Genomic DNA, 43,926 nt, shown 5'->3' on the forward strand with positions numbered 1-43,926 from the left:
TGGTAAAATGGTTTGCACGGGAGCAAAATCGGAAAAGGAATCCCGCAGAGCTGTTATGACAGTTGTTAAAGAACTGAAAAAGAGCGGAATAATCATCATCAGCAAGCCGGAGTTGAAGGTTGTGAACATCGTTGCTTCTGCAGGGTTAGGCGGAAAGATAGATTTGGAGAAGACAGTTTCCACGCTTGGAAAAACGATGTATGAGCCGGAGCAGTTTCCAGGACTGATCTACAGGATGGACGAGCCTAGGGTGGTAATTCTTCTGTTCGCAAGCGGGAACCTTGTCTGCACAGGAGCGAAGAAAGAACAGGACGTTTATGATGCAGTGCATAAGCTTCACGCAAGCTTAGAGGAACAAAACCTCATATTCTACGAATAATAACTTCATACGTTATTCGCCTATCGCCTTCGTTTGCATATTCCTCATTGTATACGGATACCAAGCATAAACACAGCAGTAGTTGTTTGGATAGAATTTCCATCCGACACAAAACAGGCTTTATCTATTCGGGCTTAGTGGTATTGTCTGGACAGTTCAATGACCAGAAACGCTTATCGCGAGATCATTCAACGCCTCATGCGGATTCCTAAACCTACAGTCAAAGACGTAAACATGGTTAAGATGCAAGCTGCCCAAACCTATAACCTCCAGACTCTTCCACCCAACTCAATTCTGATAAGCAACCTAAAGCCCAAAGAAAAACGTCTTGTCTCCGTTCTGCGCAGAAAACAGATTCGCACCATCTCAGGCGTAACCATCGTAGCCGTCATGACCAAGCCTTACCCGTGCCCTAAAACCACACCTTGCGCCTACTGCCCTGGCGGGCCTTCTGTTGGCTCACCTCAGAGCTACACTGGTTTTGAACCAGCTGCTATGCGTGGCATACAAAACCGCTACAACCCTTACAGGCAGGTGCGCAGCCGCATTAATCAACTAGAATCAATCGGACACACAGTAGACAAAGTTGAGCTCGTAATCATGGGTGGAACCTTCCCAGCTACACCTAAGCAGTATCAGTCACGTTTTGTTCAACGCTGCCTAGACGCCATAACACAACAAAAATCCAAGTCACTAACAGAAGCAGAAAAACAAGCAGAAACCAGCCGAACCCGCAACGTTGGCATTACAGTTGAAACACGCCCTGACTGGTCAAAGCAACAGCAAGTAGACCACATGCTAGCTATGGGTGTGACCCGAGTTGAACTGGGAGTCCAAAACATCCACGACGACATATACCAGCTAGTCAATCGAGAACACACAGTCAAAGACGTAGTAGAAGCCACACGCACACTCAAAGACTCGGGTTTGAAAGTAGCTTACCACATGATGCCCGGCTTACCCGGCTCAAACCCCAAACGAGACCTAAACGCCTTCAAAACCATCTTCACCAACCCAGACTACAAACCTGACATGATCAAGATCTATCCCTGCTTAGTCTTGAAAGGCACCAAAACACACGAATGGTGGAAAAAAGGCACATACCAACCCTACACAACCGAACAAGCAGCCGAACTCATCGCGGAAATCAAGAAAACTATTCCACCATGGGTTCGCATCATGCGCGTTCAAAGAGACATACCAGCCCAATTAATTGAAGCAGGCGTCAAACACAGCAACCTCCGCCAACTCGCCCAACAAAAACTCCAAGAACAAAACATGCGCTGCAAGTGCATACGATGCCGAGAAGTAGGACACAGATGGCTCAAAGACCACGTCAAACCAAACCTCAACAACATCCACATCCAAACCACAAAGTATGAGGCTTCCGAAGGCGAAGAAATCTTCATCTCAGCCGAAGACACAGCCAACGACGTCTTAATCGGCTACCTACGCCTCCGCATCCCATCAGCCGAAGCCCACAGACCAGAAATCACAGCCGAACCGTGCAGCATAGTACGCGAACTACACGTTTACGGTCCAGTTGTGCCAGTTGGAAAACACCAAACCAAAGCATGGCAACACAAAGGCATCGGACAACAACTCCTCACAAAAGCCGAACACATCACACAGGAAGAATACAACCGCAGAAAGATTGTTATTATAAGCGCATTAGGAACAAAACAATACTACAAACGCTTCGGCTACCACCACGACGGACCATACATGTCCAAAACGCTGAAGTGAAAATCGATGAAACTATCCTTCCGCGACTACGCCCAAGGCGACGAAGAAACATACGTCAACATCCACAACGAAAGATACAAGACGTGTACATGGTTCAGCAAGCATGGCCCAATAACAGTCAGCAACGCTAAACAGGAAATCGAAGAAAAAAAGAAGAATCCTACATACAGGCTCATTTTCGCCCTAACCCAAGACCAGCCAATCGGGTTCATAGAAGCAAGCATGGAAGACGCAAACACCGGTCAAATCCACCATTACTCACCCTGCATCTTGCCAACCTCTCCACAACTGGAAGTAAGCTCCGCCCTAGTTGAAGCCGCAATCAAGCATCTTGAGGAACAGGGCGCTCAGAAACTCAAATACTCAATAATGGGAAGACCCAGCGACACTACACCATACATCGAACTTTATCAAGCCCTCGACTTCAAGATTGTACGCAAAGCACTAATCATGTGGAAGAAACTTGACACTCCACCAGAATACACAACACCTCTTCTCATCAAACTCGCAACCCTAAATCAAGTCAACGCAGACTGCTTCGTCGACCTATTCATGAAATGCTTTCAAGACTCAAAAGACCGAGACGCAGCTCAAATTGCATCCAACATCGAACAGACCAAGAAGTTCATACAGCAGCTACGCGAACGAGAAGGCTCCAACCATGACCCAGATGGTTGGATCGCAGCCTCACTCAACGGCGAATATGTGGGCTTCACAATCGCGGTTCAACAAGGCACCGACGGACTAATCGCTGAGGTAGGAGTTGCGCCACAATTCCGCAGATCAGGCATCGGAACCTATCTCACACTGAAAGGGTTAGAGAGACTGAAAGAACGAGGATTTAAACAGGCGTCGCTGGGCGTTGATGTCGAAAACACAGCCGCCATAGCACTCTACGATAAACTCGGCTTCGAAAAGCTACCATTCGAAGTCTACGAACTAGAAAAGGCAATAACTCCCTGAACTACTTCCGTTTAGCTTTAGGACTTTTCGAAACAACCTTCACAGGAAGCGAAAACTTCGAAGTGTCGATAGGAGCTGGACCAAGCACCTCCACTCCAACAATCTCCTTCTTACGGTCCAGATCAAGAATCACGCAATCTGAGATGGGCTCGCTTTCGACAATCTTCCCTCTTCTAAGTCGAATGTAGAGCGCGTTGGAACTTGGGTCATATTCTAGCAAAGCCAATGCGCTGGAGCCTCCTTTCGTCTACCCATAACACTGTAATTACCTCTATTTTTCCGTTTTTCTTTTCATAAATGACGACAAGCTCTCTCCCACGGATTTTCCCATGAGCTGCCAACCTACCATAACGAACCAAGATAACCTCTGCTGGATTTTCTAAAATCTTGTAAACCTGCGCTTCTCTGATGCCTCGATCCAGCATTCTCATTTCAGCATGAGGCTTTATGATCACAATCATCCCAAACAGCCCACAAGCCTCAATGTGTCTTCCCTTCTTGCTTTTAAAGCTAATAAATAGAGGGGCAAGCACTGAATAAGAACTGCTTACGAAGTGTAGCTGGAGAAAACGAATTTAGACGAAACGCTTCGGCTACCACCATGACGGACCATACATGTCAAAAACCTTGCGTGCCCCATACTCATGACGCACCAAAGTCCAAGCATTTCATGGAATCTTCACACAACGATACGCCCTACCCGCGATTACTTCCTTGTTGGGTCTCTGGCAAATAGGTAGAAGACTGTAGCAGCGACGATGCCGAATAATCCAAGTGCTGTTCCCAAACCCTCATAATCAAACCAGATAAGCGCCAGTCCGCCAACAGCCGCACCCAAAGCATAACCTAGATTCACAAAAGCGGAGTCCACCGACATCATAGTACCCCGATGTCCCGGAACCTGCTCAAGAGTCAAACTTATAGCCGCTGCAGTAACCATACCAAAAAGCAAAGCAGCCGTTAAGTTCAACAGCAAAGAAACCCAGAAATAAGGCACAAAAACGAAAGACACCGTGAACACACCAGCCAGCAAAGCAGTCACCGCTGTTGAGGGCTTACGCCCAATCCTATCCACAAATCGACCACTGACCAAACTACCAACAGTGTAGCAGGAAGCTGCCACCAGAATTATGAGGGCTGCAACATCAGTGGACGCTTCGAACCGCTGCATAAAAAACGCCACGCCATAATACAAAACCGCTGCAAAAGAAGCAGCCCGAAAGGCGTCACCCGCCAAACAAGCCAAAGCAGACCTATTCGACAGAACTTCCTTGAAACCCGAAAGAAAACCACTCCGACTCATTGCTGTCCCATGACTGTGAGAATCAGATGGAATGCCAAAGAACGCTAGTAAAAGACCAACAAACAAGAGAGGAGTAACAAAGCCCAAAAGCGAAAACCGCCAGCCTCCAAAGTCTGCAAGCAAATTCAAGACCAAAGGACCAACGACATAAGACATCGCACCCGCCCCAACAGTCCATGCAACGACTCTAGCCCTTTTCTCCAATGGAAAATGCTCTCCGACCAGCGCGTTAACCATCGGGTTAACCATCGCCAGCCCCAAACCACTTATAGAGTAAGCCAAGAGCATCCCAACGAAACCTGCCGCTAAGAAACACCCAACGGACGATACGGCAAAGAAAAGCAAACCCGTCATCAACAACGACTTGTGTCTAAAACGAACACACAGAAAACCCATAACCAACGCAAAAACAACCGCAGCCACAGAAGAAAAAGTGTTAACCTGACCCATAATGCCAACTTCCACCCCGAACTCCGTGGCAATAGGATACAGAAAGAGCCCCATCAAAACCGAAAGCGGACCAACAGAAAACGCACAGAACACCAACGTGGGAAGAAAAATCCTCTTTGAAGAAGCACTCGACTTTGAACCCACATCAGAGCCCATAATAGAAACCTGAGGTAACATCTTACCCTAATTAAACTATGGCTGCGCAGTTGCACGCGAAATGGGCTTTATTCTTCAATGCTGAAATACCCTCCTCAAGAAGACCGGCCCAACACGAAAAACAGAATAACGCAACACGATTATGTGTAGTCGTACCATCGATTAGACAACCTCGCAGCGTTGGTGAAACAGGATTTGGATGAGAAAACAATGGGCTACAAAGGAGAAGCCCTACAGCATCTCAAACAAGCCCAAGCTGAGATAGGCGACATAATCAAAATAACAAAAAACACCGAAACCTACGAAGGCATCCTGATTCCACGATCAGAATACAGCGACGACAAGCACATCGTCATCAAACTGAAAACAGGCTACAACATAGGCATCCACATAACCTCATCAACAAAAATCGAGAAGACCGGCGCAGGAGCCAAACCGGCATTCGTTGCCCCAGCTCCGCCAACACAAAAGCCCAACCTGCCCAAAGTCACAATCATCAGCACAGGCGGCACCATCGCTAGCAGAGTTGATTACCGCACAGGAGCAGTAAGGCCAGCGCTGTCAGCAAGCGACCTCTACAGCGTCGTACCAGAACTCTCAGACATAGCCACAATAGACGCAGAAATATTGTTCAGCATATTCAGCGAAGACATGACTGCGAAACACTGGTCGGAACTCGCCAAAGCAGTTGCCAAACGCATCGAGAAAGGCGAAGACGGAGTCATAGTGGCGCATGGAACAGACACCATGGGCTACACAGCCGCAGCCTTAAGCTTCGCATTGCAAGAACTACCCGTATCCGTCATACTAGTCGGCTCACAACGATCCGCAGACAGACCCAGCTCAGACGCAGCCACAAACCTAACCGGAGCCGTCACAGCCGCAGCTAAAGCACCTTTCGCCGAAGTCACATTAGCCATGCACGAAACCCCATCAGACACAGCCACAGTCCTGCACCGAGGCACAAAAGTCCGAAAATGCCACACCAGCCGCAGAGACACCTTCAAATCCATCAACACCGAACCACTCGCCAAAGTCGAAAACGGCAACGTAATCATGCTCACACAAGACTACCGCAAAAGAGACAAAAACAGAAAACTCGTCTTAAAGCCAAATTTCGAAGAAAAAGTAGCGCTACTAAAGTTTCATCCCGGCTTCAACCCTGAAATAATCGACCACCTCGTGGGTAATGGGTACAAAGGCATAGTTTTTGAAGGCACGGGACTCGGGCACATCAGCCACCAGTGCCTAAACTCAGTTCGCGCAGCAGTGGAAAAAGATGTAATCGTAGCTATGACCAGCCAATGCATTTGGGGCAGAGTAGACATGAACGTCTACGACACGGGCAGAGACTTCCTCAACGCTGGCGTCACCCCACTCGAAGACATGCTCAGCGAAACCGCACTAGTCAAACTCATGTGGACACTTGGACAAACTCGCAAGCCAGACGAAGCCAAAAAACTGCTCACAACCAACATTGCAGGCGAAATTTCGCCACGCACTCTGAGCGAAACCGACACAGGTTGACACAGCCTATGAGCATAGACTACGCTAAACTAGGCTTAAAAGTCGGCTTAGAAATCCATCAGCAACTCGACACAGCAGAAAAACTGTTCTGCAGCTGCAAACCCGAACTCTTCAAAGAAAACCCAGAAATCACGTTTCTCAGACGCCTACGCCCAACCCAGAGCGAGCTAGGGCAAATCGATCCAGCAGCCTACTTCGAGTTTCAAAAAGGCGTCAAAATCCTCTACGAAGCCACTAAGACAACATCGTGCCTAGTTGAAATGGACGAGGAACCACCGCACAACCTCAACCATGAAGCAGTTGAAATCGCCCTAACCGTGGCACTTATGGCAAACGCCAAACCAGCCGACGAAATCCACGTCATGCGCAAAACCGTCATAGACGGCTCAAACACCACAGGCTTCCAACGCACATGCGTCACAGCGCTCAACGGCGAAATCGAAGTCGAAGCCAAAAAAATCCCAATCCAACTCATCGCCTTAGAAGAAGACGCAGCCCGAAAAATGAACGAGGAAGAAAGCGGCAAAACAATACGCTACCGAATCGACCGCCTAGGCATACCACTAATCGAAGTCACAACCGCCCCCGTCTTGTACACGCCGCAGGAAACCGAGAAAACAGCATTGGCAATAGGATGCATTCTGAGAGCCACGGGCAAAGTCAAACGAGGCTTGGGCACAATACGCCAAGACCTAAACATAAGCATACCAGACGGCGCATTAATCGAAATCAAAGGCGTCCAAGAACTCGAACTCGTCTCCAAGGCAGTGGAATACGAAGTCCAGCGCCAGCTCAACCTCATCAAAATCAAAGAAGAACTCCAAAAACGAGGCACAACTAAAGACACCCTAACCGAAGAATTCACCGACGTATCAAAAGCCTTCCAAAAAACCCAAAGCAAAGTCATCAAAAAAGCCCTAAGCGAACACAAGCCGGTACTAGCTGTCAAACTTCCACGTTTCGCGAGTCTACTTGGAACCGAATTGATGCCCGGAGTACGACTAGGCACTGAAATGGCTGATCGAGCACGCTTCTGGGGCAGAGTCGGCGGCTTGTTCCACACCGACGAAATGCCAGCCTACGGAATAACCACACAAGAAGTAGAGGAACTGAGAAAACTAGCAAAGGCGGAAGAGCAAGACGCAGTAGTCTTCGTAGCCGACGCCGTGGAAAACGCCACAGACGCCCTAAAAGCCGTAATCGAAAGAGCCAAAGAAGCCCTCAAAGGCGTACCCGAAGAAACCCGCGCAGCCAACCCCGACGGCACAACAAGGTACATGCGACCCAGACCCGGCGCTGCAAGAATGTACCCAGAAACCGACGTGCCACCCATACAAATCAGGGGAGACTACCTGAAACAACTGCGAACTCGGCTCCCAGAAATGCCCGAACAAAAAATGGAACGCCTAACCAAGGCTTATGGCTTAAACCAGAAACTAGCCAAACAAGTCCTAGACTCAGAGTACGCGCCACTCTTCGAGATCATCGTCAAAGAAACCAAAGTCTCACCCACAATAGTAGCAGCAGTCCTAACTGAAACCATAAAAAGCCTCAAACGCGAAGGCATCCAAACCGAAAACGTCACAGACCAGCAACTCCGCGAACTCTTCACCCAAATAGACGCTGGACAAACCACGAAAGAAGCCGTTCCCGACATCATCACTTGGCTAGCCACACATGAAGGCGCATCAGCAAAACAAGCCGTAGACAATTTAGGCTTAGGCATGCTCTCCGAAAAAGAACTCGACCACCTCATCGACGAAGCAATTCAAGAAAACAAAAGCCTAATCGAAAAAAGCGGAGAAGCCGCATTCAGCGCCTTAATGGGCCAAATCATGAAAAAAACACGCGGCAAAGCCAACGCTGAACAAATCGCCAACACATTAAAAAAGAAACTAAAGAAAACCTAGCGCTTCGCCCCAAAATCAGCGATTACGTTGGCATACACTTTAGCCGCGTTCTTAATGTCTTTAACGTAGACGAATTCATCGTAGGTGTGGGCTAACTCGCCACAGCCCGGTCCAAACGACATAGCTGGAATGCCGAGCATCCTGCGGAAGAAGTGAGCGTCAGTGGTCGCAGGCATGTAAGTCGGAGGCGGCACATACCCAAAGACCGGCTTAGCACCTTTCTGAATAGCTTTGACTAGAGAGTCGTCGGCAGGCGTGTACGAAGGCAACGTCTTGTTGATGACCGAAACCTCAAAGTCTTCTGGAAGCAGGCTACGCACAAATTTTTCCACACCGTCAGGACTCCCCCCAGCAGGCACGCGGATGTCGACTTCAGCCCAGCATTTCTCAGGCACAACATTAGTTTTGGTTCCACCAGCTATGACACCGATATTAACCGTGTAATGCGTAAGCGTCCTCACCAGCTTACTCGGCGCGATACCATCCTTCAACGCTAACCTGCGCTGTTCCCTTTCCCCGTTCTTGACCAGAGCCTTTGCATCTTGCGGTGTCTCAACCGCTTCAGCCTCCAAAGCCTTCAACGTTGGCAAAAAACTGGTTAACATTTCAATGGCGTTTCGACCCCGCGGCGGCGTGCTACCATGCGCTGGCTTGCCGAAAGCAGTGATATTGAGCCAACAGGTTCCACGTTCCCCAGCAACTATGGAATAGTGCCCGTCCAAGTAGCCAGTTGGCTCAGTGATTAAGCAGGCGTCGCCCGTCAACTTCTTGTTCTGCACCAGCCAGATGACGCCAGCGGGTCCCTGAGCCTCCTCATCTGGAACATTAGCAACAGTGATTCTTTCTGGCAGCTCGTCTTCGAAATCTTTTGCAGCTGCCGTCGCCATAAGCTGCGCGGCTACGCCTGCCTTCTGGTCGGTTGCGCCTCGCCCGTACAGTTTGCCCTGCTTGACTTCGCCCTTGTACGGGGGCACAGTCCACTTAGTTGTGTCGCCAGCTGGAACTACGTCCATGTGTCCGCATAGAATCAGCGAAGGCTTGCCCTTTCCAACAGTGCCTATTACACTGACGTGTCCCTCTTCCGGTTCAAGCTTCTGATAACTGATGCCCTCCTGTTTCAGAAAGTCTTCACACACTTTCGCAACGTCTGAGACATCTCCGGGGGGATTCTCACTTCTCGCTTGAACCAGCTCGCTGCACAGTTTGGTTAATTCGTTCTGGCGTTTCTCAATGATGTCAGCCACTTTTTGGTTGAGTGATTTCAACTTGTCGCACCTGCGCAAAGTTCTGCTTATGATTGTAGATAGGTTTCAGCAAACGCTTAATAAATGGATACTTATCTTCTCTATGCCTAATCAAGTTTCATGGAGAGACAGCTTCAACCATGGCGAAGTTCAAGGTCATTGTCTCCGACCCGTCTGCCAAATCAAAAGTCGTCGAGCTAGAAGGCGCCCGAGCCGTGCCCCTAATCGGCAAACGCATAGGCGAAACCATAGACGGCACAGTTGTAGGCATGTCAGGCGCCAAAATGCAAATCACAGGCGGCTCAGACAAAGACGGCTTTCCCATGCGCCCCAACGTACACGGCGGCGTACGAATCAGCGTCATGCTAAGCAAAGGCATAGGATTCCACCCCACACACGAAGGCGAACGCCAACGCAAAACAGTCCGCGGAAACATCATAACCGAAGACATAGTCCAAATCAACATGAAAACGCTGGAAAAAGAGAAGAAAGCGGAGAAACCCAAGAAAACCAAGAAACCAAAAGTTGAAGCAGAAGCTGAACCCGAGTCTACTCAACCCGCACAACCCTCAACCGCCACAAGCGGAGGTGAAACCGCTGAAGAAACTGCCCAAACAACCGGAGGTTAACATAGGCACAATTGGACACGTGGATCACGGCAAAACCACACTTGTCCAGTCGTTAACCGGTGTTTGGGCATCAAGACACAGCGAAGAACTTCGCCGCGGCATCACAATCAAACTAGGCTACGCAGACACGCCTGTATACAAATGCCCCGACTGCCCGCCACCACAGTGTTATTCAACCGAACCCAAATGCAAAGGCTGCCCAAAACCAGGCGAATTCGTCAGAGCCGTCAGCTTTGTAGATGCACCCGGCCACGAAGCATTGATGGCCACGATGCTTTCAGGCGCAGCCGTGATGGACGGAGCCATGCTTGTCGTAGCCGCCGACGAAACTTGTCCTCAACCCCAAACTAGAGAGCACTTGGCTGCTATTGAAATTGTGAACGTCAAGAACCTCATCATCATACAAAACAAGATCGATTTAGTTGACGAGAAAAGAGCGCTAGAAAACTACGAGCAAATAAAGAGCTTTGTCAAAGGCAGCATAGCTGAAAACGCGCCCATCATTCCCATTTCAGCCCAGCACGGCGCGAACATTGACGTTTTGATCCAAGCCTTAGAAGAACACGTTCCCACACCCAAACGTGATTCGACAAAACCAGTAAGGATGTCTGTTCTCAGGTCTTTCGACGTGAACAAACCAGGCACAACTGTGGACGAATTGGCTGGCGGCGTTTTGGGCGGAACGATATTCCAAGGCGTACTCAAAGTTAACGACGAAGTAGAGATTCGCCCAGGAGTCAGAGTGGAAAAAGCTGGAAGAACCATTTATGAACCGTTGTACTCAGAGGTGACCACCCTTCAAGCAGGCGGCAACGCCGTTGACGAAGCTCGACCAGGAGGTCTAGTGGGCATGGGCACACTACTTGATCCGTCTCTGACCAAAGCCGATGGCTTGACAGGCAACATTGTCGGAAAGCCTGAGACGTTGCCGCCCACGCTTTCAGAGTTAACAATGGAGACCCACCTGTTTCCACGCGCACTGGGAACCAAAGAGCTAATGGAGATCGAAAACGTGCGCGTCGGCGAAGCTCTTCTACTAGATGTGGGAACCACCATAACATCTGGAGCTGTTACATCGATAAGAGGCGAAAACGCCACGCTGAAACTCAGTCGCCCGGTAAGTGCTGAAGAAGGCGCGCGAACCGCGATAAGCCGCAAAATCGCTGGAAGATGGCGACTCATAGGCTATGGTATAATCACGTAGTCATTAGGTAAGAGTGCACTTCACAGAGAGGCTTGCATATTTAGCGTCCTGATTTCTCCGTAAATCGTTAATGCAACTTCTTGTCTCTGTTGCTATGTTGCCAAATCGGCAGAGGGGGAGATGATTTATGAATGTAAAACAATTCATGATAGGAATGCTACTAGCGTTAGCCTTGTTGACTATGGCTCACGCTCCGTTGTCGGGTCAACAGGGCAACGGTCGATATGATCCGTGGCTTGATTACGACGAAAACGGAATCATAGATGCCAATGAGCTTCAGCGATTGGGAGAGGCATACGGCTCCACAGGAGATCCCACGAAAAACATTACCATAGCTGGCCATGCAACACAGTATCTTAGACCGGGTGGCGTGAACATTATGATTCCGCCATCAGGTAGTTGGCTTTCAAGCATGATCTCAATCGATGGTTACGCCAAGGTAACAGTCTTAATCTGGTTGTCAACACCTGGAAACTGTTATTTCAAAATATATGCCGGCGACGACGCTGGTTATTCATGGCTCATAGAAACAGCTACCCCAAATGGCCAGAGCTGGGTCAAAACCTATGACGCCATGAGCCAGCGAATTCAAATAGAAATCTTCAATAGCAGTCCTAGCACCGTAACGGCACAGGTAAGCGTTTACCTCGTGGCATAAAATGCCTATATGTCTCACGCCGTCCCATTGTAAACTGGAAGACGTCATCACAGAAGAACGCAGAGGAGCAGAGCCTCAGGCTTCCTTTATCTCGGGTTCTTTCACTTTACTAATTAGCAGCGCCGCGGCTGCGAGTTCAGTCGTGGCAAAGATGTAGAAGGGCACAGCTGGACCAAATGTCTGGTAAGCGAAGCCTCCTGCAAGCGCACCTAAGCCAACAGCGAGAAAGCTGCTCATATCCCACAGTGCGTTTACGCGTCCCCTGACTGGTCTTGGCGTAAGATCGGCTTGAAGAGCCTCATGCGCCGGCGCGTAATAGATTCCCGCTGCCACAAGTAAGAGAGCGGACACCACGACTTGTGTAAGTGACTGTGACATAGTGAAAATTAGAATCATAGGAATTGTGAGCAGCAACGAAAACGCCATGGCTCTTTTCTTACCGAATTTGTCGCTGAGCCAGCCGCCTGGGATTCTCACAACGCTTGCCACCAAGATCTGAAGGCTGACGACTGCGCCCCAGTCGAAGGCGGTGAGCCCAACTACGTTTGACGCGTATAAGATGTAATACTGCGAGACTGCACCGTTGGCAAACACGACCAAAGCGTAGGAAGCCATTAGAGCTTTGAGGCTTTGAGGCAACCCGAGAAAGGAGGGCTTTTCAAAGCTCAGAATGCTGTTACGCGAAGGTGAACGATCTTTCTGTGCATCCTTAGGATGCAGTGTTTCTTTTAGCATTGCGAATAAGGGAATTATCGAGATCAGCGCAAAGACTGCTCCGTATATGCAAGCCACTTTGAACCCATCTTCTAAACCATATTTCAGAATGATCCACCCTCCAATTGACGGCGAGATGATTGACGGAAGTGTTGAGACGACTTGAAGAGCAGCAATTCCAGTGGTCCGTTTCTCGGGTGGAATAGAGTCGACAACAGTGGCGCGGGTTGCTGGATTAGATATAGCTCCAATCGCGGCGAACACAGTTATTAGGCCAAAAACTCGCCAATCCTGAGCGACTGCATATAAAAAGGGAAATACAGCGCCAAGCAAGGCTGCAGTAACCATGATCTTTCGCCTGCCATGATTGTCAGCTATGAAGCCTCCAATTGGGAGAAAGACTAGTTGAACCAGCGATGCGGCAAATGTTAGCATACCTAACGTGAATGGGTCACCGCCGATTTGTACGAAGTATAGGGGGAGATAAACGCCTATGAACCCGCCCATCGCCCTTATGGCGCTGCTTAAAGCCAATGCGGAGATATTTCGACTGAACAAAGAGCTGTTTTGCTGCCGTTCCTGCTCGGTTGCAACTGTCACTTGCGACAATTTACTAGTCCTTTGCCAGCTTGTAGTTTCTTGTTATGTTTTCTATGGCGCCGTTTTCGAAGGCGTATATTTCTATTAGGTTCTTTTTCCAGTCTCTTTCATACATATAGGGGTCGTCTACTCGTTTTTCGGAAGGATCAATGTGAATCCATCTTTTCTGCTGCTCATCCCACACCTCGGTCCACACGTGATCCGATATGTCAAGTATCAATCTCGCTCGATACCAGTGCGCTAGGCACAAGCTGGTGAAGAGAATGCTGAATTCACCGCATCTACCACGGCCATAAGCTAGAATTTCCCCTGGATCGTTGTGGCGTTTTATGTCTCCTTTGTCGAACTTCAACCGTTCATGCATCCAATCGAGTAACTCGCTTATCGTGTATCTTCTTTCAAACAACGCCATCAATCTGACAAGCAAGGAAGGCTCAGCTAGGTTTTCGCTTATTTCACGATACTTATCAATGGAATTCTGATGCGCGGACACCATGCTGTTAATCCTCGCTTCGTAGTTCTCTTTGGCTGCTGATCAAATGAAGAAGAAGGTTGCCGAATAGTTAGTAGTTGTGCAGCAAGAATCAATATTCACAATATCGCGCTTGACGGGGCACGTGTCAATGATATTTCCAAACTTATATCTGTAAAGAGCAGTGATTGGTAGAACCATGGCTCAAAAAGTAATCATGGACTCCAACTTCTTCTTCATTCCCTCACAGTTTAGGATCGACATTTTCGAGGCAATGATGAACTTGCTTAACCAGAAATACGAGCCGATCCTGCTCTCGACAACGCTTCAGGAGCTGCAGAAAATGGCGGAGAAGGGAGCGCCTGCACTTCGCAAACAGGCGCGAATCGCCTTGAAACTTGCGGAAAGATGCCAATTGGTCAATGTTGAAAGAAATAAAAGAGAGAGTGGTGACGACGTGATTGCCCGAGTTGCTGCAGAGTGGAAATGCGCAGTAGCTACAAACGACTCGGCGCTGAGGCGAAGATTAAGGGATATAAGCATCCCTGTAATCTATTTGAGGCAAAAATCCCGTTTGGAATTGGAGGGAAGCCTTTAACTAGCTAAAGGTAAACGTGGGTAGGGACAAATCATGTTCAAGCTTGTTTCTCTTGAGGATACCATCCGTATTCCGCCTGAAAAGTTCGGCGACCCAATTGAAGCTGTAGGATATGCCCAATTGAAAAGCAAGTATGAGGGCATGGTTGACGAGGAACTCGGCTACGTCATAGCTGTTACCGACATACAAATCAACCCTGTGGGCAAGATTATTCCAGGCGAGGGCGCAACCTACAACCGAGCTGTGTTCTCGCTGTTGACATTTTATCCAAAGCTTCAAGAGGTGGTGGAAGGCGAAGTTGTGGAAATCGCCGAGTTCGGCGCATTCGTACGAGTGGGGCCAATAGACACGTTGCTTCACGTTTCTCAACTCATGGACGATTTCATATCCTACGATGAAAAACAAGGCGTCTTAATGGGCAAAGAAACCAGACGCAAGCTGGCAACAGGCGACCACGTCAGAGTGCGCATCACAGCCGTCTCGTTGGGAAGGGGCGGAGGCTCAGGCAAAGTCGGTGTCACAGCGCGCCAACCCTTCTTAGGCAAGCTGGAATGGCTAAAACAGGATGTGGAAAGATTGAAGAGCGGCGCAGCAGAGAAACCCAAGAAAGCAGCGCCAACCGCTCCAGCAGCAAAACGAGCTAAGCGTTAAACCGGCGGAGGAGAAGCCTAGTCCATGGGCGGAAAAGCTTGCCGAGACTGCAACTACGTTACGACAGAAACCACCTGTCCAAACTGCAAATCCACTAGCTTCAGTGATGATTACTCTGGAATCGTCATCATTTTCGATCCGGAGACCTCAGCCATAGCCAAAGCCATGAAAGCCACGAAAAAAGGCAAATACGCCCTAAGAGTACGCTAGAAAGTTACCTTTTCTGAATAGCATCAATACGGAGAATTAAGTACATGAGCGTTAAACCAAAACACACACTCGTCCTCAAACCAGAGCTACGCCAAGAACTGAAGAATCCATTGGGATTGCTGATCAAAGGCACGCCAGAACAAACAATGAAGCAGCTGAGCCTGCTGATCCAGAGAGAAAAACCAGAATACCTAATCTCGGTTGGAGATGTCGTTTCCCAAAACATGCTGAAGACCGGCGTTCAACCGCACCTTATGATTGTTGACGGCAAAGTCATGAGAGAAAAAACTCAGACCATCAAAACACAGAAGAGCCGGAAGATAAAAGCCGAAAACCCTGCAGGAACCATAACCGCTCAATCGTGGCTAGTCGTCAAAGAGGCTTTGAGGCAGAAACAACCGACGCAGATCATGATTGATGGTGAAGAAGACCTGTTGACCCTTGTTGCTGTGTTGATGGCGCCGCAAGGCTCGTACGTGGTTTATGGACAGCCCCATGAAGGTATTGTAGCCGTCAAAGTGGATGAAACAGCAAAACACAAGGTGAATCTCATCATAAAGGCTATGGAGCCTCTCCCAAAAAGCTAAAGTAACAGATGTCGCATCAAATCAACGAACTCACATCACGAAGAGGACGTTTAAATGGAAGTTACAATCACGCAGCAGCAATACAACCCCTTGCTAAAGCGTAAGGAAATAGCCTTCACAGTTGATCATAAGCAGACGAGGGGCACACCAACACGCTTGGAAGTGCGCGATGAGTTGGCGCAAATACTCAAGGCAAAACCCGAAGTCGTCTACGTCAAACGTATCGGAACCAAAGCTGGAACCATGACTGCCACAGGCGAAGCCAACGCCTACGACTCAGTTGAACAAGCCAAACGCATCGAGCCAAAATACATAATCGAACGAAACACGCCAAAGGAAAAGAAAGAAGAAACCGAGAAAACCGAAGCTCAACCACCACCAACACAGAAGACTGAGCAACCAGCTAAAACAGAGGGATAAACTGCATGGCAGAAAAACCCAAAGGAAAGAAAGAGCAACCATCGACAGAAAAGGCAGCACCCAAAGCTGCAACTGAAAAGCCAACAGCGGCACCAGCGCCAGCTGGGAAACCAGTTGAAAAGCCTGAAGAAGCCGCACCCGCAGCCAAACCCAAGGGAAAGAAGAGACTCAAGGTTAGAAAGAAAGAAAAAGGCGCATTCACCCGATACAAGGTTGATGCCACTGGAATGACAAGGCTTCGCCCCTACTGTGAACGATGTGGACACGGCTACTTCATGGCTGACCACGGCGACCGTTACGCTTGTGGTCACTGCGGTTTCACCCGGTACAAACGAGAATGAGTGGCAGACTTAAATTCACGAAAACATCAATTATTGACTGAAAAAATGGGTTCTGATACATCATGATAAGGGTCGGAGTTTTCATTCACTATCTGTCAGCTGAACGATTGTGGGATGTTGACAAGCCCATTCCGCCAGTGCAGATTGCGACCAATCTCAACTTGGTGGGTGTGGAGAAGAAGAGCGACGACTTGCTCGAAGTGCCGTTTGTTTTCACCATCAACTATAATCCTGCAGTGGCACAGATCAGCGTGAAAGGAAGAGCGCATGTGACAGGCGAAAGAGAAGAGCTGAAGCAGATTCACAGCAGTTACACAGAGAAGAAGCCGCCACCACCAATCATCATACAGTCAATATCAAACGTGGCTTTCATAGAGTCCATCGTGATTACCCGAACCCTGAACATTCCGCCGCCGCTGCCGCTTCCTCAAATCCCGCCAGGACAAGCTGAAGGCAAAAAGCCTACCGAGCCATCCTACAGAACTTAGAGCAAGGAACTCGGTTCTTACTTCAATGGAACGTACATCGATGAACGCGAGGCGCCTATTCCAGGAACGCCGTGTTTGACCGGCTTATTTGTTATGGCGAACTCGCCTGTATAGTGCCCAATCATTTCAGGCTTTATCTCAAAGGCTGCAAACTCTTTTCCAGTGTGCACAAGGATGGTGACGCCTACCATTTCAGGTAGAATAATCATGTCACGTGCATGCGTCTTGATCGATGGACCTTTCTGTGCCTCCACTGGAGGACTCTGCTTGATCTTTCGTATGGCTTCGAGCAGTTTACGTTGTTCAGGGCTTAAGCCGCGTTGTAGGCTGCGGCGTTGACGCGATGGTAACAGCTTTATGAACTCGTCCATCGACATGGCTAACAGATCAGCAAAAGCGAAGCCACGGTAGTGGAATTCTCTCGGCATAGGCTTATCGTCCTCTGTTTTTTGAGTATGTTCGATTTGGGGTTAATTAACTTAGTGTTTGCACCTGCAACATGCTGTGTAACTTTTATATGGTCTGTGGGCTTGTTTGTGTTTAGCGGTGGGTCTAGGCGGGGGGCTAGGGGTCCCTTGAAAGGCGCCGAAAGGCGTCTTGACCGTAAACCCTCTATACGACGGGCTGAAGGCTGAGGTGAGGCGTCAAAGAGCGCCTTGTCTTTCAGTCTCTGGCTATGAGTGTCGGTCCCTTGGGGCTGACGGTCAGGCGAACCTGGCCAGGCCCGGAAGGGAGCAACCTAAACTTGGACGTTCAGCGCTCAGGGGAGAGCCGACATGAGATAAGGGGCTGAACTGGCTGGGTGCAAACTGGGCGTCAAGCTTCAGTGATCCACCGCCTTCTGTCAGAGCAAGACACATCGATCTGAATGGAGTCTTGAAACTCAGATGCCAACAAAGGAAATGACAACGGAAGAAATCGAACAGTTCCTCCTCAACTCGCGGGTAGGCAGGCTCGGCTTAACATTACCCGAAGGCCCGTACGTTGTTCCCCTCGGCTATGCCATTGCGGATAGCAAGGTCTTCTTTCACACATGCAACAAAGGCTTGAAAATGAAAGCACTCAAAAACCACCCTGACGTGTGCTTTGAGGTTGACGAGTCACTTTCCGATGCCTCCATGTACAAGAGCGTAATCATGTTCGGCAAAGCAGAAATCATCGACGACAAAGAAAGAATGATTCCCTACCTGCAAAAGCTCATCGACAAATATCGAGTCTCCGAACCCTTTGACGACTATATGAGCAAACCTGGAAGAAATCGCGATAAGGAATTGGCAGCAGTGCGCATCTGCGTGATAACTCCCACGAAAACCACAGAAAAGAAATTCATCGCGAAAAGCGATTTTCACTCTTCCACATAGCTTTTCTCTTCTCATAAAAAGAGTTAAGTCCAACAGTGCGCTGCTGTTTATTCTGGCAACAATGGCGATTCAACATTGAAATCCAAAGGCTTAGTCATCGCGGTTTCAGGCAAAGGCGGCGTTGGCAAAACTACAACAACCGCCCTGATGGCCAAGATTCTAGGCGAGACTAACCCAGAAAAAAGTGTGTTGGTCATTGATGCTAACCCTGATTCTAACCTAGCTGACGTTTTGGGCATTCCTGTAACTCGCACTGTGGGCATTGTCACAGAGGAATTGAAGAAGTCTTTGGAAAAATCGGAGATTCCGCCCACAATGACCAAAGAGGACATCTTGGAGACGCGTATCTTTGAGATTCTGCGTGAAACACCGAGCTTCGATTTGCTTGTGATGGGACGCGGCGAAGGCGAAGGCTGCTACTGCCCCGTCAATGCTTTCTTAGCACACATTGTAGACCGGTTGATGAGCAATTATGATGTGACCCTGATGGACATGGAAGCAGGACTAGAACACTTAAGCCGCAGAACTGACCGAGACGTCGACATAATGCTTGTTGTAACCGATCCCAGTTCCATGGGCTTAATGACTGCTCGCCGCATCAAGGAAGTAGCCAAAGAAGTGCACATAGAATTCAAGAAATACTGCTTGATCGGAAACAGGTGGAAACCCGAATTGGAACCCATGCTTCAAGAGGAAGCCAAGAAACTAGGTTACGAATTCATGGGCATCATTCCAACCGACGATAACATATTTGCCCACAACTTGACTGGAAAATCATTACTCAATCTGCCATCGGAGAGCCCAGCCATACCAGCAGTGAGGCAAATACTGACCCGGATAGGTCTGTTGAATTCAACAAGCTGACTTGGAAATCCTAGCTTTCTCGGCAAACGTCGGCTTCTTAGCCTGCAACAGCTCTTCAACCAGTGACCATTGTCGCTGATAAATGTGGCAATTTTTTGAATGCATAATCATCTTCCCCGTATGCACTTCTTCCCATCGGTTTCCACACTTGTCTTTACCTCGGCTATTGAGCTCCTTTACAAAGGCTTCACTGAAAAGCTGCAGTCCAGCTAAGTTCGCAGGCAACGCAGCGTAGGCGTCCCAAGACCGCCAGTATCCTGTGAGAGCAAGTTTGAGCCTCTTGTCAGTCAAGTCTCGGGCAACCTCAGTGTCCAGAATCGTCAAGCACGGCGGCTCATGCCTTTTACCCCTGTGCACTTTTTGTATGTCTTCAGGAATCCGCACAACTAGGGTAACTTGACGGTCGAAAAGCTCCTCCCCATAACGTTTGATTGCAGCTTCTATTTGATCGACAGGCAGGCGAAGTCGGCTGGAGTAAGTGTAGGTTTCGTCTGGTTTCTTCTCGCCGAACCACAAATACTCCATGAAGTAATTCATCACGTACCGCATGTCACACGAAGCCTTCTCGTGCAGCAGCGGCTTGTTTTCAGGATGAAGAACCTCCAGAGTGACCTCCAGCTTCTTAGTCTCAGTTATCTCTGAACCATAACGGACGCTGAAATCCTCACCTTCTTCTGAAATTCTCTTCAGAACTTGATACCAAGCATCTGGCAGGTCGAAAGCTGTTATTTTAACGTGTTTCATGTCTCGCGACGCCCTCTATTTCTCTCACAAACTACATAAAAAATCAGCATATAAACATGGTTAACATGAGCTCGAGAAAAATCACTTTTCATTTAGAAGGCATCAGATGAGTTTTCATCTTCTCCTGAAGAGTAGCGGTTGCTAAGAAGGCCACAAGCCCAGAGTCTTAATGGCTTCAGCCACTCTTCCCACGCCCAATATCAGCGCTGCAACACGCATATCAACTTTCTGCTTGCTCGAAATCCCATAGACATCGTTGAAAGCTTTGACCATCATCCGCTCTAGTCTCGCGTTGGCTTCCTTCTCGCCCCAACGTTCACGCGTCAAATTCTGCGCCCATTCAAAATAGCTTGCGGTGACGCCGCCTGAGTTAGCCAAGATATCAGGTATAATGAACACGCCTTTCTCGTTGAGGATCTTATCAGCCTCCGGCGTGGTTGGTCCATTGGCTGCTTCAGCTACAATCTTAGCATTGATCTTGCCCGCGTTCCTCTTGGTGATCTGGTTTTCGAGAGCAGCAGGAGCCAGAATATCACATGGCAACTCCAGCAGTTCTTCGTTCGTAACTTGCTTGGCATCTTTGTAACCATAGACCGAGCCTGTTCGATTCTTGAACTCCAAAACTTTGAGCGGATCCAAGCCTCTGGGGTTGTGTATCCCGCCTTTAGAGTCGCTTACAGCTATGACGCGGTATCCGTCTTCATGCATTATTCGCGCAAGGTTCCATCCCACGCTACCGAATCCCAAAATCGCAACAGTGTGACCTTTAGCCCTCATTCCAAGGTGTTTGACTGCCTCCCGAATGCAAAAGGCAACTCCTCTCGACGTGGACTCTTCCCTAAGTTTGAAGCCGCCCAAGATTGTAGGCTTGCCCGTGACTGACTCAGGCACGCTGTAACCTTTGAACAGGCTATACGTGTCCATGATCCAAGCCATAGTCTGCTCATCAGTGTAAACATCAGGCGCTGGCACATCACGATACGGACCAATATAATCCAAAAGCATGGTCGTGTAACGACGGGTCAAATGTTCCAGTTCGTGGCTCGACATTACCTTAGGATTGCAGCACACGCCACCCTTTGCACCACCGTATGGTATGTCCACAACAGCGCATTTCCAAGTCATCCACATGGCTAAAGCTGTGACTTCGTCTAAGGTTACGTCTGGGTGATACCTCAACCCGCCCTTGAATGGCCCGCGAGCGTCGTTGTGCTGAACACGGCATCCTAGGAAAACCTTGACTGATCCATTGTCCATTTTAACAGGAAGAGAAACGATCAACGCTCTCTTCGGATACTTCAGAACTTCATGGATTCCAAGATCAAGGTTCAGGTATTCAGCTGCGAGGCTTAGCTGTTGAAGAGCTACATCCTTTGGATTCGGTTTCGTTTCTTTCAGCATAAGGACTGCACCTATTCGCTTCGTTAAGCCAGAAACAAACATAAAACACTAGCGTTGTTCAGGCTGTTTTCGAGACAGAACTGGCAGGTACTCTGCGAAAACAACGAGAAGAATCAGAATGACTATGAGGATGATGCCCTCGCGAGTTCTGATGTACAAGGGAATAAAGCCGATCCATGGAGCCTTACCAACCACCTTGCCAATAAGACGTCTCTCAGAAACCATGCCTTCCCACACATCGTCACCAAACCAACGGTCTTCACCAAAGTTCGCATCACCCTGAGTTCGGAAATACCAAAATCCCTCATGAAATTCCTTGTAGACTGCCCGATGCACGATTAGTTCACCATCCATACGAGGGCTTCTGAACACGATCACGTCGCCGTCCGGTTCTGGAGCCGCATTCAATGATGACGCGTCTGGAGCACCTTGAACCAGTATGAGGTCACCGACGTTCAATGTTGGAATCATGCTTCCCGAGGCAACAGTCAAAAGAGGATATTCCGTTCTTAAGCCTGCTCTTAAACCGAACCAGAAAGCCATGACGCCTCCAATTATGATGACAGCCAAGATTACAGTCTTCACGTAACCATGCTTCATAGCATTTGACAGTCTAGATCTCAAGGAAGCCAATCTTTCGCCAGCTTTTTTTGCCTCTTAATCATCGGCGTCGCAACTTATTGTTGCAGAAGAGATACATCAATATGCTAAAAAACTTACCGCTGTTTCAACACATGAACCCTCATTTGTGAGAATCGAAGAAACGTTGAGTGTGGCCATAAATAACATTGGATTTCAAACTATGGCACAAGAATCGAGAAAATAAATAGGGGAATGGCTGGATTCTTTAGCTGCACTTGTTGGTCCAAGAACGCTCTGTTGGCATGTTAGTAATCAACGCTCTAAATCTTGCGCTTATTCAAGACGACGCGGAATGGTTTGTGGCATTTAGGACAGTCGAAAAGCCCAATTTCAAGCTGCATTTTCTTGCCCGCTTTGTCCGGTCGACCAGCCATAGTCCATTTCTTTTTTGGAGAGCTAACTTCTGTTCCACATTTTGGACATTTAGCCATAATGGTTCCTCCACCATGACTGGCTACAATGGTTAATGTTCAATGGATAAATAACTTATGGTATGTCTGAAGCACTCGAAAAGTTCATCATATATATGTAAACAGTCAACATAGGCGGCGACGAGGATACACGAAGTTTTTAAATGAATGAGAACATGGCAACAATGGCTCCATGGGCCATATTGATAAACACATTCATGGAAATCATGGTAGATGAGCATGGTTGAAAGGGGTTCAAATCGTGTTTTTATGGGATTTTTAAGGCAAAATCTATCTGATTACTTCTAAAGACCATCAATATTCACGTAATAGAATGGAGAAATGGGAAAACTCGCAATTTTGCCGTGGATTACGCAAATCATGGATGCATCGCTTTGCTGTGAGCCATGAGAGTTCGAGGTTAACCTTGTGTAGAAAAGCAACAGGCAGGGAAGCGTGCTGTATCTAGGGAGGGAGTCATGCTCCATATAGTTTATTAGGTGTGTCGGAAACATTATTTCTTGCGATATCACACAGATTCATGTACGACACAGTTTGAGAGCGTTGAGCGGTGATGTCACAAGCGGATAGCGTCGTTCAGAAGAAGTCAGCAGTCTTTCGGGAAGTCTACTCCATCGCCGAACCCAACGTGTACGCAGCTGTCGTCCGCGATCCCATGACACAAAAAATGCGCTACGAAGTCATCGAACCCACTCTTCTACAAGAAGAACAGAAGCATCTAGACGAGATCAAAGCGCTCCTCATGGAAGAACTAGACGTCAGCGTCAAAGACTTGGAAACCACAGAAAAGGCCACTGACTACCTCAGACGCCAAGTCACTCAAGTGATCAAGGATTACAAGCTGAAAATTCCAGCAGAAGCCGTTAACAAACTCATGTACTATATTGTGCGTGACTACATCGGCTACGGCAAGATTGACTCGCTCATGCGCGATCACATGATCGAGGACATTTCATGCGACGGCGTGTCGATTCCAATCTACATTTGGCACCGAGAGTACGAATCTTTACCAACAAACATCCTTTACAAAAGCGCGGAGGAGCTTAATTCATTCATAGTTCGACTTGCATTTCTTTCTGGCAAGCAGATTTCTATAGCGTCTCCTTTACTAGACGCTTCTCTTCCAGATGGCAGTCGTGTCCAACTAACTTATGGTCGTGAAATTACTAGAAGAGGGTCAACCTTTACAATTCGTAGATTCCGTGTTGACCCGTTAACCATATCAGACCTTCTTACGTTTAAGACCCTTTCAGCCGAAATGGCTGCTTTCCTCTGGTTCGCCATTGAAAACAGGGCTTCAGTTCTTGTGGCTGGCGGAGTTGCATCTGGAAAAACCACCTTACTCAACTGCCTGTCGATGTTCATTAAGCCTGAATTCAAAATCGTCAGCGTAGAAGACACCGCTGAGCTAAACCTGCCCCACGAAAACTGGATTCCATCTGTGGTTCGAACCGGTAGCGAGAAAGAGCACACAGGCATCACTTTGTTCGATCTATTAAGAGCGGCTGTGCGGCAACGACCCGATTACATCATTGTAGGCGAGGTTCGAGGTGAGGAAGCATACACGCTGTTTCAAGCCATGGCGACAGGACACCTAGGAATGTGCACCCTCCACGGCGAATCAGTTGAATCCGCTCTCAGACGCCTTGAAGCTGCGCCTATGAACATACCAAGATCGCTGTTGCCAATGATTGACATAGTGCTTGTTCAGGGCAGAACGGAAATCGCAGGCAAACCAGCACGAAGAGCGTTTTCAGCAACCGAAATGGTTGGTCTAGATCCGAGAACCAAGGAACTGCTTACAAACGATGCCTATCGCTGGAATGCTGGCACTGACTCTTTCCTATACCTAGGTCGAAGCTACGTGCTAGAGAGAATTATGAAAAGACTGAGTGTTTCACAGCAGGACGTTCAAAATGAGTTGGTGATGAGGAAAACCGTGCTTGAATGGATGGTGAAAAACAAGATTAGAAAATACAGCGACGTAGCCAACGTAATCCGTGAATACAACGTTGATCCAATGCGCGTATACCATAAAGCCAAGGTAGGTGTCTGATCTGAAACTAAAGGGAGTCAATAATGGCCTTAGAAAAGCCTGCGTTCGATTGCAGAGTCTGGCGCGTCCTCTTCTATCCTTTTTGCACAAGCGTTCAGACGTCGCAGACCACAAGCTCAGTGGCGATTCAAAGGGCACATCAAAACCCCAGGTTTTGGCTTACCGACTGCTCGGTGAGAGAACGGTCAGGTTGTTGCCACTTTTCAAAGATGTGGACACAAACCTAAGCAAATCGGGTTTGAAAGTCAGCTTTAAAGGCTATGTAAGTCTCGCCATCTTGACAACGCTGCTCGTGACAATTGCGGTTCTTTCTGTTGTGCCAATGGTTTCACTACTGGTTCTTCACTTTTCGCCGATGCTGACGCTTTTATATACTGCTGGCGCAACATTGTTGGCCGCGGCATCCTCAATCATTGGCTTCTACCTCTACCCCATCATAAAGGCTGACGGCGCAAAACGAAGCGTTGAGGAAGGTTTGCCCTTTACGACTGGTTATCTCTCGATTTTGGCGGGTGCAGGTGTCCCTCCAGCGCAGATGTTTCGTTCTTTGGCAAACATTGATGCTTCTTTGTCGATTTGTCAAGAAGCCAAAAACATCGTCAGAGATATTGAGTTGTTCGGAGTTGACGCAATCTCAGCTTTGGAATCTGCTTCCAAGCGCACTTCGTCGGAGAAGTTCAAAGAACTGCTCGAGGGCTTCATAGCCACGATGCATTCGGGCGGTGAGCTTAACAAGTATCTTTCAGATCGATCGACGCAGTACATGAGGTTGAAGAGAATAGCACTTCGACGTCTCGGAGACACGTTGGGCGTTCTGGCTGAGTTCTACGTGGTGTTGCTGGTTGCGGGACCTTTGATCATGGTTGTTATGCTAGCAGTTATGGCTATGCTGGGCGGAGGCATGCCTGGCCTGCTCAACCCCAGACTGCTCCTAAATCTCTTGACTTATTTGGGCATTCCTTTGGGCTCAATCGTCTTCTTAATCATGCTGGACATAGTTTCGCCGAAACGGTGATCAAAGAGACATGCCTAAGGTTGAGAAACGTGAGAAACAAGTCGCTTGGATCGTTTCCTTAGCCTTAGCTACTGCTGTGCTCCTTACCGCTGTTGTTAGGCTTTGGGGCTTGCCGATCTTCGATGAGTACGTCGTTCTAGCCATGGTCATAACGTTGTTTCCATCAGCAGTTCTCGACTATGTGGATTATCGCTGGCGACGTTCAGTTGATGAGCATCTGCCAGACTTGTACCGAGCTATTGTTCAATCGGAGAAAACTGGCATGACTCTGACTCAGGCGGTTGAGGAAGCAAGCAAGCGTCGTTATGGTCCGCTGACTGCCGAGTTGAAGCGCATGGTGGCGCAGATGTCGTGGGGCAAATCCTTCGAAGAAGCTCTGCAGTCCTTCGGCGCAAGAGTCAACACCTCCTTGACTAAACGGAGTGTTCCATTAGTCATTGAAGCAAGCCGTTCAGGTGGTCACGTCGAGAAGGTTTTTGAACCTATGGGCAAATTTGTTCAGTCGACATTGCTGGCTGAGAAAGAACGCCAAGCGCAGACACGCCCATACGTCGCCATTGTCTATGTGGCCTTTTTCGTGTTTCTCTTCACTGTCATAATGTTGTTTACAACGTTTTTCGTGCAGATGAGCGAATTACCCACTCTGAACGTTTCGCTTATGTCAACTGACGAGGCGAGGCGGCTTTTCTTCCACATGAGCACTGCTCAGGCTTTGTTCGGTGGACTAGTGGCTGGTAAAATGGGTGAAGGAACCGTAAGCGCCGGTTTCAAGCACAGCGTCATCTTATTGGTGGCAGGGTACATAGCGCTCAAACTCTTGATCTGAGGAGGCAAAGGACATGCTCAAACTGTGGCGCAACAAAAGGGCGATTACACCAGTGCTGAGCAATGTCTTACTGTTGGTCATCGCTGTAGCAGGCATGTCCATTTCAATAACAGCGACGTACGTTATTACAGGCAACTTGCGCGAAACAATGGGAGAACGCTTCATAGTCGAAGATGTATGGTTCATATCAGGGGGCATATCCATCTATTTGCGCAACACCGGTAAAACAGGCATAAGCGTTGTCGGAGTCTATGTGGATTACATCACGCAATCGTTTACGCCTCTTCAGTTAGAGCCGCTTGAGCAAGGCTGGACAAACCTAACCTACACATGGACTGCAGACACAGCTTACTACATGAAAATCGTCACGAGTAGAGGCACCCAAGTTGCAGACCATTATAAATCGCCTACATGATTTCAGGCAGAACCGAAAGGGATTGAGCAACATAATAGTGGTGGTCCTCAGTCTCGTAATTCTGGTTGTTATTGTTGCCAACGTAATCTTATGGAGCTACCAGATGAACCAGTTGGACTGGGAGAGGACACAGGAGAGCTTTGTCATAAGCAGCGTTACGCCGATAACTCGTTCTTCATGGTTTGCGGCGCAGGGCGAGTACCAGCTACTTCAAGGCAGTCGAATAAGCGGGACCTATTTGGATACGCAACTCGTTGATGGCGTTTACGAGAGATTCCGAGAGTCACCCCCGCCGCGTGAACTCAATCTTAACGGAACGTTTTCAATCGACGTTTCGACCTATCCCTTGTCGACCATTCAGAGTGTTGAAATTCAACTAAGATATGCGGTTGATGACGTCGGCGAAAGATGGTACATAAGGGCTTACAACTGGACATCCCGAACATACAGCGACAACGGCTTCAATTCAACTGCAGGTCACTTACCCAGTGTTGGATGGAATTACTATGCAGTCAACCTAACGAGCAAATGGCGCAGCTACGTGTGGGACGACGGCAGAATCATCGTCCAAGTTCGTGATCAAGGACCCGATTCAACACGCACAAACATTGACATAGACTATCTAGCCGTCAGAGCCGCAGTCAACGGCGCCACCTTCAGTTTCGAGAACGAAGGCTCGCGCACAGCGCATCTAGTGTCTATTTGGGTTAACAATGCCACAACACACAGACGATACGAGACAGACATATTTGTGAATTCAGGTGACACATTCTCTTATACGCGCTTGGATATTCCGTTGCCAACTGGACAGTATACAACAAAAGTTGTCACTGAACGAGGCAACATGGCAATCTACACTGGCGGCTAAGACAAGCTAGGTTCAGAGGTAATCTTAACTAGACCCATAGTCTTCTCTAAGGTTTTCAAAGCTTCCTTCTGACCTTTACCCTCAATCAACTCAATCTTGTACAATCCAGCCAGTTTCCTTCCGTTTTCGCTCATTCGAGGAATAGCGATAAGTATTGCCCTGTCTGGAGCCACATCGTAGACTTTGGCGAACATTGCGATGATAGCTTGCTCCGAGACAGCATCCTCTCCTGAAGTAGCCAAATCAATGACTATAACTTGACGCATTGTGTCGCCCTTCCATGCGGCAATGTCGAACATGTGGCTTGCGCCTGATTTGCCTTTCAAGAACCCAGGGCTTTCAACGTCAAATCCAAGGCCCTTAAAGAATTCCCGGAGCGGAGCCACCAAAATGTAGCCAACGCCAGCCTCTTTTATCACGTCTTGATTCAATGTGTAGGAATATACATCTCTGTAAATAGCGTCTTCAAAAACGAAGATGTTCTTGCACTCACGACAGAAGTGTGAAGTAACAGGGATGTCAAAGTTCTTGTTGCACTCGTTGCATGCGCACCAGACACCAGCCTTTCTGTAGTTAACATCAGGCTTGTCCAAGTCGTTGTGGCAACGAGGGCAGACAAGTCTCTCTTTCTGTTTGAAACGGTCTTCCACATCAATATAACCGCACTGAATGTGCTCAACAAGAGAGCTCTTTTTCACGTTGAAGGATTTGCAGTAGGGGCAGCAATACCTGACAGAAACACTGCTGGAGCTACATTTGGGACAGCTTATTACTTTGTCGATAACCTCCCTTATTAAGATGCCAATTTCATGAAGGCGGTTCAGGAATTCTTCAGCAGCAGCCGCATCGCCTGTTACCGCTTCAACCAGAGGATAAGTGTATCCATGTTTTGAGTCGAATATCGGATCAAGTTTGTCAATCTCACCGCTGAGGAGCTTGCCGAGAATCAGTTGGGCGCGGTGATCCCGATAGATTTCAGATCGCTCCGCGCTCAAACTCTTAGCCATTTGCCTTTTCTCCTCAGGTCAGGCGCTCTTGTTCAACCTCACTTTTCAATATCTTTTATCACACTGTGACTCTGCAGTTGAACTCGTCTTTCTCAGCATCGTAACCCATGTTCTTGCTCGTCAATTGCCGATTGAAGTATCTTGAAAGAACGCCAGCCCAGAACGAACCAATGATTAGTTTTTGTGAACCTTTCAGAGTTTTGACAGGCGGATTCTTAATCACAATACCCACCATCGGAGGATCCGTGTGAAGAATGCTCAGTGAGGCATAACCCCATCCGGTGTACGGTTGTAGATCAACCAGCGCCTTGAGCATCTCTCCTTGGCTTTTATTCGTGTTGTTTCTTGTCATTACATCGAATGTATCTCGACCAGATTCAAATAGCATGTAGTGAACGATAGCTTCAGCGCCGCTTCCAAACATTTTGTCCAGTTTTTCACACATCGCTAGCGGGTTCATTATCAGACCGCGTGCGCCATAAAATCGTAGTTCACCGTTCGTGGCATGACCCGGTATTCCTTGCTTCTCATCTTTGGGTTGTCCTTCGTCGCTTTTTTGCGTTGCATCATACTCCATGGTTTTTGTTGCTTTTTGCATGTCAAAACTCCCTCGTATGGATTAACAGATCTGCTGTATCTATCATGTAACTCAGCAACCAGAGCACATCAAACACTGCGTTGTGTTTGCTAATGTTAGCGTTTAATAATAGATTTGTTAAGTCTGAATATTCAGCGGGAATCAGTATCCTAAAACACTTGACCTGACATTGTTGGAAGCCCGCGGGCACTCAGATTGCACGCTGGCTAACGATAGCTTTTCTGATCCTTGGCTCTGGCGCCTGGTCCGCCAGACTTCTTTGGTTCGCGTCGACGAGGGTCGCCAGCGATTAGCGTACGGTCGTACTCAGTGAACAAAGTCTGCAAGTGTGAGCTTTTTGTCCAGCGCAACAGTGCTCTTGCCACCGCTGTGCGTGAAGCGTCAGCTTGACCCATGAATCCGCCGCCAGACACTCTTATATCAATGTCGAGTTGTCCCCACACATTGTCGCCTGCAAGACGTAGGGGTTCAAGAATTTTGTTTCGAGCAATTTGCGGCTCGAAAATCTCAACTGGAACATTGTTGACTCGCACCCTGCCTTTGCCAGCCCTTACTGTGGCTCTTGCGACCGCGGTCTTGCGTTTGCCGCTGGTTAGAAGAACCTTGGTTGTGCTTGACACTTCATTCACCTTCAGGTTTGTATCCAATCTGTTTAGCGAATTCTTCTATAGTGACATATGGACATTTTAGTTTGCCAACATGAGCATCAGGAATAGTCTGCATCTTTGCAGTTTTCAGTTCAGATGGAACCCCTAGGAAGACTCTGAGTCGTCTCAACGCGTTTGCTCCCTTCGGCTTTCGGCGTGGAAGCATGCCTCTCACAGTTCTTCGCACGATTTGGTCTGGGCGTCTGGGGTGAAATGGCCCCTTACCCGGATGCCCAACTTTGAGAAATTCTTTAGCTTCTTTCACGCGGCTAAGTCTTCTGCCTGACAAAGTTGCTTTCTCAGCGTTAACAATAATAATGGGTTCGCCGAGAAGCAAGCGTTTGGCCACTTTGCTGGCCATTCGTCCGAGTATCAGACCTGACGCGTCGATGACTGTGCTTTCCGCTGCATCCTTGGTGGTCACGGCTTTCCTACTCCATTATCCTCACATTGCCGCCTTTCGGATTGTCCTCAAGAAGCTGTGATATAGGGATACACTTGCCTTTAGCCTGTGCAATCTTGGCACGAGCTTCGTCTGAAAATGCAAATGCGGCAATAACTAGAGGGTGCTCCAGTTTGCCAGCGGCCAAAACCTTGCCAGGAACTACCACGATTTCCTTTTCCTTCGTGTGCCTGTTCAGGCGGCTCAGGTTCACTGCCACGCGTCGGCGTTTCGAAGCAGACAAGCTGTGGGCTACGTCTCGCCAGATGGCCGCCTCGTTCTCCTTAGCCTTCTTTCTCAGAGACCGAATGAGTGTGAGAAGCTCAGGATTCTGCGACTTGACTTGCCTCATCCTTCTTCACCGCTAACTGTTCCAGAAAGGATTCGAACTTGCGATCAAGAATTTTGACTGCTTCGAGCAATATTCGATCAATGGGAAGGGCGCCTGTAGACTCTATGTCCATGACAAAAACATCTTTGTCCAAGGATACTTCAACTGCGGGTGGACTCTTAGGGCACGCTTCCACACAGTCACGACAAACAGTGCACTCCATCACGTTGCGAAGCTCAAGTTTCTTTCCACCCTCTGAAACCGACAGAACACGTTTTGGGCAAATGTCTGCGCATTTGCCGCATGCGTCACATTCTTTCTCGTTTATCTTCACTTTTGGAAAATTCCTGTAAACGCACATTGAAACTGGCTGCCACTTTGCGTGTTTTCCGCCTTTTCCAAGCCTCGCGTAGCTTTCCAATTTCAAGTGTTGTTCTGGCGTCAGTTTAACGAGGGGTATTCTGTCGCTCACAGGCGTGATGTTAGGATTTTCTGACATCATATCGCCTGAATAAACGGTTCTAACGCTGTCCTCAGCTTCGACGTTAAGAGTCAATGAGACTCGGCATAGGTTGCAGCCCAGCTCGCTTTTGCACGAGCATTCCTCAGGCAAATTGTAGGAGTCCAGATCAGTTTTCAAAGGGACAAAACCTAGTCGATGGGCCAGAATCTCGTCGTGAAGCATAGAAGAGTTTTCGATTACCACAATTTCGTCGATTGCCATGGCTGGAACTTCAGCGACTATAATACGGCGCAGCGAATTCATGAACGCCGCGTCAACGCCTTCAATGGTCAGACGAGCGAAAAGATCATTCTTGTCGACAATTTTGATTTCCAAGCCGGGCAGTTTCTCCTGTTACACTCTACGGCCTCTGCGTCCGCCCTTCCTTCGTGTGCCATCATGCGGAACCGGTGTGACTTCTTCAATGCGCCCTATGCGGAATCCAGCTCTAGCCAAAGCGCGGATTGCAGCTTGAGCTCCGGGTCCCGGGGTTCTCGGTCCTGAACCGCCTGGCGCTCGGACTTTTATGTGTATGGCGGTGATGCCCTTGTCTCTAGCCACTGTAGCTACATGACTTGCACATCTCATGGCTGCATAGGGAGAGGATTCAAGTCGGTCGGCCTTGACGAACATGCCTCCGCTGGCTCGAGCGATGGTTTCCGCTCCAGATAAGTCGGTGGCGTGGACGAGGGTGTTGTTGTAAGAACTGTAAACGTGAACGATTGCCCATTTGTCGGCTTTCTTGCTCAAGCCTTCTCCTCCATCCCTCTTCGCCTTGGTCCGGTTCGCAGTTCGGGTTTCCCTGGGCCTTCAGCGCTTATCGATGTCCTAACTGGATGATCAGGTTTTGTAAGATTGCTTGTTGGTGCATAGGCAAGTTTTGTTTCATCGTCTTTCAAAACAAGGTAGCTGGGGGAAGGCACACGCCTTCCATCGATAGCGATGTGCCCGTGAGTGACAAGTTGTCGGGCCTGATAAATAGATTTAGCTAAGCCCTTGCTAAAGACCATTGTTTGCAGCCGTCGTTCAAGAATGTCTTCTAAAGCAAGATCCAAAACATCGTCCAGAACTGCAGTCCCAGGCAGGATACCCAGACGACTGAGTCTATCTAGGAGTTGCTTCTCCATTTTCTCGCGTTGTTCAGCAGGCATGCCTAACAACGATCGGGCGATTTCGCGAAATCTTGACAATGTTGTCTTGTGACGCCACAACTCGCGTTTGTTTCGCAGCCCATACTGTCCGAGAAACCTAAGTTCAGATTGGAGAGTGTCAGTCCGCCACGGAAAGCGCGGAGTTTCATATTTTCGACGCTGTTTTCTTGGATCACCCATTTTAAGTAGCCGCCGCTCCTCTCTTGATTAGGTCCTTCTTCTTCACGCCCATGGCTTTGCCTGATCTCCCTGTTGTCTTGGTGTGTTGTCCTCTGACTCGTAGGCCGTAGGCATGGCGGTAGCCTCGCCATGATTTTATGTCTTTCATTTCTTCTATGTCGGTTTTGATCTTAAGTGTGAGATCTGCTCCGATGAGGTGGATGTCTTTTCCTGTTTCCATATCTTTGGCGCGGTTTAGCATCCAAGCGGGTATGCCGTGTTTGGATGGGTTGGTTACAATGTCTTCGAGTCTTTCGACGTCGATCTCGGTTAGGAAGCCAACGCGTGTTTCAGGGGGTATGTTGGCTTTGCGTGTTATGGCGTTGGCTAACGGTATGCCTATTCCGTTTATGTTGGCTACGGCAAAGTTGAGCTTCAGGGTGCCATCTAGGTCTTTGCCTGCGATTCGAACGATGTGTCGAAACTCCTTAGTTGACATGGTTTGGCGTCCGTTTTATAGATCGGGCTATCTACCATGACAGGAGTATTTTATTTAAACTTTGCTGGTTTCATGTTGAAGAGTTTCTGGGGGCGTTAGTATGAGTGCTGAAAAATTTTTTTGCGGTGAAAGTTAGACTTTTTTGTTTGTGTTCTGAGGGCTGTTTTTGTTTCGGTTTGGGAGTTGGGTTCTGTTTGTGTGTTTTTTGCGTGGTGTTCTATGTTGCTATGCGTGACGTTTAATGTTGGCATGCGTGACGTTTGAGTATGTTGACGTGGCTCTGTGGGAAAGAGAATTTCAAGAGAAGAAGAAGGCAATCGCTTAGCGCCTTCTTCACCTATTAAGCCCACCGTGTCAAATAGGAAAGCAGGTACAGAGCGATAAATAACACTCCCGCCTTCTTATCCAAGTTTTTCCTCAATGCTAACATTGATATAATCACCGTGGAAGAAAGCAGCGCGGTGGGATGCCAAGGATCATGTAAGCCTCTCGACTTGATTATTGGATTCTAGCCTGACGCCCGGGCTAACCATAGAATATCGCGCGCAAATGAGTTGGCAAGGATAAATTTATAAAGGTTAGATGCTATACTTATCGCCGAATGGTGAACATAAATGTCCGCAACACCGAAATTTGAGATCTACAAGGATGCAGCAGAGAAATTCCGATTCAGACTGAAGGCAGCGAACGGTGAAACCATAGCGGAAGGCGAGGCTTACGAGTCGAAAGACAGCTGCAAGAATGGCATTGAATCGGTAAAAACGAATGCTCCAATAGCAGAAATCGTCGATCTGACACAATAAGAACACGTCCCCCCATCAGAGAACTCGCACTCCCTTTTTTCTGTGACAAACATCTTTAGCGCACGCTGCTTGCTCTTTTGAATCTGCGTTCCCTGTGGCGTTATCAGAATTGGATTCTTGGGGCTGTGGTTGGGTATGTTTCAGCAATTAGACGCGCGTGTTCTTTGTGCCAGCTTTCTTGACTCGTATTGTCTGAAGGTTCGTCGTGGCCATGTCTTTCGGTCTTTCGATGTCGGCTTTGGGCGTCAATTCTAGCAACTCAGTCCCTTTGAAGACAAATGGGATATGCCCCGGTGCGAGATAGTACGCTTCCTTTGCCTTGATTACTTCCTCGTGGTCTTTGTAGCGTACGATCATCTTGCCCTTGAGAACGAAGCCCCAGTGGTGCCCATGACACCTACCATCAGGTTCTTCCTTGTTTAGTGGCGCAAAGTCAACGTCAGCAACCGCCTTCTGAAAAGAAACGTAAAATCCACCCCATTCGGCTGATCTCCACTGATATTTGCCGTCAATAGACTCCATCGGGAGCTGCCGTTTCAGCGCATGAGTTTCTTTGAGTTTCATGTTCGTCGATTCCGCGCAACTCTCTATTATGAATTACGGCTGACCTGCTACGCTACGCACTGGCAAATGCGGCTTTACTCGAATTCATTTAGACCATAATGTTGAAGTCTATCCGTCTTCCGCGCCGGAAATGACTGAGTCTTTATCTAGGTAGTTATTGGTAAATAGCAGAATTGCGTGAGCGGAGACCAGGATTGACAGATGGGACCTATTATTGGACGCATCGGAGGACGTCTCCAGTTCGAAGGAATCGATGTCCAGGAGCTGTGCGAAAGCCTAGGAACCCCCATATTCCTCATCTCCGAAGGGCTTTTGAGAGACAGGTTTAGACAATTCAGAAATGAATTCCAAAAGCGATACTCAAACGTTGCTGTAGCATATTCATACAAGACGAATTACCTGCCCAGCGTGTGCTGCATATTAGACAAAGAAGGAGCATGGACAGAAGTCGTGTCTTTGCTTGAACTCAGCATTGCAGAGATGATTGGCGTAGATCCTAAGAGGATCATTTTCAACGGTCCAGCCAAAACGAATGACGGGCTTCTCAAAGCCATGGAACTGGGCGTGCGTGTGCTAAACGTCGATTCCATAAGTGAACTAAAGAGAGTAGTCAGTTTAGTGCGTGACACCGATCTTAGGGTCAACGTCGGCTTCAGACTTTCCTACCCTGGAAGGGTCCCTTCAAGGAATAAGTTCGGCATTACAGCTGAGCAGATACTTGATGGCTGTAGCATAATCTCCAAAGAGAAAAGGATGCACTACAGAGGATTGCACACGCACATCGGTACAGAGACTACGCAGATCGGCAAATATGAAAAAGCTATAGAGCTTTTGACAGATTTGGCATCATCGATCTACAAAAGATACGGGTTCCAGACAGAGATAATCGATCTTGGCGGAGGCTTCGCGTTTAAAGAAGTCGCCCCATACTCACACAGAGGTCGTTGGTCACCACCATCGTTTTCTGAATATGCTTCCAGAATCTGTTCGAAGTTAATGCTTGCTTCAACCGACAGATTATCAAAACCTCCAACACTTGCTCTCGAACCCGGAAGAGCATTGGTAGGTCCGACTGCTTTGCTGGCAACGAAAGTGATTGCAGCGAAGCAAGTCTCAGGGATAAGGTGGGTCATAACTGATGCTGGGCTCAACCTGATTCCCGAGGCAGAACTAAATCAACACAGGGTTGTCCCGACGGTTTTGAGAAAGGGAAAGCCAGAGAGAGTAAACGTTGCCGGACCATTATGCGTTTATGAGGACGTTATAAGATACGGTCTCGAAATGCCCCAGATCAAAGAAGGAGATATACTAGCGATTCTTGATGTTGGCGCCTACAGCATATCGTTGTCTTGGCAATTCATCAGGCTAAGGGGCGGGGTCTGCCTTCTTTGCGATGGGAAATACGAGACAATTCGAAGACCTGAGACAGTCGAAGACGTTCTTAGGCTAGATACAATTCCTCCTCACCTGACGAACAGGAGAGAAAAGAAATCCAATGACCAATATGAGTGAAGTCTACGTACGCGTGTCTGTGGATGACGCGCGCAATGCTCCTATACGCCGCTCGTTGTGGGGATAGATGAGCGCATGGTCGCGCACGTCAGAAGCGAAAAATCTTTTATTCATTGTGGCGTTGAGGAAGGTTTTGTGATTTGTCTTGAATGACTCCGTTTCTTTGGCTCTAGTAGTCAGCGCCCTAATCATAGTGATAGGATTCTTAAGCAACTACCTTTTCGAGCGCACAGGGTTACCTGACATGCTGTTTTTGATAATTCTTGGATATGTAGTTGGGCCTCTGCTGCGTCTTCTTGACTCATCTGTCTCAACATTGGCTCCGTATCTAGCCGCTTTGGCGTTGGTCTTCATTTTGTTTGACGGTGGCATGAAGATGAACATTCGTCAAGTTTTGTCTCAGAGTCCTAGAGCAATACTGCTTGCTGTGTTGGGCTTCTTGTTCAGTTTGTTGGTGATTGCTCTTTTTATGAGGTATCTTGTCGGAGTTCCATTACGTTATGGAATCTTGTTTGGAAGCATCTTCGGCGGCAGCAGTTCCATCGTGGTAGTTTCGCTTGCCCAAAAGATTGACGTCAGTGAGAAGTGTTCCACGATACTCACTTTAGAGTCAGCAATTACTGACATATTGTGTATCGTGGTTTCTTTGGCTGTTATAGGAGTAATCTTGACAGGACAAGTAAATTACATCGTTGTGACCGCAGACATCGTTACCAAATTTTTAATTGGAGCTTTTGTCGGTGTAGTCTTAGGGTTTGCATGGCTAATTTTGCTTAAAGGAGTGGTTAAACTGCCCTTTTCATACATGCTGACACTGGCCGTTGTGCTGTTTGGATACACGGCGGCAGAATATCTAGGCGGGAGTGGAGCGTTGAGTTCACTGCTCTTCGGTCTGATACTGGGTAATGAAAGTGAAATACTTAGGGCGTTTAAACGTGAAAGACAAAGTGAAGTTGCTGTTGATGCAGGCTTGAGGCGTTTTGAGTCGGAGATAGCGTTTTTGATAAGAACGTTCTTCTTTGTTTTCTTAGGCTTGATAGTAATGATTTCTAACGTGTGGGTTCTGTTCCTTGGAGCGATTTTGTCGCTTCTGCTTTTGCTCGTTAGATTTGGAGCAGTGACACTCGCGACTCTTCACAGTGAACTGCGTGAAGAACGACCTATCATGGGCGTAGTTCTGACTCGAGGTTTAGCTGCCGCTGTTTTGGCAACACTACCACTTCAATACGGCCTACTCTACTCAGACGTTTACATCAACCTAGCAGTGATCGTTATAATCTCCACCGCAGTCATCGCAACCGTAGGCACATTTGCACTACGTACAAAAAGAGGGAGGCGCTGAAATAAATAAGCAGATTACCTTTGACTCGAAGCTTCGTATGTCCTTCAGTTTCAGTTGATTTGTGTCATGAAATGCAAAGCTTCGCCTACTAGCAGTTTGTTGGTAACTCTGTATGTTCATTCAAAGTAAAAAATCGCTTGAACTTTTGTATGCAACTCTTTTTGAACAGGATTTTTTATGAGTGGCAAAAATGAATGCGTGAAGCAAATTTTAAATAGAAATTGTTTCCTATTGTCGGTTTGAGGTTGCAATAGTGCCGAAGAAGGCAAAAGGGAAGAAGAAAAAGGGCGGAAAGAAGTAAGCAATTAAGAGACTAACAACGTCTAAACTAAACCCCGTTTTTTTCTGAATAACACATTTATATTTAGCATACGTTAGGTGCAGTGAAGAAATTTGCCGTTCAAGAAGAAAGCTAAGAAGAAAAAACGCAGGGCGCGTGCACGCGCTAAGAAACAGAAAAGAAAGAAATCCGCGCCACGATAAAACCAAACTTTTCTTTCTGACGATTTAATAACACATAAAATTTATTAGTTGCCAATCTTGAGTTTGGGTCGCAAGTGGTGACTCCGGGCACTGTCATTTGAAGTGCAAGAATTACCCGACATTATAAGATTAATCATCTTACTAAGTTTTAAGAGAGGAGAACATCTCACAAAAGACCAAATCATTCATAGAATTGACAAATATTTAGCACGTAACACCGCCATTGAACCCGCGGATCTAGAAGAAGCTCTGACCGAGATGGCATCTGAGAATGTCGTGGCTTTCACTAATGAAGTTTTTACTCTAACAAATGAGGGAATTAGGCTCAGCAAGCACTGGAAAAACTTGCTAACTAAGAGAGAACATATACTTGAATTCATTGCCGGATTGGCGGATGGCACTATCACTGGTCTTGTTATCGTCCTTTCAGCGCTTCTAGTGAGTTTGACATCGCGTACAATGATATGGACTGCTCTTCTGGGCTTGTCAGCAGTATCGATAACAAACTTTTCAAGTTTTATGCTAGGTAGCAAAACAGAAGACATCGCGGACGCGCTTTCTCTCAGGGCCTTAATGGAATACAGTGTGAATGACATATTAGACAAAAGGGAAAGAACAAAATCCCTCAGGCTCGTCAAGGATTTATTTTCAATCCTTAGAAGGCGAAGAACCAGAACGAATTTGCGGGCTGCGTTGACCTGTAGCATTACAACATTTTCTGTAGGCATACTGCCAGTAGCGTTTTTCTCAACTCTTCCGGCTCCTTTTAATGTATTCTTCTCATTTGGCGTGATAGTTGCAATGTTGGGAATCCTCATTCGTTATCGCTCGGAGAAATCGAAAGTACACTGGAAAACAACCTTGGGAGAAACACTTATCATCATAGCAATCGCAGTTATCGCGTCATTAATACTTGGGAGCATTTAGGCTTATATATGCTGTTTAGGTGGTTTAAGCTTTTGTCAATCCTGCAAGAACCCCTGCAAAATCTTAGAAGATAAAATTGATAGGATTCTTAATGCTAGGAAGAAAATCCAAATTAGAATGACTATTAAAACAATGCCGCTGATCGCAAAGTGAAAACTTGTTAAGAACGGAAAATATAGCGCGTAAACGATGAGAACAAAGATGACGTAAAAGACATATTTGAAAAGAGTCAATGCGTCCTCTTGGTTTATTCCCCGTTTTGAACCGTATTTCCTTGCCGGAAAAAAAGAAAACGCATCAATCAGTTTTTTGAAACCGAGGACAGCTCGAAACATAAAGATTGTGAATGCTGTGAAAACGACCAGGGAACATAGCAGTCCAGTTTGCCAGTTTAAGGAGTTAGCTAATGGTATGAAAACCAAGATTCCGAAAAGCCATATTATGATGGCGGTGAGGAAATTATGAAACGTAGCTGGGCCATGGCTTCTTAAACATTGAGCAAGGTCATCGATTTCGCGTCTTATTTGGGTTGACATATTCAATATCCTCTCCTCTAAAGTGGTTTTGCAACCTTTTCCACTAATCTATAAATGAAGTATAAGATCACGGGCACACAGATCAATACAATGACAAAACCTGCGATGATGAATAATGATCTTGTAATCTCAAGAGAGATTCCAGTCTGATAACTTGTCGTCGCGATGATCCAATCGTAACTTTCCGGAAAGTATTGCTTTATGACAATGAAAAATGCAAGATCAACTGTGAGGATGGTCAAAAAAATGGAGATTTTTGATAATACCCGCAATGCTATCACTGCTTATGCTTTCTTTGCGCGGCTCTCTAGCTCGTCAGCCCATTTTGAGGTGTATCGACCGATCTCCGCAGCTATTGCTCTGCAGCTTCTCCATAATGCAAAGATAGCCCAGATTACAATGAGGATCAAGACGATTGCAGGTATCGCTGGGTGAATGTCTCCGAGATATTGCGCGAACAGCAGATAGGTCAATGACACAATGATGACGTATAGTACGCCGTCTAAGGCTATTCTATAGTGTCTAAAGGATTCCACATTGACTTCACCGCTCGCCTTACCGAATTGGTACGCCAAGACGCCTGCGATTCCACCAGTTAATCTTCGAATGTCAATGAATACCGTGAAAATTATGATGGCCAATGCTACCACGAAGATGAAGCTGATGATTGCGTGCACTGGATAGCCGAGAAACACTTCCTCCATTCCTTTCGAAATGGGTATGAACACCATCTGTCCGACGAGCCAAATCACTATTGCGGCTCCGATGGAGAGGGCAACTCTGGCGCCGACTTCGCGCATAGCCCTTGCAGATTCAGTGTATGCTTCCGAGCCAAAAGTCTCTATTCTTCTCTCTTCGCCTCTAGGTTCCTCTGCTTTCGGTTCTTCTTTCTTAGCCATTTTTATCACTGAGCAATAAACATCACTGTTAACTTATAAATATTCCTTATTTACTATACTATACTCCCAAAGGTTGGAAGTATAGGTCAGGACCTACAGTTATCCCCGTCCGCGACATTCCCGAACTTTAGAAGGCCAACAGCCATAAGCATGACTCCTAATTGCAACAGGGCTAATCAGAGGTTCGACTTTTATGGAAAGGACAGCGTCGGCAACATTGTCACCGATGATGAAAACCGGCATCACCCTTCGAAAATGGCGCAATTTTTTCCTTGTCATATCAAGGCTCGTTCTCGTTCAGACTCGGCTTGACTATGGGCGTAAAGATATTATGCCGAGAGTTGTCGCCAAGAAAAGTACGTATATGAAGAGCAGAATCGCGCCCTCTTTCCAGCCCAACCTCTCCATCGACAAGAAATACCATAAAAATAGGTTGGCGATGAGAGAAAAAATGACCAAATCGGTGAAAAAGACCATGTCCTTCACCGTAAACGGCGAAGCAATCAAAGTAACCCCCAAAATCAATGTTATGTTCATGAAGCCGCTTCCTATGATGTTACCTAAGGCTAACGCTGAGTGTCCCTTAAGAAAAGCCTTCACGCTAATGGAGAATTCTGGCAGACTGGTGCCAAACGCAATAACAGTGGCGCCGATCAAGGCCTTTGACAAGCCTGCAAATTCCGCTATAACAACTGCGGACTCAACTATAAAATAAGCGCTTAGAATAACGCCTGCGACACCCACGAAGGTGAGCGCGACGTATAGGCGCAATTTCCTCCTCATATCCTCAGAAACCTCTTCACTCTCTCCAGCTGGGATTCTAATCTTGGACAACTGATATGTGTATAAGCCAAAAATCAACAACAAAATCAAGCCAACAAACCAACTTGCATAAGCTAGATACACCAACGACAAGGGAATGATCGAAGCCACGAAGAGACCGAAGTAGAGGCTTCCAAACTCTCTCTTAGCCATGGTAGGGATCATTTTCACATTACGTGAACGCCCCAATGAAGCAACGAGAAGAGCAGATAACCCGACTATTAGACAAACGTTCACAACGTTTGAGCCAATGACGTTTCCAACCGAAATCGCACCCTCGCCGCCAAACGCGGCGAAAACAGCCACACTCAACTCGGGCAAAGACGTAGAAAAGGCTATCAAAATAAAACCTACGGTCATTTTTCCAAGCCCAGTTATGTCCGAGACTTTGATTGCGTTAGTGATAGTCACGTGACTAGAGTAGTTAAGCACTATCAAAAAAATGCCGAGAAGGAGCAAGCTTACTATTATGTCCATGCTAAACCCTCACAAAGATTGGCAAAAACAAGTGCGGCGATAGAATGTGCGCCATTCGCTTTCATCCTCGAAAGTGCCAGACGTTTGGTTAGCTTATAACTATTACTAAAAGGTTATAAGTATTCTCATTAAACTATATTGATTGAGTCATGAAAATCTTATAGGGTGGTTCTCGAATTCCATATACTATAAGAAGGCGTCTATTTGGCTTCAGGGGAATTGGTGGCCACAGGCGAAGAGGCGTTAAGAGTGGCTGATGCGCTGACTTCGGCGAGCTTCAGGATACTGCGATTGCTTTCGAAGGAGCGCCTGGATGTTTCGAGGATCGCCGAAAGGTTAGAGCTGAGCGAGGCCTACATAAGTGAGCAGGTACGCGTCCTCGAAGAATTGAAGTTAATCAAAGTGGGCTACCAGCGGGGCAAAAGGGGAATTAGAAAGATGTGCGAATTGGCAGTCAAAAAAATCACCATAGTGATTACGCCGTGATTTTGTCTATCTGTCTACTTGAGTAAGGGCACAAGCTTGGTTCTTAATTTGCAGCAAATTTTAATAAAAAAAAATTCCCAATTGTTTGTTTGAGGTCGCAATCGTGTCGAAGCGCGCAAAAGGAAAGAAGAAAAAGGGCGGAAAGAAATTCGCACTGCAGAAATGAGTTTGGAGGAGGTGAATGAGAAGTTGGTTAATGTGAACACGCTCTTAGGAAAGAATGTGATAGGCGCCGGCGCTAAACTGATCGGCAACGTAATCGGCGTCGAGGCAGAGTTGCTTCCAGAATGGAAAATCACTCACTTGCACGTAAGCCTAACGGAGGAAGCCACAAGAGACCTCGGGTACAAAAAACCATTTTTTGGCTCGGTTGGAGTCCTGCTTCCAGTATCCCTCGCTAAAGCAGTTGCAGACGTAATAACTCTAGACAAGAAACTTGAAGAACTCAGAGACGTAGTTGAGCCGATGAAAAAATAAGCAAATCCTTTTGTCTGCTTAAAGGGGCAAAAGAAGAAGGAGACAGTGGTGTTTCTTCCCATGCTCTAACAGGATTTGTCGCGGCTGCAATTTCCATGGCGCATGTCTACTGTTTTGTCTTGGACCTTACGGTTATGTCGTGGGAGTCAAGCTTTATCCGAGTGAAAGCTGAAACAGTCTGAGAAGTTGGTTTAATGAGGCTCAGAACAAAGAGAGTGGCGCTTGCAACCCTGTTTGGCGTTGTGGTGTTTCTCTCAGATGTTGTTTTGCCCTCTCCGTTGAAGTATATGTTCTTCGTTGTTCACGCTACTCTACTGTGTTTGGGAGCGATTATTCTGCGAAGGATGGGTGCCACCTATGTCGCTTTGATTGGAGGCAGTTTAGCTGCGGTTTGGCAGTTTGCCACTGCGCCTTTCACGTTTGCTTTTGCAGTGCTTTATGGTTTGCTTCTGGACGGCTTGTTTGTGGTTTTTAGGGTCATAGCGGATGATTATGTGATGAAAGGAAGGTTAATTGCAGCGTCAACTGTGAGCACAGTCGTGGTTGGAGGGGCCAGCTTCTATACGACCGTTATTGTCTTTGGTTGGTTCCCTAGGAACGTGTTGATAGAAACCGCAATCCTAGTTGGCGGAACCTTGAATGGGGCAGCCGCAGGGTACCTTGCCTCACTCGTATGGAACAAGTATCTGAAGAACATTGCACTCTAGACACTTCAACGGCGACGATTTTCAAACTTTTTTCCTCGAATATCTTGCCTTTCGTGCATTTTCTTACCTCATCATTAAGAAGGGACTCGTCAAAGTGGTAGCCGAGATAACGGCAACGAACGCCACATAAACGTTTTTGTTCTAAGCAGTGCACGGTTTGTACTTGCGTTGGACTCGAATTCGGTTAGGGTTTTACAAATGATTTTTAATTAGGCAAGCAGAATTAGGGCTTGGTTAAGTTGAATTCAACATGGTATGCGATGGAAGTTGAAGAGGTTCTGCGTGCTTTACAATCTGACCTGAAAGGCTTGAGTGACGAAGAAGTTGAGCGGAGACTGCTGAAGTTTGGATACAATGAGTTAAAGAAGCGAAAAAAGGGTAACTCCGCCGCAGATTTTTTTGGCTCAATTTAAGAACATTTTCGTTATTATGCTGATAGTCGCCATCATAATTTAGCGCGCGAATAGTGGCTTGATGAATCGGTCTGGCGAGATGCTGGGTTAAAGTGTGTTCGGTTTCGTAAAGGTTAATAGTAATGCGGGATAAGTGCTCTCTGAACCTGAATTTGACTGGAGATAGAAGTCATGGGTTTCTTGGATGACCTGCTTTCCCACGTCCCCTATCTGTTAACTTTGCTTGAAATTGCGATCGTAGTCGGGGTTGCGATTGTTTTGGAGCGTTT

The 43,926-nt window shown here is 47.5% G+C and carries 54 protein-coding genes and 1 other RNA gene; 32 read left to right on the plus strand and 23 right to left on the minus strand.

From position 1 onward, the window contains the following. From VJ249_05655 to VJ249_05665, 3 genes are all read left to right on the plus strand, one after another. On the plus strand, positions 1-379 hold a 379-nt coding region (locus VJ249_05655; GenBank protein HKZ94048.1), incomplete at its 5' end, for a TATA box-binding protein. Positions 380-538: 159 nt separating this feature from the next. Then, positions 539-2,125: a tRNA uridine(34) 5-carboxymethylaminomethyl modification radical SAM/GNAT enzyme Elp3 gene (locus VJ249_05660; protein HKZ94049.1), complete on the plus strand. Its 1,587-nt coding sequence runs from the start codon at positions 539-541 to the stop codon at positions 2,123-2,125. 6 nt (positions 2,126-2,131) lie between these two features. Further along, positions 2,132-3,088 (plus strand): GNAT family N-acetyltransferase, encoded by a 957-nt coding sequence (locus VJ249_05665; GenBank protein HKZ94050.1) that lies wholly within the window; start codon positions 2,132-2,134, stop codon positions 3,086-3,088. A gap of 1 nt (position 3,089) precedes the next feature. On the opposite strand, the gene VJ249_05670 is transcribed toward VJ249_05665, so the two are convergent. The 3 genes from VJ249_05670 to VJ249_05680 all read right to left on the minus strand — a co-directional run bounded on the left by VJ249_05670 (position 3,090) and on the right by VJ249_05680 (position 4,895). Next, a complete protein-coding gene (locus VJ249_05670) occupies positions 3,090-3,314 on the minus strand; it encodes a DUF2283 domain-containing protein (GenBank protein ID HKZ94051.1) in 225 nt (74 codons plus the stop codon). Continuing rightward, entirely contained in the window at positions 3,295-3,549 is a 255-nt protein-coding gene (locus tag VJ249_05675; GenBank protein ID HKZ94052.1) for a DUF4258 domain-containing protein, read from the minus strand. Before VJ249_05675 ends, VJ249_05670 begins: the two co-directional genes overlap by 20 nt. Positions 3,550-3,794: 245 nt before the next feature. Further along, a complete protein-coding gene (locus VJ249_05680) occupies positions 3,795-4,895 on the minus strand; it encodes an MFS transporter (GenBank protein ID HKZ94053.1) in 1,101 nt (366 codons plus the stop codon). Between VJ249_05680 and VJ249_05685 the strand changes: the two genes are divergently transcribed. From VJ249_05685 to gatE, 3 genes are all read left to right on the plus strand, one after another. Beyond that, positions 4,843-5,010, plus strand: coding sequence for a hypothetical protein (locus tag VJ249_05685; protein ID HKZ94054.1), 168 nt, complete (start codon positions 4,843-4,845; stop codon positions 5,008-5,010). The two genes, VJ249_05680 and VJ249_05685, sit on opposite strands and share 53 nt — an antisense overlap. A 197-nt stretch (positions 5,011-5,207) precedes the next feature. Further along, positions 5,208-6,524 carry a Glu-tRNA(Gln) amidotransferase subunit GatD gene (gene gatD / locus VJ249_05690; protein HKZ94055.1) on the plus strand — a complete coding sequence of 439 codons (1,317 nt, stop codon included), beginning with the start codon at positions 5,208-5,210 and terminating at the stop codon, positions 6,522-6,524. Positions 6,525-6,532: 8 nt separating this feature from the next. Then, positions 6,533-8,434: a Glu-tRNA(Gln) amidotransferase subunit GatE gene (gene gatE / locus VJ249_05695; GenBank protein ID HKZ94056.1), complete on the plus strand. Its 1,902-nt coding sequence runs from the start codon at positions 6,533-6,535 to the stop codon at positions 8,432-8,434. Here gatE and VJ249_05700 read toward each other — a convergent pair. Next, positions 8,431-9,699 carry an ArgE/DapE family deacylase gene (locus tag VJ249_05700; protein ID HKZ94057.1) on the minus strand — a complete coding sequence of 423 codons (1,269 nt, stop codon included), beginning with the start codon at positions 9,697-9,699 and terminating at the stop codon, positions 8,431-8,433. The two genes, gatE and VJ249_05700, sit on opposite strands and share 4 nt — an antisense overlap. A gap of 119 nt (positions 9,700-9,818) precedes the next feature. Here VJ249_05700 and VJ249_05705 point away from each other — a divergent pair, with 119 nt between their 5' ends. From VJ249_05705 to VJ249_05715, 3 genes are all read left to right on the plus strand, one after another. Further along, positions 9,819-10,307 (plus strand): 30S ribosomal protein S6e, encoded by a 489-nt coding sequence (locus VJ249_05705; protein HKZ94058.1) that lies wholly within the window; start codon positions 9,819-9,821, stop codon positions 10,305-10,307. After that, the gene (locus VJ249_05710) at positions 10,276-11,511 is read left to right on the plus strand and encodes a translation initiation factor IF-2 subunit gamma (GenBank protein HKZ94059.1); all 1,236 of its coding nucleotides are present in this window, start codon (positions 10,276-10,278) and stop codon (positions 11,509-11,511) included. Before VJ249_05705 ends, VJ249_05710 begins: the two co-directional genes overlap by 32 nt. A 127-nt stretch (positions 11,512-11,638) precedes the next feature. Further along, on the plus strand, positions 11,639-12,169 hold the full coding sequence (locus tag VJ249_05715) for a hypothetical protein (protein HKZ94060.1): 531 nt from the start codon (positions 11,639-11,641) through the stop codon (positions 12,167-12,169). A gap of 75 nt (positions 12,170-12,244) precedes the next feature. Here VJ249_05715 and VJ249_05720 read toward each other — a convergent pair whose 3' ends face one another. Both VJ249_05720 and VJ249_05725 read right to left on the minus strand, forming a co-directional pair. Further along, positions 12,245-13,483 (minus strand): MFS transporter, encoded by a 1,239-nt coding sequence (locus VJ249_05720; GenBank protein HKZ94061.1) that lies wholly within the window; start codon positions 13,481-13,483, stop codon positions 12,245-12,247. Positions 13,484-13,496: 13 nt separating this feature from the next. Continuing rightward, on the minus strand, positions 13,497-13,979 hold the full coding sequence (locus VJ249_05725; protein ID HKZ94062.1) for a transglutaminase-like domain-containing protein: 483 nt from the start codon (positions 13,977-13,979) through the stop codon (positions 13,497-13,499). A 175-nt stretch (positions 13,980-14,154) separates the two neighbouring features. Here VJ249_05725 and VJ249_05730 point away from each other — a divergent pair, with 175 nt between their 5' ends. The 7 genes from VJ249_05730 to VJ249_05760 all read left to right on the plus strand — a co-directional run bounded on the left by VJ249_05730 (position 14,155) and on the right by VJ249_05760 (position 17,250). Beyond that, on the plus strand, positions 14,155-14,553 hold the full coding sequence (locus tag VJ249_05730; protein ID HKZ94063.1) for a nucleotide-binding protein: 399 nt from the start codon (positions 14,155-14,157) through the stop codon (positions 14,551-14,553). 33 nt (positions 14,554-14,586) lie between these two features. Next, the gene (locus VJ249_05735; protein ID HKZ94064.1) at positions 14,587-15,204 is read left to right on the plus strand and encodes a DNA-directed RNA polymerase; all 618 of its coding nucleotides are present in this window, start codon (positions 14,587-14,589) and stop codon (positions 15,202-15,204) included. A gap of 24 nt (positions 15,205-15,228) precedes the next feature. Continuing rightward, entirely contained in the window at positions 15,229-15,414 is a 186-nt protein-coding gene (gene spt4 / locus VJ249_05740; protein HKZ94065.1) for a transcription elongation factor subunit Spt4, read from the plus strand. A 44-nt stretch (positions 15,415-15,458) separates the two neighbouring features. Continuing rightward, positions 15,459-16,001, plus strand: a complete 543-nt coding sequence (locus VJ249_05745; GenBank protein ID HKZ94066.1) for a GTP-dependent dephospho-CoA kinase family protein — start codon at positions 15,459-15,461, stop codon at positions 15,999-16,001. Between the two features lie 54 nt (positions 16,002-16,055). Continuing rightward, positions 16,056-16,421, plus strand: a complete 366-nt coding sequence (rps24e, locus tag VJ249_05750) for a 30S ribosomal protein S24e (protein ID HKZ94067.1) — start codon at positions 16,056-16,058, stop codon at positions 16,419-16,421. A gap of 5 nt (positions 16,422-16,426) precedes the next feature. Beyond that, positions 16,427-16,762, plus strand: a complete 336-nt coding sequence (locus VJ249_05755) for a 30S ribosomal protein S27ae (GenBank protein ID HKZ94068.1) — start codon at positions 16,427-16,429, stop codon at positions 16,760-16,762. A 62-nt stretch (positions 16,763-16,824) separates the two neighbouring features. Continuing rightward, positions 16,825-17,250 (plus strand): hypothetical protein, encoded by a 426-nt coding sequence (locus VJ249_05760; protein HKZ94069.1) that lies wholly within the window; start codon positions 16,825-16,827, stop codon positions 17,248-17,250. 17 nt (positions 17,251-17,267) lie between these two features. On the opposite strand, the gene VJ249_05765 is transcribed toward VJ249_05760, so the two are convergent. Beyond that, complete coding sequence (locus VJ249_05765; protein HKZ94070.1) at positions 17,268-17,714, minus strand: 30S ribosomal protein S19; 447 nt, start codon at positions 17,712-17,714, stop codon at positions 17,268-17,270. 80 nt (positions 17,715-17,794) lie between these two features. Between VJ249_05765 and ffs the strand changes: the two genes are divergently transcribed. The 3 genes from ffs (at position 17,795) to VJ249_05780 (ending at position 19,475) form a co-directional block, all read left to right on the plus strand. Continuing rightward, positions 17,795-18,087: signal recognition particle sRNA (gene ffs, locus VJ249_05770), an RNA gene on the plus strand. Positions 18,088-18,137: 50 nt separating this feature from the next. After that, positions 18,138-18,611, plus strand: a complete 474-nt coding sequence (locus VJ249_05775; protein HKZ94071.1) for a pyridoxamine 5'-phosphate oxidase family protein — start codon at positions 18,138-18,140, stop codon at positions 18,609-18,611. Positions 18,612-18,686: 75 nt separating this feature from the next. Next, entirely contained in the window at positions 18,687-19,475 is a 789-nt protein-coding gene (locus VJ249_05780; GenBank protein ID HKZ94072.1) for a P-loop NTPase, read from the plus strand. Here the strand turns inward: VJ249_05780 and VJ249_05785 are convergent. From VJ249_05785 to VJ249_05800, 4 genes are all read right to left on the minus strand, one after another. Further along, positions 19,464-20,219, minus strand: coding sequence for a thymidylate synthase (locus VJ249_05785; GenBank protein HKZ94073.1), 756 nt, complete (start codon positions 20,217-20,219; stop codon positions 19,464-19,466). The genes VJ249_05780 and VJ249_05785 overlap by 12 nt on opposite strands. A 141-nt stretch (positions 20,220-20,360) precedes the next feature. Beyond that, positions 20,361-21,620, minus strand: a complete 1,260-nt coding sequence (locus tag VJ249_05790; protein HKZ94074.1) for a Glu/Leu/Phe/Val dehydrogenase — start codon at positions 21,618-21,620, stop codon at positions 20,361-20,363. A 48-nt stretch (positions 21,621-21,668) separates the two neighbouring features. Next, positions 21,669-22,244, minus strand: coding sequence for a signal peptidase I (locus VJ249_05795; protein ID HKZ94075.1), 576 nt, complete (start codon positions 22,242-22,244; stop codon positions 21,669-21,671). Positions 22,245-22,522: 278 nt separating this feature from the next. Continuing rightward, positions 22,523-22,693 carry a chorismate-binding protein gene (locus VJ249_05800; GenBank protein HKZ94076.1) on the minus strand — a complete coding sequence of 57 codons (171 nt, stop codon included), beginning with the start codon at positions 22,691-22,693 and terminating at the stop codon, positions 22,523-22,525. Positions 22,694-23,246: 553 nt separating this feature from the next. Between VJ249_05800 and VJ249_05805 the strand changes: the two genes are divergently transcribed. Genes VJ249_05805 through VJ249_05825 form a run of 5 tightly spaced genes read left to right on the plus strand, consistent with a single transcriptional unit; the run spans position 23,247 to position 27,873 of the window. Beyond that, positions 23,247-24,749: a type II/IV secretion system ATPase subunit gene (locus VJ249_05805; GenBank protein HKZ94077.1), complete on the plus strand. Its 1,503-nt coding sequence runs from the start codon at positions 23,247-23,249 to the stop codon at positions 24,747-24,749. Continuing rightward, entirely contained in the window at positions 24,742-25,764 is a 1,023-nt protein-coding gene (locus tag VJ249_05810) for a type II secretion system F family protein (GenBank protein HKZ94078.1), read from the plus strand. The genes VJ249_05805 and VJ249_05810 overlap by 8 nt, the downstream gene beginning before the upstream one ends. A gap of 10 nt (positions 25,765-25,774) precedes the next feature. Then, positions 25,775-26,590, plus strand: a complete 816-nt coding sequence (locus tag VJ249_05815; protein ID HKZ94079.1) for a type II secretion system F family protein — start codon at positions 25,775-25,777, stop codon at positions 26,588-26,590. Positions 26,591-26,603: 13 nt separating this feature from the next. Beyond that, positions 26,604-27,005 carry a hypothetical protein gene (locus tag VJ249_05820; protein HKZ94080.1) on the plus strand — a complete coding sequence of 134 codons (402 nt, stop codon included), beginning with the start codon at positions 26,604-26,606 and terminating at the stop codon, positions 27,003-27,005. Next, positions 26,977-27,873 carry a hypothetical protein gene (locus VJ249_05825; protein HKZ94081.1) on the plus strand — a complete coding sequence of 299 codons (897 nt, stop codon included), beginning with the start codon at positions 26,977-26,979 and terminating at the stop codon, positions 27,871-27,873. The genes VJ249_05820 and VJ249_05825 overlap by 29 nt, the downstream gene beginning before the upstream one ends. Here the strand turns inward: VJ249_05825 and VJ249_05830 are convergent. The 9 genes from VJ249_05830 to VJ249_05870 all read right to left on the minus strand — a co-directional run bounded on the left by VJ249_05830 (position 27,870) and on the right by VJ249_05870 (position 33,209). Next, positions 27,870-28,880: a hypothetical protein gene (locus VJ249_05830; protein HKZ94082.1), complete on the minus strand. Its 1,011-nt coding sequence runs from the start codon at positions 28,878-28,880 to the stop codon at positions 27,870-27,872. The two genes, VJ249_05825 and VJ249_05830, sit on opposite strands and share 4 nt — an antisense overlap. Positions 28,881-28,938: 58 nt before the next feature. Then, positions 28,939-29,478, minus strand: coding sequence for a hypothetical protein (locus VJ249_05835; GenBank protein ID HKZ94083.1), 540 nt, complete (start codon positions 29,476-29,478; stop codon positions 28,939-28,941). Between the two features lie 206 nt (positions 29,479-29,684). Beyond that, positions 29,685-30,098: a 30S ribosomal protein S9 gene (locus VJ249_05840; GenBank protein HKZ94084.1), complete on the minus strand. Its 414-nt coding sequence runs from the start codon at positions 30,096-30,098 to the stop codon at positions 29,685-29,687. Between the two features lies 1 nt (position 30,099). After that, complete coding sequence (gene rplM, locus VJ249_05845) at positions 30,100-30,549, minus strand: 50S ribosomal protein L13 (GenBank protein HKZ94085.1); 450 nt, start codon at positions 30,547-30,549, stop codon at positions 30,100-30,102. A 7-nt stretch (positions 30,550-30,556) separates the two neighbouring features. Then, the gene (locus tag VJ249_05850) at positions 30,557-30,919 is read right to left on the minus strand and encodes a 50S ribosomal protein L18e (GenBank protein ID HKZ94086.1); all 363 of its coding nucleotides are present in this window, start codon (positions 30,917-30,919) and stop codon (positions 30,557-30,559) included. Next, positions 30,891-31,736, minus strand: a complete 846-nt coding sequence (locus VJ249_05855) for a DNA-directed RNA polymerase subunit D (GenBank protein HKZ94087.1) — start codon at positions 31,734-31,736, stop codon at positions 30,891-30,893. Before VJ249_05855 ends, VJ249_05850 begins: the two co-directional genes overlap by 29 nt. 18 nt (positions 31,737-31,754) lie before the next feature. Continuing rightward, a complete protein-coding gene (locus VJ249_05860) occupies positions 31,755-32,150 on the minus strand; it encodes a 30S ribosomal protein S11 (GenBank protein HKZ94088.1) in 396 nt (131 codons plus the stop codon). After that, the gene (locus VJ249_05865; protein HKZ94089.1) at positions 32,147-32,731 is read right to left on the minus strand and encodes a 30S ribosomal protein S4; all 585 of its coding nucleotides are present in this window, start codon (positions 32,729-32,731) and stop codon (positions 32,147-32,149) included. The genes VJ249_05860 and VJ249_05865 overlap by 4 nt, the downstream gene beginning before the upstream one ends. Position 32,732: 1 nt before the next feature. Beyond that, a complete protein-coding gene (locus VJ249_05870; GenBank protein ID HKZ94090.1) occupies positions 32,733-33,209 on the minus strand; it encodes a 30S ribosomal protein S13 in 477 nt (158 codons plus the stop codon). Positions 33,210-33,823: 614 nt separating this feature from the next. On the opposite strand from VJ249_05870, the gene VJ249_05875 reads away from it, so the two are divergent. Continuing rightward, positions 33,824-34,012 carry a YegP family protein gene (locus tag VJ249_05875; protein ID HKZ94091.1) on the plus strand — a complete coding sequence of 63 codons (189 nt, stop codon included), beginning with the start codon at positions 33,824-33,826 and terminating at the stop codon, positions 34,010-34,012. 147 nt (positions 34,013-34,159) lie between these two features. Here VJ249_05875 and VJ249_05880 read toward each other — a convergent pair whose 3' ends face one another. Next, on the minus strand, positions 34,160-34,576 hold the full coding sequence (locus VJ249_05880) for a cupin domain-containing protein (GenBank protein ID HKZ94092.1): 417 nt from the start codon (positions 34,574-34,576) through the stop codon (positions 34,160-34,162). A 201-nt stretch (positions 34,577-34,777) separates the two neighbouring features. On the opposite strand from VJ249_05880, the gene VJ249_05885 reads away from it, so the two are divergent. The 3 genes from VJ249_05885 (at position 34,778) to VJ249_05895 (ending at position 38,840) form a co-directional block, all read left to right on the plus strand. Continuing rightward, complete coding sequence (locus VJ249_05885) at positions 34,778-36,088, plus strand: hypothetical protein (GenBank protein HKZ94093.1); 1,311 nt, start codon at positions 34,778-34,780, stop codon at positions 36,086-36,088. A 145-nt stretch (positions 36,089-36,233) separates the two neighbouring features. Beyond that, complete coding sequence (locus VJ249_05890) at positions 36,234-37,430, plus strand: cation:proton antiporter (GenBank protein ID HKZ94094.1); 1,197 nt, start codon at positions 36,234-36,236, stop codon at positions 37,428-37,430. A 741-nt stretch (positions 37,431-38,171) separates the two neighbouring features. Further along, positions 38,172-38,840 carry a hypothetical protein gene (locus tag VJ249_05895; protein ID HKZ94095.1) on the plus strand — a complete coding sequence of 223 codons (669 nt, stop codon included), beginning with the start codon at positions 38,172-38,174 and terminating at the stop codon, positions 38,838-38,840. 820 nt (positions 38,841-39,660) lie between these two features. On the opposite strand, the gene VJ249_05900 is transcribed toward VJ249_05895, so the two are convergent. Together VJ249_05900 and VJ249_05905 are read right to left on the minus strand one after the other, a co-directional pair. Next, positions 39,661-40,275, minus strand: a complete 615-nt coding sequence (locus VJ249_05900; GenBank protein ID HKZ94096.1) for a hypothetical protein — start codon at positions 40,273-40,275, stop codon at positions 39,661-39,663. Between the two features lie 312 nt (positions 40,276-40,587). Beyond that, complete coding sequence (locus VJ249_05905; GenBank protein HKZ94097.1) at positions 40,588-41,574, minus strand: sodium:calcium antiporter; 987 nt, start codon at positions 41,572-41,574, stop codon at positions 40,588-40,590. A gap of 204 nt (positions 41,575-41,778) precedes the next feature. Between VJ249_05905 and VJ249_05910 the strand changes: the two genes are divergently transcribed. From VJ249_05910 to VJ249_05925, 4 genes are all read left to right on the plus strand, one after another. Further along, the gene (locus VJ249_05910) at positions 41,779-42,060 is read left to right on the plus strand and encodes an ArsR family transcriptional regulator (GenBank protein ID HKZ94098.1); all 282 of its coding nucleotides are present in this window, start codon (positions 41,779-41,781) and stop codon (positions 42,058-42,060) included. Positions 42,061-42,237: 177 nt separating this feature from the next. Then, entirely contained in the window at positions 42,238-42,537 is a 300-nt protein-coding gene (locus VJ249_05915; protein ID HKZ94099.1) for a hypothetical protein, read from the plus strand. Positions 42,538-42,731: 194 nt separating this feature from the next. Continuing rightward, entirely contained in the window at positions 42,732-43,244 is a 513-nt protein-coding gene (locus VJ249_05920; GenBank protein HKZ94100.1) for a hypothetical protein, read from the plus strand. A 230-nt stretch (positions 43,245-43,474) separates the two neighbouring features. Next, the gene (locus tag VJ249_05925) at positions 43,475-43,657 is read left to right on the plus strand and encodes a cation-transporting P-type ATPase (protein ID HKZ94101.1); all 183 of its coding nucleotides are present in this window, start codon (positions 43,475-43,477) and stop codon (positions 43,655-43,657) included. The last annotated feature ends 269 nt before the right edge of the window (positions 43,658-43,926 follow it).

Source organism: Candidatus Bathyarchaeia archaeon (genome assembly GCA_035283685.1).
In the GTDB taxonomy this organism is placed as follows: domain Archaea; phylum Thermoproteota; class Bathyarchaeia; order Bathyarchaeales; family Bathyarchaeaceae; genus DATETJ01.

Bases quoted from the DNA above. Each gene is read 5' to 3' on its own strand.
- VJ249_05660 (HKZ94049.1), top strand. From the start codon at position 539: ATGACCAGAAACGCTTATCGCGAGATCATTCAACGCCTCATGCGGATT.
- VJ249_05665 (HKZ94050.1), top strand. From the start codon at position 2,132: ATGAAACTATCCTTCCGCGACTACGCCCAAGGCGACGAAGAAACATAC.
- VJ249_05675 (HKZ94052.1), bottom strand. From the start codon at position 3,549: ATGATTGTGATCATAAAGCCTCATGCTGAAATGAGAATGCTGGATCGA.
- VJ249_05685 (HKZ94054.1), top strand. From the start codon at position 4,843: ATGCCAACTTCCACCCCGAACTCCGTGGCAATAGGATACAGAAAGAGC.
- VJ249_05680 (HKZ94053.1), bottom strand. From the start codon at position 4,895: ATGGGGCTCTTTCTGTATCCTATTGCCACGGAGTTCGGGGTGGAAGTT.
- gatD (HKZ94055.1), top strand. From the start codon at position 5,208: ATGGGCTACAAAGGAGAAGCCCTACAGCATCTCAAACAAGCCCAAGCT.
- gatE (HKZ94056.1), top strand. From the start codon at position 6,533: ATGAGCATAGACTACGCTAAACTAGGCTTAAAAGTCGGCTTAGAAATC.
- VJ249_05705 (HKZ94058.1), top strand. From the start codon at position 9,819: ATGGCGAAGTTCAAGGTCATTGTCTCCGACCCGTCTGCCAAATCAAAA.
- VJ249_05715 (HKZ94060.1), top strand. From the start codon at position 11,639: ATGAATGTAAAACAATTCATGATAGGAATGCTACTAGCGTTAGCCTTG.
- VJ249_05725 (HKZ94062.1), bottom strand. From the start codon at position 13,979: ATGGTGTCCGCGCATCAGAATTCCATTGATAAGTATCGTGAAATAAGC.
- VJ249_05730 (HKZ94063.1), top strand. From the start codon at position 14,155: ATGGCTCAAAAAGTAATCATGGACTCCAACTTCTTCTTCATTCCCTCA.
- VJ249_05735 (HKZ94064.1), top strand. From the start codon at position 14,587: ATGTTCAAGCTTGTTTCTCTTGAGGATACCATCCGTATTCCGCCTGAA.
- spt4 (HKZ94065.1), top strand. From the start codon at position 15,229: ATGGGCGGAAAAGCTTGCCGAGACTGCAACTACGTTACGACAGAAACC.
- VJ249_05745 (HKZ94066.1), top strand. From the start codon at position 15,459: ATGAGCGTTAAACCAAAACACACACTCGTCCTCAAACCAGAGCTACGC.
- rps24e (HKZ94067.1), top strand. From the start codon at position 16,056: ATGGAAGTTACAATCACGCAGCAGCAATACAACCCCTTGCTAAAGCGT.
- VJ249_05755 (HKZ94068.1), top strand. From the start codon at position 16,427: ATGGCAGAAAAACCCAAAGGAAAGAAAGAGCAACCATCGACAGAAAAG.
- VJ249_05760 (HKZ94069.1), top strand. From the start codon at position 16,825: ATGATAAGGGTCGGAGTTTTCATTCACTATCTGTCAGCTGAACGATTG.
- VJ249_05775 (HKZ94071.1), top strand. From the start codon at position 18,138: ATGCCAACAAAGGAAATGACAACGGAAGAAATCGAACAGTTCCTCCTC.
- VJ249_05785 (HKZ94073.1), bottom strand. From the start codon at position 20,219: ATGAAACACGTTAAAATAACAGCTTTCGACCTGCCAGATGCTTGGTAT.
- VJ249_05790 (HKZ94074.1), bottom strand. From the start codon at position 21,620: ATGCTGAAAGAAACGAAACCGAATCCAAAGGATGTAGCTCTTCAACAG.
- VJ249_05800 (HKZ94076.1), bottom strand. From the start codon at position 22,693: ATGGCTAAATGTCCAAAATGTGGAACAGAAGTTAGCTCTCCAAAAAAG.
- VJ249_05805 (HKZ94077.1), top strand. From the start codon at position 23,247: ATGTCACAAGCGGATAGCGTCGTTCAGAAGAAGTCAGCAGTCTTTCGG.
- VJ249_05815 (HKZ94079.1), top strand. From the start codon at position 25,775: ATGCCTAAGGTTGAGAAACGTGAGAAACAAGTCGCTTGGATCGTTTCC.
- VJ249_05820 (HKZ94080.1), top strand. From the start codon at position 26,604: ATGCTCAAACTGTGGCGCAACAAAAGGGCGATTACACCAGTGCTGAGC.
- VJ249_05830 (HKZ94082.1), bottom strand. From the start codon at position 28,880: ATGGCTAAGAGTTTGAGCGCGGAGCGATCTGAAATCTATCGGGATCAC.
- VJ249_05835 (HKZ94083.1), bottom strand. From the start codon at position 29,478: ATGCAAAAAGCAACAAAAACCATGGAGTATGATGCAACGCAAAAAAGC.
- VJ249_05850 (HKZ94086.1), bottom strand. From the start codon at position 30,919: ATGAGGCAAGTCAAGTCGCAGAATCCTGAGCTTCTCACACTCATTCGG.
- VJ249_05865 (HKZ94089.1), bottom strand. From the start codon at position 32,731: ATGGGTGATCCAAGAAAACAGCGTCGAAAATATGAAACTCCGCGCTTT.
- VJ249_05870 (HKZ94090.1), bottom strand. From the start codon at position 33,209: ATGTCAACTAAGGAGTTTCGACACATCGTTCGAATCGCAGGCAAAGAC.
- VJ249_05875 (HKZ94091.1), top strand. From the start codon at position 33,824: ATGTCCGCAACACCGAAATTTGAGATCTACAAGGATGCAGCAGAGAAA.
- VJ249_05880 (HKZ94092.1), bottom strand. From the start codon at position 34,576: ATGAAACTCAAAGAAACTCATGCGCTGAAACGGCAGCTCCCGATGGAG.
- VJ249_05885 (HKZ94093.1), top strand. From the start codon at position 34,778: ATGGGACCTATTATTGGACGCATCGGAGGACGTCTCCAGTTCGAAGGA.
- VJ249_05895 (HKZ94095.1), top strand. From the start codon at position 38,172: ATGGCATCTGAGAATGTCGTGGCTTTCACTAATGAAGTTTTTACTCTA.
- VJ249_05900 (HKZ94096.1), bottom strand. From the start codon at position 40,275: ATGGCTAAGAAAGAAGAACCGAAAGCAGAGGAACCTAGAGGCGAAGAG.
- VJ249_05905 (HKZ94097.1), bottom strand. From the start codon at position 41,574: ATGGACATAATAGTAAGCTTGCTCCTTCTCGGCATTTTTTTGATAGTG.
- VJ249_05920 (HKZ94100.1), top strand. From the start codon at position 42,732: ATGAGGCTCAGAACAAAGAGAGTGGCGCTTGCAACCCTGTTTGGCGTT.